The organism is Paractinoplanes bogorensis, assembly GCF_018829635.1.
GTDB lineage: Bacteria > Actinomycetota > Actinomycetes > Mycobacteriales > Micromonosporaceae > Actinoplanes > Actinoplanes bogorensis.
In genome coordinates, this window is the sequence record NZ_JAHKKG010000005.1 from 285,211 (window position 1) to 341,740 (window position 56,530).

The 56,530-nt window shown below is 71.3% G+C and carries 50 protein-coding genes and 1 tRNA gene (2 of these 51 running past the window's edge); 23 read left to right on the plus strand and 28 right to left on the minus strand.

The window, feature by feature from the left end; all coding sequences use genetic code 11:
- Positions 1-1,874 carry the 3' portion of a beta-galactosidase gene (locus KOI35_RS16705; protein ID WP_215788378.1) on the plus strand. It extends 100 nt beyond the left edge of the window, so 1,874 of the gene's 1,974 nt are visible here — the last part of the coding sequence; the start codon falls outside the window, past its left edge; it ends in the stop codon at positions 1,872-1,874.
- A gap of 54 nt (positions 1,875-1,928) precedes the next feature.
- Here the strand turns inward: KOI35_RS16705 and KOI35_RS16710 are convergent, their stop codons facing one another.
- On the minus strand, positions 1,929-3,425 hold the full coding sequence (locus tag KOI35_RS16710) for a GGDEF domain-containing protein (RefSeq protein WP_215788379.1): 1,497 nt from the start codon (positions 3,423-3,425) through the stop codon (positions 1,929-1,931).
- A gap of 86 nt (positions 3,426-3,511) precedes the next feature.
- Between KOI35_RS16710 and KOI35_RS16715 the strand changes: the two genes are divergently transcribed.
- Positions 3,512-5,014, plus strand: coding sequence for a S8 family serine peptidase (locus KOI35_RS16715; protein WP_215788380.1), 1,503 nt, complete (start codon positions 3,512-3,514; stop codon positions 5,012-5,014).
- Here the strand turns inward: KOI35_RS16715 and KOI35_RS16720 are convergent, their stop codons facing one another.
- From KOI35_RS16720 to KOI35_RS16730, 3 genes are all read right to left on the minus strand, one after another.
- Positions 5,015-6,307, minus strand: coding sequence for a DJ-1/PfpI family protein (locus KOI35_RS16720; protein ID WP_246613245.1), 1,293 nt, complete (start codon positions 6,305-6,307; stop codon positions 5,015-5,017).
- On the minus strand, positions 6,304-7,248 hold the full coding sequence (locus tag KOI35_RS16725) for a GlxA family transcriptional regulator (protein WP_215788381.1): 945 nt from the start codon (positions 7,246-7,248) through the stop codon (positions 6,304-6,306). The genes KOI35_RS16720 and KOI35_RS16725 overlap by 4 nt, the downstream gene beginning before the upstream one ends.
- A 72-nt stretch (positions 7,249-7,320) precedes the next feature.
- A complete protein-coding gene (locus KOI35_RS16730; protein ID WP_215788382.1) occupies positions 7,321-8,979 on the minus strand; it encodes a sulfatase-like hydrolase/transferase in 1,659 nt (552 codons plus the stop codon).
- A 96-nt stretch (positions 8,980-9,075) separates the two neighbouring features.
- On the opposite strand from KOI35_RS16730, the gene KOI35_RS16735 reads away from it, so the two are divergent.
- Positions 9,076-10,539 carry an aldehyde dehydrogenase family protein gene (locus KOI35_RS16735; RefSeq protein ID WP_215788383.1) on the plus strand — a complete coding sequence of 488 codons (1,464 nt, stop codon included), beginning with the start codon at positions 9,076-9,078 and terminating at the stop codon, positions 10,537-10,539.
- A 6-nt stretch (positions 10,540-10,545) separates the two neighbouring features.
- Here KOI35_RS16735 and KOI35_RS16740 read toward each other — a convergent pair whose 3' ends face one another.
- Both KOI35_RS16740 and KOI35_RS16745 read right to left on the minus strand, forming a co-directional pair.
- A complete protein-coding gene (locus tag KOI35_RS16740) occupies positions 10,546-11,607 on the minus strand; it encodes a hypothetical protein (RefSeq protein ID WP_308121033.1) in 1,062 nt (353 codons plus the stop codon).
- A 358-nt stretch (positions 11,608-11,965) separates the two neighbouring features.
- Complete coding sequence (locus KOI35_RS16745; RefSeq protein WP_215788385.1) at positions 11,966-12,619, minus strand: endonuclease V; 654 nt, start codon at positions 12,617-12,619, stop codon at positions 11,966-11,968.
- A 105-nt stretch (positions 12,620-12,724) separates the two neighbouring features.
- Between KOI35_RS16745 and KOI35_RS16750 the strand changes: the two genes are divergently transcribed.
- Complete coding sequence (locus KOI35_RS16750) at positions 12,725-13,969, plus strand: vanadium-dependent haloperoxidase (protein ID WP_215788386.1); 1,245 nt, start codon at positions 12,725-12,727, stop codon at positions 13,967-13,969.
- 1 nt (position 13,970) lies between these two features.
- Here the strand turns inward: KOI35_RS16750 and KOI35_RS16755 are convergent, their stop codons facing one another.
- Together KOI35_RS16755 and KOI35_RS16760 are read right to left on the minus strand one after the other, a co-directional pair.
- Positions 13,971-14,618, minus strand: a complete 648-nt coding sequence (locus KOI35_RS16755; protein WP_215788387.1) for a nucleotidyltransferase domain-containing protein — start codon at positions 14,616-14,618, stop codon at positions 13,971-13,973.
- On the minus strand, positions 14,615-15,229 hold the full coding sequence (locus tag KOI35_RS16760; RefSeq protein ID WP_215788388.1) for a TetR/AcrR family transcriptional regulator: 615 nt from the start codon (positions 15,227-15,229) through the stop codon (positions 14,615-14,617). Before KOI35_RS16760 ends, KOI35_RS16755 begins: the two co-directional genes overlap by 4 nt.
- Positions 15,230-15,296: 67 nt before the next feature.
- Between KOI35_RS16760 and KOI35_RS16765 the strand changes: the two genes are divergently transcribed.
- Together KOI35_RS16765 and KOI35_RS16770 are read left to right on the plus strand one after the other, a co-directional pair.
- Positions 15,297-16,271 carry a suppressor of fused domain protein gene (locus KOI35_RS16765; RefSeq protein WP_215788389.1) on the plus strand — a complete coding sequence of 325 codons (975 nt, stop codon included), beginning with the start codon at positions 15,297-15,299 and terminating at the stop codon, positions 16,269-16,271.
- Positions 16,272-16,354: 83 nt separating this feature from the next.
- Positions 16,355-17,521: a cytochrome P450 gene (locus KOI35_RS16770; RefSeq protein ID WP_215788390.1), complete on the plus strand. Its 1,167-nt coding sequence runs from the start codon at positions 16,355-16,357 to the stop codon at positions 17,519-17,521.
- A gap of 62 nt (positions 17,522-17,583) precedes the next feature.
- Here the strand turns inward: KOI35_RS16770 and KOI35_RS16775 are convergent, their stop codons facing one another.
- The 3 genes from KOI35_RS16775 to KOI35_RS16785 form a co-directional block, all read right to left on the minus strand.
- Entirely contained in the window at positions 17,584-18,654 is a 1,071-nt protein-coding gene (locus tag KOI35_RS16775) for a glycoside hydrolase family 26 protein (RefSeq protein ID WP_215788391.1), read from the minus strand.
- A 362-nt stretch (positions 18,655-19,016) separates the two neighbouring features.
- Complete coding sequence (locus tag KOI35_RS16780) at positions 19,017-19,337, minus strand: STAS domain-containing protein (RefSeq protein ID WP_215788392.1); 321 nt, start codon at positions 19,335-19,337, stop codon at positions 19,017-19,019.
- A gap of 10 nt (positions 19,338-19,347) precedes the next feature.
- Positions 19,348-21,024 carry an FAD-dependent oxidoreductase gene (locus tag KOI35_RS16785; protein WP_308121034.1) on the minus strand — a complete coding sequence of 559 codons (1,677 nt, stop codon included), beginning with the start codon at positions 21,022-21,024 and terminating at the stop codon, positions 19,348-19,350.
- Positions 21,025-21,131: 107 nt separating this feature from the next.
- Between KOI35_RS16785 and KOI35_RS16790 the strand changes: the two genes are divergently transcribed.
- Positions 21,132-21,204 (plus strand) — tRNA-Gly (locus tag KOI35_RS16790).
- Between the two features lie 379 nt (positions 21,205-21,583).
- On the opposite strand, the gene KOI35_RS16795 is transcribed toward KOI35_RS16790, so the two are convergent.
- Both KOI35_RS16795 and KOI35_RS16800 read right to left on the minus strand, forming a co-directional pair.
- Positions 21,584-21,739 (minus strand): hypothetical protein, encoded by a 156-nt coding sequence (locus KOI35_RS16795; RefSeq protein WP_215788393.1) that lies wholly within the window; start codon positions 21,737-21,739, stop codon positions 21,584-21,586.
- Positions 21,740-21,904: 165 nt separating this feature from the next.
- Entirely contained in the window at positions 21,905-22,570 is a 666-nt protein-coding gene (locus tag KOI35_RS16800; protein WP_215788394.1) for a hypothetical protein, read from the minus strand.
- 681 nt (positions 22,571-23,251) lie between these two features.
- On the opposite strand from KOI35_RS16800, the gene KOI35_RS48940 reads away from it, so the two are divergent.
- Together KOI35_RS48940 and KOI35_RS16810 are read left to right on the plus strand one after the other, a co-directional pair.
- On the plus strand, positions 23,252-25,336 hold the full coding sequence (locus tag KOI35_RS48940; RefSeq protein ID WP_308121035.1) for an adenylate/guanylate cyclase domain-containing protein: 2,085 nt from the start codon (positions 23,252-23,254) through the stop codon (positions 25,334-25,336).
- Positions 25,305-25,985: a Crp/Fnr family transcriptional regulator gene (locus KOI35_RS16810; RefSeq protein ID WP_215788395.1), complete on the plus strand. Its 681-nt coding sequence runs from the start codon at positions 25,305-25,307 to the stop codon at positions 25,983-25,985. Before KOI35_RS48940 ends, KOI35_RS16810 begins: the two co-directional genes overlap by 32 nt.
- A 68-nt stretch (positions 25,986-26,053) precedes the next feature.
- Here KOI35_RS16810 and KOI35_RS48415 read toward each other — a convergent pair whose 3' ends face one another.
- The 4 genes from KOI35_RS48415 to KOI35_RS16830 all read right to left on the minus strand — a co-directional run bounded on the left by KOI35_RS48415 (position 26,054) and on the right by KOI35_RS16830 (position 29,977).
- Positions 26,054-27,130, minus strand: coding sequence for a calcium-binding protein (locus KOI35_RS48415; protein WP_215788396.1), 1,077 nt, complete (start codon positions 27,128-27,130; stop codon positions 26,054-26,056).
- A 178-nt stretch (positions 27,131-27,308) separates the two neighbouring features.
- Positions 27,309-28,943 carry a methyl-accepting chemotaxis protein gene (locus KOI35_RS16820; protein WP_215788397.1) on the minus strand — a complete coding sequence of 545 codons (1,635 nt, stop codon included), beginning with the start codon at positions 28,941-28,943 and terminating at the stop codon, positions 27,309-27,311.
- 93 nt (positions 28,944-29,036) lie between these two features.
- A complete protein-coding gene (locus tag KOI35_RS16825; protein WP_215788398.1) occupies positions 29,037-29,189 on the minus strand; it encodes a hypothetical protein in 153 nt (50 codons plus the stop codon).
- Between the two features lie 5 nt (positions 29,190-29,194).
- The gene (locus KOI35_RS16830; RefSeq protein ID WP_438870605.1) at positions 29,195-29,977 is read right to left on the minus strand and encodes a TSUP family transporter; all 783 of its coding nucleotides are present in this window, start codon (positions 29,975-29,977) and stop codon (positions 29,195-29,197) included.
- A 47-nt stretch (positions 29,978-30,024) separates the two neighbouring features.
- Here KOI35_RS16830 and KOI35_RS16835 point away from each other — a divergent pair, with 47 nt between their 5' ends.
- Complete coding sequence (locus KOI35_RS16835; RefSeq protein ID WP_215788399.1) at positions 30,025-30,549, plus strand: CGNR zinc finger domain-containing protein; 525 nt, start codon at positions 30,025-30,027, stop codon at positions 30,547-30,549.
- A 2-nt stretch (positions 30,550-30,551) separates the two neighbouring features.
- Here KOI35_RS16835 and KOI35_RS16840 read toward each other — a convergent pair whose 3' ends face one another.
- Complete coding sequence (locus KOI35_RS16840) at positions 30,552-32,732, minus strand: glycoside hydrolase family 3 C-terminal domain-containing protein (protein ID WP_215788400.1); 2,181 nt, start codon at positions 32,730-32,732, stop codon at positions 30,552-30,554.
- A gap of 79 nt (positions 32,733-32,811) precedes the next feature.
- Between KOI35_RS16840 and KOI35_RS16845 the strand changes: the two genes are divergently transcribed.
- Together KOI35_RS16845 and KOI35_RS16850 are read left to right on the plus strand one after the other, a co-directional pair.
- Positions 32,812-33,363, plus strand: a complete 552-nt coding sequence (locus KOI35_RS16845; protein ID WP_215788401.1) for a TetR/AcrR family transcriptional regulator — start codon at positions 32,812-32,814, stop codon at positions 33,361-33,363.
- Between the two features lie 77 nt (positions 33,364-33,440).
- Positions 33,441-33,878: a CBS domain-containing protein gene (locus KOI35_RS16850; RefSeq protein ID WP_215788402.1), complete on the plus strand. Its 438-nt coding sequence runs from the start codon at positions 33,441-33,443 to the stop codon at positions 33,876-33,878.
- On the opposite strand, the gene KOI35_RS16855 is transcribed toward KOI35_RS16850, so the two are convergent.
- Entirely contained in the window at positions 33,859-34,833 is a 975-nt protein-coding gene (locus KOI35_RS16855; RefSeq protein WP_308121036.1) for a glutamate-cysteine ligase family protein, read from the minus strand. The two genes, KOI35_RS16850 and KOI35_RS16855, sit on opposite strands and share 20 nt — an antisense overlap.
- A 186-nt stretch (positions 34,834-35,019) precedes the next feature.
- Here KOI35_RS16855 and KOI35_RS16860 point away from each other — a divergent pair, with 186 nt between their 5' ends.
- Positions 35,020-35,529 (plus strand): hypothetical protein, encoded by a 510-nt coding sequence (locus KOI35_RS16860; protein ID WP_215788404.1) that lies wholly within the window; start codon positions 35,020-35,022, stop codon positions 35,527-35,529.
- On the opposite strand, the gene KOI35_RS16865 is transcribed toward KOI35_RS16860, so the two are convergent.
- A complete protein-coding gene (locus tag KOI35_RS16865; RefSeq protein WP_215788405.1) occupies positions 35,456-35,884 on the minus strand; it encodes a DoxX family protein in 429 nt (142 codons plus the stop codon). The two genes, KOI35_RS16860 and KOI35_RS16865, sit on opposite strands and share 74 nt — an antisense overlap.
- A 169-nt stretch (positions 35,885-36,053) precedes the next feature.
- Entirely contained in the window at positions 36,054-36,605 is a 552-nt protein-coding gene (locus KOI35_RS16870; RefSeq protein WP_215788406.1) for a hypothetical protein, read from the minus strand.
- 148 nt (positions 36,606-36,753) lie between these two features.
- Between KOI35_RS16870 and KOI35_RS16875 the strand changes: the two genes are divergently transcribed.
- Both KOI35_RS16875 and KOI35_RS16880 read left to right on the plus strand, forming a co-directional pair.
- Positions 36,754-38,010 (plus strand): right-handed parallel beta-helix repeat-containing protein, encoded by a 1,257-nt coding sequence (locus KOI35_RS16875; protein WP_215788407.1) that lies wholly within the window; start codon positions 36,754-36,756, stop codon positions 38,008-38,010.
- A 50-nt stretch (positions 38,011-38,060) separates the two neighbouring features.
- Positions 38,061-39,209, plus strand: a complete 1,149-nt coding sequence (locus KOI35_RS16880; protein WP_215788408.1) for an endonuclease — start codon at positions 38,061-38,063, stop codon at positions 39,207-39,209.
- Positions 39,210-39,215: 6 nt separating this feature from the next.
- On the opposite strand, the gene KOI35_RS16885 is transcribed toward KOI35_RS16880, so the two are convergent.
- Complete coding sequence (locus tag KOI35_RS16885; protein WP_308121037.1) at positions 39,216-40,820, minus strand: methyl-accepting chemotaxis protein; 1,605 nt, start codon at positions 40,818-40,820, stop codon at positions 39,216-39,218.
- 105 nt (positions 40,821-40,925) lie between these two features.
- Here KOI35_RS16885 and KOI35_RS16890 point away from each other — a divergent pair, with 105 nt between their 5' ends.
- From KOI35_RS16890 to KOI35_RS16900, 3 genes are all read left to right on the plus strand, one after another.
- Positions 40,926-46,052 (plus strand): diguanylate cyclase, encoded by a 5,127-nt coding sequence (locus KOI35_RS16890; protein WP_215788409.1) that lies wholly within the window; start codon positions 40,926-40,928, stop codon positions 46,050-46,052.
- 4 nt (positions 46,053-46,056) lie between these two features.
- The gene (locus KOI35_RS16895) at positions 46,057-46,455 is read left to right on the plus strand and encodes a VOC family protein (protein ID WP_215788410.1); all 399 of its coding nucleotides are present in this window, start codon (positions 46,057-46,059) and stop codon (positions 46,453-46,455) included.
- A 67-nt stretch (positions 46,456-46,522) separates the two neighbouring features.
- The gene (locus tag KOI35_RS16900) at positions 46,523-47,302 is read left to right on the plus strand and encodes a MarR family winged helix-turn-helix transcriptional regulator (protein WP_246613246.1); all 780 of its coding nucleotides are present in this window, start codon (positions 46,523-46,525) and stop codon (positions 47,300-47,302) included.
- Positions 47,303-47,311: 9 nt separating this feature from the next.
- Here the strand turns inward: KOI35_RS16900 and KOI35_RS16905 are convergent, their stop codons facing one another.
- Positions 47,312-48,748 (minus strand): glycoside hydrolase family 76 protein, encoded by a 1,437-nt coding sequence (locus tag KOI35_RS16905; RefSeq protein WP_215788411.1) that lies wholly within the window; start codon positions 48,746-48,748, stop codon positions 47,312-47,314.
- Between the two features lie 178 nt (positions 48,749-48,926).
- Positions 48,927-50,246: a hypothetical protein gene (locus KOI35_RS16910; protein WP_215788412.1), complete on the minus strand. Its 1,320-nt coding sequence runs from the start codon at positions 50,244-50,246 to the stop codon at positions 48,927-48,929.
- 40 nt (positions 50,247-50,286) lie between these two features.
- Between KOI35_RS16910 and KOI35_RS16915 the strand changes: the two genes are divergently transcribed.
- The 5 genes from KOI35_RS16915 to KOI35_RS16935 all read left to right on the plus strand — a co-directional run bounded on the left by KOI35_RS16915 (position 50,287) and on the right by KOI35_RS16935 (position 53,332).
- On the plus strand, positions 50,287-50,574 hold the full coding sequence (locus KOI35_RS16915) for a DUF1905 domain-containing protein (RefSeq protein WP_215788413.1): 288 nt from the start codon (positions 50,287-50,289) through the stop codon (positions 50,572-50,574).
- A gap of 66 nt (positions 50,575-50,640) precedes the next feature.
- Complete coding sequence (locus KOI35_RS16920) at positions 50,641-51,492, plus strand: alpha/beta fold hydrolase (RefSeq protein ID WP_215788414.1); 852 nt, start codon at positions 50,641-50,643, stop codon at positions 51,490-51,492.
- Positions 51,479-51,817, plus strand: coding sequence for a cupin domain-containing protein (locus KOI35_RS47420; RefSeq protein ID WP_215788415.1), 339 nt, complete (start codon positions 51,479-51,481; stop codon positions 51,815-51,817). The genes KOI35_RS16920 and KOI35_RS47420 overlap by 14 nt, the downstream gene beginning before the upstream one ends.
- Before the next feature lie 2 nt (positions 51,818-51,819).
- Entirely contained in the window at positions 51,820-52,641 is an 822-nt protein-coding gene (locus KOI35_RS16930) for a helix-turn-helix domain-containing protein (RefSeq protein ID WP_215788416.1), read from the plus strand.
- A gap of 43 nt (positions 52,642-52,684) precedes the next feature.
- On the plus strand, positions 52,685-53,332 hold the full coding sequence (locus KOI35_RS16935) for a dihydrofolate reductase family protein (RefSeq protein WP_215788417.1): 648 nt from the start codon (positions 52,685-52,687) through the stop codon (positions 53,330-53,332).
- Here KOI35_RS16935 and KOI35_RS16940 read toward each other — a convergent pair.
- The 4 genes in view from KOI35_RS16940 to KOI35_RS16955 are tightly spaced (at most 17 nt apart) and all read right to left on the minus strand, a layout consistent with a single transcriptional unit that may run on beyond the window.
- Complete coding sequence (locus tag KOI35_RS16940) at positions 53,275-54,105, minus strand: alpha/beta fold hydrolase (protein WP_308121038.1); 831 nt, start codon at positions 54,103-54,105, stop codon at positions 53,275-53,277. The two genes, KOI35_RS16935 and KOI35_RS16940, sit on opposite strands and share 58 nt — an antisense overlap.
- The gene (locus KOI35_RS16945; protein WP_215788418.1) at positions 54,102-54,959 is read right to left on the minus strand and encodes an SDR family NAD(P)-dependent oxidoreductase; all 858 of its coding nucleotides are present in this window, start codon (positions 54,957-54,959) and stop codon (positions 54,102-54,104) included. The genes KOI35_RS16940 and KOI35_RS16945 overlap by 4 nt, the downstream gene beginning before the upstream one ends.
- Positions 54,956-56,380, minus strand: coding sequence for a flavin-containing monooxygenase (locus KOI35_RS16950; protein WP_308121039.1), 1,425 nt, complete (start codon positions 56,378-56,380; stop codon positions 54,956-54,958). The genes KOI35_RS16945 and KOI35_RS16950 overlap by 4 nt, the downstream gene beginning before the upstream one ends.
- 17 nt (positions 56,381-56,397) lie before the next feature.
- Positions 56,398-56,530: the 3' end of a DUF4873 domain-containing protein gene (locus KOI35_RS16955; protein ID WP_308121040.1), read on the minus strand. 185 nt of this gene lie beyond the right edge of the window; 133 of the gene's 318 nt are visible here — the last part of the coding sequence; its start codon lies off the right edge, out of view — the gene reads right to left on this strand; the stop codon is at positions 56,398-56,400.

Sequence of the window (56,530 nt, forward strand, 5' to 3'; positions counted from 1 at the left end):
ACGTGCGCGCCATGCGCGAGGCCGGCGTCACCATCGTCTCGCTCGCCATCTTCTCGTGGGCCAAGCTCGAACCGGCCGAGGGTCGCTACGACTTCGGCTGGCTCGACGAGGCGATCGATCTGTTGCACGCCAACGGGATCGCGGTCGACCTGGCCACGGCGACGGCCTCACCGCCGCCGTGGCTGACCACGGCCCACCCCTCCGTCCTGCCGATCGACCGGCAGGGCAACACGATCTGGCCGGGCGGTCGTCAGCAGTGGCGCCCGACGTCGCCCATCTTCCGGGAGCACGCGCTTCGGCTCGTACGGGAAATGGCGTCCCGGTATGGCAATCACCCGGCGGTCGTGGCGTGGCACGTCAGCAACGAGTTGGGCTGCCACAACGTCTACGACTACTCGGACGATGCGGCGGCGGCCTTCCGGACGTGGCTGCGGGCGCGCTATTCGACGATCGACGCGCTGAACGAGGCGTGGGGTACGGCGTTCTGGTCGCAGTGGTACGGCGACTTCGAGCAGGTCCTGCCCCCGCGTCAGGCGGCGACCCACCCGAATCCGGGACAGCAGCTCGACTTCAAGCGGTTCTCGTCGGACGCGCTGAAGGACTACCTCGTACGGGAAAAGGAGATCCTGCGCGAGATCACGCCCGATGTTCCGGTGACCACGAACTTCATGGTCATGGGCGAGACCAAGGGCATGGACTACGCCGACTGGGCGGCCGAGGTCGACTTCGTCTCCAACGACCACTACCGGCTGCCCGGCGCGCAGACCCTGGACGAGCTGTCCTTCTCGGCCAACCTCACCGGCAACATCGCCGGCGGCCGGCCGTGGTTCCTGATGGAGCACTCGACGTCGGCGGTCAACTGGCAGCCGATCAACCTGGCCAAGAAGCCGGGCGAGCTGGCCCGCGACTCGCTCACCCACGTCGCCCACGGCGCCGACGCGGTCTGCTTCTTCCAGTGGCGGCAGTCCCGGGCCGGCGCCGAGAAGTACCACTCGGCGATGGTCCCGCACGCGGGCACCTCGTCCCAGCTCTTCACCGACGTGGTCGAGCTGGGTGCGACGCTGCGGGATCTGGCGTCGGTCGCGGGCGTTTCCCGTACGCCGGCACGCGCGGCCATCCTCTTCGACTGGACCTCGTGGTGGGCCGTCGAACAGGACTCGCACCCGTCGGCCTCGCTGCGCTACCGGCAGGAGGCGCTCGACTGGTACACGGCGTTCCTCGACCTCGGCGTACGGGCGGATGTCGTTCCCGCGTCTTCGTCGTTCGAGAACTACGACGTCGTGGTGGCGCCGATCCTGCACGTCGTGCCGGCCGCGCTGGCCGACCGGCTCACCGCCTTCGCCTCGTCCGGCGGGCACGTGATCACCACGTACTTCTCCGGCATCGTGGACGAGAACGACCACGCCTGGCTCGGCGGCTACCCCGGGGCGCTGCGCGACCTGCTCGGCATCCGGATCGAGGAGTTCGGCCCGCTGCTCGACGGTGACACCGCCGAGCTCGACAACGGGCTGACCGGCACGCTGTGGACCGACCGGATCGACACCCTGACCGGCACGGAGGTGCTGGCCTCCTACAAGACCGGCGACCAGGCCGGACGGGCGGCGATCACCCGCCGGGCGGTCGGTGACGGTTCGGCGGCGTACGTCTCGACCCGCCTCGGCCCCGACGGCCTGGCCCCGGTGCTGGCCGACCTGCTGACCCGGGCCGGCGTGAGCAGCGAACTGCCCGAGCCCCTGCGCGGCCGGGTCGAACTGGCCGTCCGGGGCACGACTCGTTTCGTCATCAACCGCACCGAGGAACCGGTCGACCTCAGCCCGCTGGGCGAGCCCGGCCGCACTCTCACCGCCAGGGGAGTGGCGGTGCTCGGCGCCTGAGTCCCAGCTCAGGCGCACGTGGAACGCCCCGGGAGCACGTCTCCCGGGGCGTTTCTAGCTCGACACCAGACGGTTGCGGCCGGATCGCTTGGCCTCGTAGAGGTTGCGGTCGGCCGCGGCCAGCACGACGCTCAGGTCGTCGACGGCCGTGACGTGCACCATGCCGATGCTGATGGTGACCGGCAGATCGCCGGTGATCGGCCGCCAGTCGTACGACTCGACGGTCGCCCGCAGGTACTCCAGCATCGCGGCGGCCGGGGCGCCGACCCGGACGACCAGGAACTCCTCGCCACCGAGCCGGGCCGCGAAGCCCTCGCCGGCCAGGGGCAGGTCGGCCAGCATGCCGGCCACCGTGCGCAGCACCTGGTCGCCGACCTCGTGGGACAGGGTGTCATTGATGCGCTTGAAGTAGTCGAGGTCGAGCATGGCCACCGTCACGGGCGCGCCGCCGGTCACCAGGCGGGGCAGGTGCTCGTCGACGTAGCGGCGGTTCCAGAGCTTGGTCAACGCGTCCTGGCGGGCCTCGCGCCGGGCCTCGGCCGTCTCGAACACCGCCTGCTGGGCGCGGGCCTGGGCCTCGCGCTGACTCGACCGCAGGCGGCCGGCCTCGGTCAGGTGCAGCTTCAACGTCTCGAACGCGGACCGGTGGTCGCCCATGTCGGCGTAGAGCTCGGCCTGCTCGGCCAGCGCTCGGACGCGTACGGAGACAATCTCCCGCTCGGCGCACAGCTCCAGGCACCGGTGGAACGTCTGGCGGGCGTCGTCGAACCGCCCGAGGTGGCGCTGGGCGATGGCCATGGTCAGGGTCACGTCGACCAGGTCGTGCACCTCGTACCACTCGGGGGCGTTCACGGCCGACCAGATGGTGGCCACGGCGTCGGCGTACTCGCCCCGGGCGATCTGGATGTTGGCGATCGTGTCCCGTTCGACCAGCAGAAATTCCCGGCCCAGCGTACGGGCGACCCCGCGCATCCGTTCCACGACGGTCCACGCCTGGTCGAGCTCGCCCCACTCGTACTCGGTGTAGGCCAGGTTGTTGAGCACCAGCAGCTGCCGGGTGTGGTCGCCGATCGCCACGGCCAGCTGTTCGGCCTGCCGGTAGCGCTCGCGGGCGGCGTCCGCCTCGTCCGCCTCGGCCAGCGCGTTGGCCAGCCGGATCAGGTGCATGATGCGCTGCCCGGGCGGCGAGTCCGGTTCGAGCAGCTCGACCGACGAGATCGCGTGCTGCAGGCTGGCGCCCTCGTCACCCAGGTAGTGGTAGGTGAGCGTGAGGTGGAAGTGGCTGCGCGCGGCCAGCGCCGGCCGCTCGTGGTCGAGGGCCCAGCGGTGCACCATCAGGAACGTCCGGGCGGCCGAGCCGACGTCGCCGTCGCGCTGGGCCAGGTCGGCCCGCACCAGCCGGGCACGGTGGGCCAGCTCGGTCTCACCGGCCCGGTCGGCCGCCTGCTCGATCGCCTCGGCCCGGGCCAGGTTGGCCTCGATGTCGTGCCCCTGGTACGTCTCGAGCGACACGAGGTCGTCGACGAGGCTGTCCGGGGCGGCTGCGATCACGAGGTGGAGATCGGCCGTCCGGGGTCGGGAAAAAGAGTTTCCGGGTTTCCATCAGGTTTCCGCCCGACCGGCCGTTGGGCAGGCACATGCCGAGAAGATCAGATGTATTGGCCGGGGCGGTCGCCTCCCTGGTGCTCGTCCCCTCCCTGGGCGCGGCCGCGCCCGCACAGGCCGCCGGCGTCGCCACGGGCGCGGACTGGACGTTCGGATCGCGCGCCGCGATCAGCGACGTCGCCAAGAGCATCCGGGCCGACGTGGCGTACAAGCAGGGCATCACCGGCAGGGGGGTCGGCGTCGCGCTGATCGACACCGGCGTGGTGCCGGTGCCCGGGCTGACCTCGGGCAACATCGCCAACGGGCCCGACCTGTCGCTCGAGAGCCAGGTGCCCGACCTGCTGCACAAGGACGGTTTCGGGCACGGCACCCACATGGCGGGCATCATCGCCGGCCGGGACAACACCACCGGCACCGGCTTCCGCGGTATCGCGCCGGACGCCAAGCTGACCTCGATCAAGGTCGGCACCGGCACCGGCGCGGTCGACGTGACCCAGGTGATGGCCGCCCTCGACTGGGTCGTGCAGCACCGCAACGACGACAAGGCCAACCCGATCCGGGTCATCAACCTGTCCTACGGCACCGACAGCCTGCTCGCCCGCGACACCAACCCGCTCGCCTCGGCGGTCGAGAACGCGTGGAAGGCCGGCATCGTGGTGGTGGTCGCGGCCGGCAACACCGGCAAGCAGATCACCGTGCCGGCCACCGACGCCAACCCGATCGTGGTCGGCTCGGTCGACGTCAAGGGCACCACCAACCCGGCCGACGACACCGTCTCGTCGTTCAGCGCGGCCGACGGCCGGAAACTGGTCGCCGGATTCGACATGGCCCTGTCGGTCGACGTGCTGGCGCCCGGCCGGTCCGTGCTCTCGCTGCGCAACCCCGGCTCGTACGCGGACACCAACTACCCGTCGGCCCGGCAGGACGACCGGTACTTCGCGGGCAGCGGCACCTCGCAGTCGGCGGCCGTCGTCTCCGGCGCGGTCGCGCTGATCCTGCAGAAGTACCCCACCGCCACCCCGAACCAGGTACGCGAGATGATGTGGGGCCGCAACGGCGCGACCGGGATCCTGGCCAGCACCAAGCCGCTCGAGCTGGATCTGTCCTACACGTTCTCGCAGCCCGTGCCGACCTGGGCCCTGAACACGGCCGCCTCGACCGGCGACGGCTCGCTGCAGGCCGCCCGCGGCTCCAGCGTGCTCACCTTCGGCCCCGACAACGTCGCCCTGACCGGCGAGAACGACCTGTTCGGGCCGTTCAGCACGGCGACCTGGGCCAAGGCCAGCAAGGCCGGCAAGGCGTGGACCGGCGGCTCGTGGATGGGCCACGTGTGGACCGGCGACAACTGGGGCACCGCCACCGACAACCAGAACAACTGGAACGGGCGGGCCTGGTCGGGTCGCGCCTGGTCGGGCCGGGCCTGGTCGGACAACGGCTGGTCGGGCCGGGCGTGGTCGGGCCGGGCGTGGTCGGGCTCGTCCTTCAGCTCGTCCGCGTGGAGTGGCGTGGCCTGGTCGGGCGCCCTCTGGCAGTGATCATCGAGTTGCCTCGGCGTGCGTCGTTCGCCGTCGCCTCACGAAAGGGGCGACGGCGAGCAGCGCCGTTACCGCGGTCAGCGCGATGATCCGCCACGGCGTGCCGGCGTCAGCGGGGAGCTCGGGTCGCGGGTACTCGATGTACTTCGCAGCTGTGGTCGCGACCGCATGACCGTCGCGGGCGGCGATGTCCCGCAGGATCGGGTCGAACGCCGAGTCGCCCGGGCGCGCCTCTGCTCGGGGCCGGAAGACCGGAACGCCGTCGACCGCGAACTGGCCCGTCCCGGGCACCACGAGCCGGTCGAGCCCATGAGCCTGGTCGATCGGGGTGGCGATCAGACGCAGACCGTGCGCGGTGGTCACGATCGGGCGCTCGGCCACCGGCACGACGTGCGCGGTGAACGCCACTCCGCCGTAGAGCTCGGCCGCGGCGGCGATGTCGATCTCGCCGGTGCCGTCGACCAGGCCCAGGCCGTACGTGGGCTGGAACCACGGCAATGTCGCGTGCAAGGGATAGGGATAGTCGGCCGCGGCGACACGTCGTACGGGAATGCTCTCCTCGGTCGTCGCAGTGGGATCCCAACCCGGATAGCTGATGCGTTCCCCGATCCGCCGCGCCTCCTCGGCACCGGCATTTTCCCGTACGAGGTGGAGCGCGCCGATGATGCCCGAGCTCACGCCGGCGGTGGTCATCACGTCGCCGTCCCGCAGCCAGCGCACGCCGTCGACCCAGGTCGTGCGCGGGTTCGATCGCCGCAGTCCGCCGATGTCCGACCAGAACGACGTCGCGCGCCGACCGTCGAGCACGTCGGTGCGGGCCAGCACCCGCGCGCCGGCGCAGACGCTCATCACGAGGCCGCCGCGGTCGTGCACCTTCTCGATGAAGTTGCGCAGCGGTTTCTCCGCGTCGCCGCCCGGATCGGTGAACGCGGGGACGACCACGATCTGCGGCGCCGGGGCATTGTCGACGCCGTAGTCCGGCACGGCGGTGAGGCCGCCGGACAACGCGACCGGATCGGTGCCGACCGAGACGGTGTAGACATCGAACCGGGACGAGTCGGCGAGCACGTCATACGGCCCGAGCACGTCGGTCGCGACCGAACCGGAGGCGCCCAGCAGCACGGCCACCCGGATGCGCCCGGGATCGTGGTTCAGCGTGCGAGCGGGCACGGCCACGTCGGTGCGGGCGGTGAAATCGCGGCTCATAGTGGTCGCGAACCCGGCCGCCAGAACGCCTGCCGGCAGCGCGACGGCGAGAACGATCCGGATCGCGGTCGCCGCCCTGCGATTCATGCGTGCGCCGCCCGATTCGTGGTGTCCGTACGCCGGTACTCGCGGGGTGAGGTGCCGTGCCGCTCGGCGAAGAGCCGTCGGAAGTGCCGGGCGTCGCCCCAGCCGCAGTCGCGGGCGATGCGCTCGATCGGGTGGCCGGTCGTGCGCAGCAGCATCTCGGCGTGACCGAGCCGCAGATCCTGCTGGTACTGCAGCGGCGTCACCCCGGTCGCGGCGACGAACGCGCCGGTCAGCGCGCGCACCGACACGTGCACGGCCCGGGCCAGGTCGTCCAGCGTGTGCGGCGCGGCGAAGTCGCCGGCGAGCAGCTGCTGCACGCGGTGGACGAGCGGGTCGAGGTGTGCGCGGCGCTCGAGGAACGGGCTCATCGGGGCCGACGACCCGTTGCGCCGAGCGTAGACGACCAGTTCCCGCGCCACGGTCGCCGCGGCGGCCGGGCCCAGATCGTCCTCGACCAGGGCCAGCGCGAGGTCGATGCCGGACGCCACGCCCGCGCTGGTCGCGACCGGACCGTCCCGCACGAACAGCACCCCGTCGTCGACCCGGGCCGCCGGATAGCGCTGCCGCATCGGCTCGATCACGCTCCAGTGGCTGGTGCAGCGGCGGCCGTCGAGCAGGCCGGCCTCGCCCAGCACCAGCGCGCCCGTGCAGATCGACACGAACGATGCCCCGGCCGCGGCCGCCCGCCGTATCCACTCGATCGTCCCGGGGTCGACGTCGACCTGCCGCGTGAGGTCGGGCCCGGGAACGAGCACGAGGTCACCCGCCTCAACCGCCGGCAGCGGGCCGAGGTCGGCGAGTGCGAGCCCCTGCGCCGACCGTTCCCGCGGCCGGGCCGCCACGAACCCGATCTCGTAGTGGCCCGCGGTGTGCAGAACCTGGATCGGACCGGACAGATCGAGCAGGTTGACCGCGGGCAGAACCAGGACATGAACACGCATGACACGAGCGTAGGGCGGCCCTCGGCGTCCGGGTGAGGCCGATTCAGGCAGGGAAGCCGGACGGATCCGGCATCAGCGTGGGCCGAGCGCCACACCCTCGGAACGGCCGTACGCGGCGAAGAACTTGTCGCGGAACTGGTCCATCCGCCACACCGGGGCGCCGGCCGCGGGCTTCAGGCCGTCCGACCAGTTCCAGCCGGCGATCCGGTCGAGCACCTGCGGGTCCTTGGCGATGATCGAGATCGGGATGTCGTGGCTGGCCCCGGTGCCGGTGATGCGCGACATCGGCTGGTGGTCGCCGAACATGATCAGCACCGTGTCGTCGTCGCCGAAGTCGGCCGCCCAGGACGTGAGGGCATCGACCGAATAGGCGAGGGTCTGCGCGTACGCGAGCTGGGTCTTGACCTTGTCGGCCCACAACTCGGAACGCGGGGGAGCCCCGGCGACCTGGGACTCGTAGGCCTTGCCGTCGCCGATCCGGTCCCACGGCAGCATCTGCGGCACATGGGTCCACGGCTCGTGGCTCGAGGTCAGCGTGATCTCGGCCATCAGCGGCCTGGTGGCCTTGGCCCGAACCTGCTGCTGGAACGTGTTCAGCACGTACTGGTCGGGCATCCGGGACCAGCCGAAGTCGGGACCGTGGTAGCCCATCGTGCGCGAGTCGAGCACCTGGTCGTAGCCGTAGAACCCGGCCTCGGGCCAGTCCGTCGTGTTGCCCGGTTCGATGCCGGCCGTCTGCCAGCCCGCCTGGTGGAACGCGCGGGTGAGGGTCAGCCGGTCGCCGCTGACCATGCCGTCGTAGCGCTGCTGGGTGGTGATCCACAGGCCGGACTGGAACGAGCCGTGGGCCAGCCAGCTGCCGCCGCCGTACGTCGAGGAGGTGAGCCATCCCGTACGGGCGTGGAAGCCCGCCTTTTCGAGTTTCGCCTGCGAGGCGGCCAGGGCGGGATTCATGATCGCCGACATCCCGGGGTCGGTCAGCGAGCTGTGGCCGAAGCTCTCGACGACGCCGATGACGACGTCCTTGCCGCGCAGGCCGGACACCAGGTCGGCGGCCGGGACCGACGCGTACGGGTCGTGGCCGACCGCCGCGGCGAACTGGCGCTCGTCGCGGATGGTGGCCGGCACCTGCTTCACCGTCGACTTGAGCAGCGCGATCGCCGAGTCGGAGGCGACCGGCGCGTTCGGGAACAGCGTCACCCCGGACAGGGCGAGCGCGACCCAGACGGCACTGAGCCCGGCCAGCACCCGCCGCGTGGGCAGCTCACGGTCCTTGGCCAGCCGGGTGAGCCGCAGCGACGCCAGCACGAGCGCCGCGATCAGCACCACGGTGAGGACGATCGCCCCGGCGACGACCAGGTTCGCGTACGTCTTCCCGTCCGTCTCGGTCAGCGCGTTGTACCCGTCGCGCAGCAGCGGAGTGTCCGTCACCGGATCGAACCGGCGGCCGAGCACGCTGCGGAAACCAGCGTTCGCGATCTTCAGGACGACGAGCACGCCGAGGCCGAGCCCGAAGACGACGGCGAACTTCCGGCGCCACCGTGCGGGCAGGGCCAGCACCATCGCCCCGGCCAGGATCGCCTCGATCGGCAGGCGCAGGAACGCCCCGGGCAGGAAGGCGCCCTCCTTGGGCCGGCCGATCGCGTCGGGCACCACCAGCGCCGTGACGATCAGAGCGGCGGCGGCGACGGTGAGGAGGGCAGCCGGAAGGCGGCGGAGACGAACGGGCACGCCCACGAGTACGGGTCCTGGCCGCGCAAGGTTCAGCTTCCGGCCAGTGGAAACATCGCGTTGATCCGCGCGTAACACGTGCCTAGGGTCGGGCTCATGGCGCTTCTCGAGGAAACCCGCTGGAACGACCTGCTCTTCACCGACGGCGCCTGGCGGGCCGGGCGCGGCGAGACCATCGACGTGATGGAGCCCGCGACCGGCGGGGTGCTGGGCCGGGTCACGCTGGCCACGCCCGGCGACGTGACTTCGGCGGCGACTGCTGCGGCGGCCGCGCAGCAGGAGTGGGCGGCCAAGCCGCACTTCGAGCGCGCGGCCGTGCTGCGCAGAGCGGCCGCACTGTGGTCCGCCCATGCCGAGGAGATCTCGTGGTGGAACATCCGCGAGGTCGGCGCGATCCCCGGGATGGCCGGGTTCGCCGTGCACACCGCCGAACAGGAGTGCTGGGAGGCGGCGTCGCTACCCGGACGTCCGTACGGGGAGATCATCCCCAGTGGCGAGCCGCGCCTGTCGATGACCCGGCGTTATCCGGTCGGGGTGGTCGGCGTGATCGCGCCCTTCAACGTGCCGATCATCCTGGCCGTCCGCTCGGTCGCGCCGGCGCTCGCCCTGGGCAATGCGGTGCTGCTCAAGCCCGATCCCCGCACGGCGATCACCGGCGGCCTGGTGCTGGCCCGGATCTTCCAGGAGGCGGGCCTGCCCGACGGCCTGCTGCAGGTGCTGCCCGGCGGTGCCGACGTGGGCGAGGCCCTGGTCACCGACCCGCGCGTGCCGGTCATCTCGTTCACCGGCTCGACCAACGCCGGCCGCCGCGTCGGCGAGCTCGCCGGAAAGCACCTCAAGCGGGCCCACCTCGAGCTGGGCGGCAACTCGGCCCTGGTCGTGCTGTCCGACGCCGACGTGGACGCCGCGGTCAACCTCGCCGCGTGGGGGAGCTATTTCCACCAGGGCCAGATCTGCATGACTACGGGACGCCACCTGGTGCACGAGAGCCTGTACGACGACTTCGTCGAGCGCCTGGCCGACAAGGCGGGCAAGCTGCCGGTCGGCGACCCGGCCCGCGACCAGGTCGCCCTGGGCCCGGTGATCGACGCCGGCCAGCGTGACAAGATCCACGGCCTGGTGACGTCCAGCGTCGGGGGAGACGTCCGCCTGGCCGCGGGTGGTTCGTTCGAAGACCTGTTCTACCGGCCGACAGTGCTGGCGGGCGTCTCGTCCTCCACCCCCGCCTTCGCCGAGGAGATCTTCGGTCCGGTGGCGCCGGTGGCCCGCTTCGGCCGCCTGGACGAGGCGGTGGCCCTGGCCGCCTCGTCCGAGTACGGGTTGTCGCTGGGCATCGTGACGCGGGACGCGATGCGCGGCGTCGAACTGGCCGACCGCATCCCGACCGGCATCGTCCACATCAACGACCAGACGGTGAACGACGAGGCCAACGCCCCCTTCGGTGGGGTGGCGGCCTCGGGAACGGGTTCCCGCTTCGGCGGGGCGGCCGCCAACATCGAGGCGTTCACCGAGACGCGCTGGATCACCGTCCGCTCCCAGCCGGCCGCCTACCCGTTCTGAGCCGGTTCACCAGAGTTGCATGCCCTGCGGGGGCTTCACCTTTCGCAGGCCGCGCTTCACCTTGCCGGTGGCGCGGCGGCGGAAGCGTTCCAGGGAGCTCTCGCGGGGCTGAGGTACCAGCATGTTCAGCTGCTCGGCGTGACCGATCATGCCGATGATGGTCTCGATGGCGGCGTCCAGCACCTGGTCGCGGTGCAGCTGGTCGGGGGTGGCGACCGGCTGGATGTCGGCCGGGCGTAGTTCGGCCAGGTCGCCGACGACGTCGCACGGGTACTCGTCGAGTTCCTTGATCTGCTTCTCGGCCAGGTCGAGCACCCAGCCCGCCCGCTCGGGACCGATGCCGAAGCGGACGTCGTTGGTGCGCTGCTTGAGGACGGCGTCGACGAGGTGGCGCTGCACCACGCGCTGGTAGGGGGCGCGGTGCGGGTAGCGGTCGCCCAGCGCGCGGTTGACCCGGCGCAGCACCTCGACCTCGGCCGCGCCCAGGGAGGTGTTCGCGCCGGGCTGGACGGTCAGGTCGCACAGGCCGCCGGGGATGCCGATGACGCCGGCGAAACGCTGCCACAGGGTGTCGTGCGGGGCGCCGGGGCCGGGGACGGTGATCAGGTGACGTTGCCCGGCCGGCACCAGGTCGCCCCAGCGGCGCAGCATGCGGTTGGCCGTGTGGTGCTCCCAGAAGTCCTCGAAGGCGCCGCGCTCGACCGCGCCGATGAAGTCCTCGAAGCTCCACACGCCACGGGCCCGGATGCTCTGCTGCCACATCGACGGGAACGTGCGCCACAGGTCGCGGGCGGCCACGATGATGTGCACCTCGGCCGGCGCGAAACTGCTGACCGCGCGGGCGGCCTGCTCGGTGGTGGCGGCGCCCAGACCCTCGTTGGTGATGATCACGTCGCCGGGCCAGGCGGCGGTCCGCTCGGCCAGGCGCTCCCACGACCAGCTCGGCGTCGCGTGCCAGGTCAGTCCACGCAGGTCGGCCATCGCCTCGTCGTGGGCGGAGAACTTGCCCGGCAACGTGATGCCGGCCTCGTGCAATGCTTCCTTGTTGTTCCAAAGCACGTTCTGCACGTACGTGCTGCCCGTCTTCGGCGCGCCGATATGAACAAAGACGCGTCTCGCCATGCCGCCTCCCGGTGCATACCGCGCCTACGGGCCGGCGCGGTTGGTGTCGAGGGCTCAACGTGCCAAAACACCTTAGGTATCGCCTGTGAATGCATTGTGCACCACGTGTGATCTTGGTGGAAGGGAATCTGTCTAAATAAGCGTTTGCCCTGGCCGGGCCCTTGTGCACGACCACTTTCGGCCCGCCGGCGTTCCCGCACCTTTCACCCTTCCGTGGTCAAAAAGGGCGAATGTAAATGCGAACGTAACTCCTGTAAATGCGCTCGGATTTGCATTTATTAATGGACGGTGTGTGAGGGTCCGGTCACTGCCATTCGCGCAGAATGCGACGGGACTCGATGTCGGCCTGCCGGGTCGGCTCGGGAATGCGGTAGCGGCCGCTGAGCCGGACCGTGAGCGCGGCGCAGTCGGCCAGACCGACCCGGTGCCCGGCCGAGACGAAGACCGGTTTCACCCCTTCCCGCGTACGCACGACGCGCCCGACAACCGCACCCGAGTCGATCAGGTCCGAGCTGTCCCCACGCCCGGGACCGGGTGGATCGAAGGTCCCGACGTACGGGGTCTTGGCCACCCCGTACGAGGGAAGGTCGAGCAACGTCCCGAGATGCGACGCGAGCCCGAACCGCCGCGGGTGGGCCAGCCCATAGCCGTCGCAGACCAGCAACTCCGGTGTCGTGGTGAGGCGCTCGATGGCCGCGGTCAGCAGCGGCACCTCGCGGAAGGCGAGCAGGCCGGGAACGTACGGGAAATCGGTCGTCCCGGCGAAGGCGGCGACCTCGACCACGGCGAGCGTCGCGACGTCGACGACCACGGCTGCGGCCACGGCCCGATCGGAGCCCACCTCGTACGTGACGTCGAGCCCGACCACGGTCGGCGGCACCGCGACGGGCTCGGACGGGATCACCAGCCGGGCCCGCAACTCGTCCTGGACCCGGAAGGCCTCGTCCTGACTGATCACGGCCACCAGCCTAGAAGTGGATCCCTCCGACCTTTCGGCGCGGTCTTGTGTCCGCAGTGGACGTTCCGACAGTCTGTCGGAGAAGCCGTCCACGGGGGAGTTGACATGGCTCGACGTTGGTATGCCCTTGTCCTGGCAGTGGTCCTGATTCTCACGCCCGTACCGGCGCTGGCCTCCACCGGCGGCGGCACCAATCCGGTGGTGCTCTGGAACAGCAACGCCCAGCAGGCCATCTACGAGGTGGCCCGGCAGGCGCCGTACGTGGCCCCGCGCAGCTTCGCGATGGTGCACGGCGCGATCTACGACGCGGTCAACGCCATCGCCGGGACGCCGTACGAGCCGTACCTGAGCGCACCGCCCGCGCGGCGCGGCGACTCCCTCGACGCCGCGGTGGCCTCGGCGGCCTACCGGGTCCTGCTCTCGCTCTTCCCGTCGCAGAGTGCGTCGCTCGATCAGATGTACGCCGATGCCCTCGCCGTGGTGCCGGCCGGTGGCGCCAAGACCCGTGGCATCCGGGTCGGCGAGCGGGCGGCCGCCGCGATGATCGCCGCGCGCGCTGGCGACGGCGCGTTCGCGAACGTCTCGTGGAACACGTCGACCGCACCCGGCCAGTGGCGGCCCACCCCGCCGACCCTGGGCTCCGACGGGGCCTGGGTCGGCGACCTGAAACCGTTCGTGCTGCCGCGCGGTGACATGTTCCGGACCTCCGGGCCGACCCCGCTCACCAGCGCCGCCTGGGCTCGGGACTTCAACGAGGTCAAGGCGATCGGTGCGGTGAACAGCACGGTCCGGACGGCCGACCAGACCGAGGCCGCGATCTGGTGGCACGACCGGCGCCTCACCGAGTGGGAGATCAAGCGCCAGGTGTCCGACCGGCAGCACCTGTCGACTGTGCAGGCGGCCCGGTTCTTCGCGATGGCCGAGATCGCCAACGCCGACTCGCTGATCGCCTGCTTCAACGAGAAGAAGTTCTGGAACTTCTGGCGGCCGGTCACCGCGGTGCAGGAGGCGGCCTCCGACGGGAACCCGCGCACCAGCGCCGACCCGTCGTGGATGCCCCTGTTGGTGACGCCGCCGTTCCCGGACTACACCTCGGGGCACACCTGCTCGACGTCGACCATCATGGCGACGATGCGTGCGTACTTCGGCCGGGACGACATCCCGTTCAGTGCGTACAGCGCCGATTCGGGGACCACGCGGAGCTTCCGGAGTTTCTCGGCGGCGCTGGACGAGGTCGTCGAGGCCCGCATCTGGGGTGGCGTCCACTACCGCACCGCCGACGTTCAGGGCGTTCGGATCGGCAACGGGGTCGCTTCATATGTACTGAGGCACGAGTTCCGGCGCCGCTGAGTTACCGGATCTCGGACAAGACCCGGGCCAGCAGTTGGGGCAGGTCGTCGGGGGCGTTGCGTTCGCGGGCCCACGCGACGGCGGCGGGCTTGGAGCAGTGCGAGTTGGTGACGGCGAAGTGCCAGATGCGGCAGGCGGTCTCGGTCATGAAGGTCAGGTGGTCGAGATCGTCGGTCTGCTGCTGCCAGGTGCGGAGCCAGTGGCGGCCCCGGTCGACGATCCACCCGGCGGGGACCGGACCGATGACGTCGGCCGGTGGCGGGCCGAGCAGGGCGCGGCCGCCGGCCCGGGCCATGCTGAGTTCGGTGGGCAGGTCGGGGTCGGCCGGGACCCGTTCGGAGATCTCGAAATCGTTGACGTAGCGGCCGATGTGGAGGTCGAGCGGCGGGGTTCGGGTGGGGGAGCGGGCGATGCCGGCCGTCACCACGTGCAGGTCGAGGCCGGTTGCCTCGCCCAGCGACTCACGGCGTACGAGGGAAACCAGGTCTTGAATTTGATCGTCGCGGAGCGGGTGGCCGGGCACGACGAGCAGGTCGATGTCGCTGTGGCCGGGACGGAAGCCGCCGGCCGCCAGAGAACCGTGCAGGATGACCGAGCGGGCGCCGGTGATCTCGGCGATGCCCGTCGCGATTTTGATGTGCCCTGTCATGCCGCGGGGGTCAGTGCGCCGTGCAGGAAGAGGTCGACCAGGTCCTCCGTAGGTACCGGCTCGGCGGAACCTAGGCGGTGGCGGCCGAAGAAGACGCCCAGGAACGTGCTGGTCACCCGGTCGGCGGGTTGGCGCAGGTGCGACTGATCGGGTTCGAACAACTCGAGCACGGCCTGGCGGGTGGCCGACTGGGAGGCCGCACGACTCGCCGAGAATGAGCGCGCCTCGGGACTGTCGGGGGCCGGCCGCGAACGAGGACCCGTAGCGGCGAGCGCCCCGATCACCGCGCCCATCCGGTGGAGATGCGCGTCGAGCGCCTCGATCGCCTCGGTCAGCCGCGCCGCCAGAGGCTGATCGAGCGAGATCGACTGCAGCTCACCCAGCACCTGGGCCGGGTCCATGGCGGCGGCCACACAGGCGGTGAGGACGGCGTTCTTGTCCTCGAAGACCCGGAAGATCGTCGCCTCCCCGATGCCGGCCGCCCGGGCGATCTTGGCGGTGGTGACTCCGGCGCCCAGCTCCGCCACCAGGGGGAGGGCCGCCCGCACGATCATCTCGCGCCGCTGTTCCGCTGTCATTCCCGGCGCTCGGCGCCGTCCGGTGTCTGTCATGGCGCCGACGCTACGGAGTGAGTACTCACTCCGGCAACGGCTTTACACAGTCTGACAAGATCCTCCGGTGACTGACGACGAAGCCCCGGGCTGGGACGCGATCGACAACCGGCTCGCCACGTTCTATCCCGGTGTCGAGCCGAAGCATTTCGGCACGCTGCACCGGTTCGCGCTGGGCGGTCCCGATCCGCTCGACGGCGTCAGCTTCTATCCGCGCCCGGACCACTGGCACCTGGTCGGCTACGGGATGAGCGAGCTGTACACCAAGGAGACCAGCGATCCCGAGGTGTCCGGCTGGGGGTTCGAACTGACCTTCCGGGTCGCGCGTGCGGCCGGCGAGGACGAGCCGCCGATGTGGGCCGCGAACCTCCTGCAGAACCTGGCCCGCTACGTGGTGTCGAGCGGCAACTGGTTCGAGCCGGGTCACCACATGAACGCCAACGGGCCGATCCACCACGGCTACGACACCGCGATGACGGCGCTGGCCTTCGCCGAGGATCCGGAACTCGGCACGATCGACACCCCGCACGGCCGCCTGCAGTTCGTACAGGTCGTCGGGCTGACCGGGGACGAGTACGCGGCCGCTCTGGCCTGGGACACCCACGGTCTGCTGGGCCTGCTCGCCGGGCGGGATCCGTTGCTGGTCACCGATCCGGACCGCCGGTCGTCGCTCGAGGATCCCGAGGTGCGGGCGGCGGTCGAGGCCGGTCGGGAGCGGGACGGCTCGTCGACCGGGATGCTGATGCTCGGCGGTTTCGACTGGGTGGCCGACGGTACGGCCGTCCGGCTGCGGGTCAAGACGATCACGGCCAAGGGCTTGACCGAGGGGGTGCGGGACCGGCTCCCGTACGGGCGAACGCTGATCCTCCAGGGCCCGGATCGCCGGGCCGTCCTCATCCCGGCCGAGCGCTACGCCGTACGGCAGCCGGAAGAGGACGTGCTCGAACTGGACCTCCCGCCCGCGGCGGTGGCCGGCCTCGTGGCGGGCGACCAGGTGCTGGCCGGCACCGATCGGGTCGAGGTCGAGGTGTTCGACGACTGAGTTTTCCGGGTTCCGGCCTGCGCTCGGCGACGGTGTTGCGACAATTGGGCGCAAACCGGACGACGGGGGTCGGAACGTTGGGGATGACCTCGCTGGTCGCCGCCGTGCGGGCCCAGGTGTTCGGCCTGTTGAGCCGGCGCCTGCCGGACGGCGTGCTGCTGCCCCTGCGCCGCGACGGTCTCGACCCGTCGGCCGAACTCCTCGACCGTGACCCCGTGTCCCGGATGCCCGTGCCGTTCGGGCTGCGGGTCTGGCTGGTCACCGGCTACGAACCGGTGCGGGAGGTGCTGGGCAGCCTCGACGGCTACAGCAACGACTTCGGGAAGTTCGCGGGACGTGTCGGGCTCAGCGTCGGCGCCGACCCCGGCGGCCTCGGGTTCGCCGACCCGCCCGTGCACACCCGGTTGCGCAAAGCGCTCACTCCGGAGTTCACCATGCGGCGGCTGCGCCGGTTGCAGCCGCGCATTGAGCAGATCGTGCGCGAACAGCTGGAAACGCTCACGAACGACCTGTGGCACGAGTTCGCGCTGCCGGTGCCGGCGTTGACGATCTGCGAGCTGCTCGGTGTCCCGTACCGCGATCGGGAGCACTTCCAGCAGCTCAGCATGGCCCGGTTCGACATGATCGACGGGGCCGGCGCGTCGCTCGGCGCGGTCGGCGATTCGCTCACCTACTTCCACGACCTGATCGCCCGCGAACGGCGGTCACCGGGCGACGGACTGCTCGGATCGCTCATCCGCGCGCACGGCGACGCCATCGACGACCGGGAACTGGCCGGACTGGCCGACGGCGTGCTCACCGGCGGGCTCGAGACGTCGGCCAGCATGATCGCGCTCGGCGCCTACGCGTTGATGACCGAACCGGCCCGGCGGCAGCAGCTCGCGACCGATCGCGACCGGGTCGTCGAGGAGCTGCTGCGCTATCTCACGGTCGTGCAGGTCGCGTTCCCGCGCGTGGCCACCCGCGATCACCGGGTCGGCGGGGTCGCCATCCGCGCCGGTGACGTCGTGGTGTGCTCGTTGAGTGGCGCCAACCGCGACCCTGGCCGGGCCGGGAGCCACGTGGCGTTCGGCTACGGGATCCACCGCTGCATCGGGGCCGAACTCGCCCGGATGGAGTTGCGCGTGGCCTATCCCGCACTGTTCGAGCGCTATCCCGACATCCGGCCGGCTGTCCCCGCCGGCGAACTGACCTTCCGGCGCGCGTCGATCGTCTTCGGCCTGGAGTCGCTGCCGATCCGGCTCGGTTGACCGGCCGGGTCCGGTAACGGCCGCAGCCGCCCGGGCACCATGCACCGGGCGGCTGCGTCACATCACTTCAGCTTGAGCTGAACGTTGAACTTCGGGCTGGCGGCCAGCTTGCGGAACGCGGCCAGGCTCGACGGCGCGCTGTCGATGCTGATGTCGCGGTCGCCGAACAGGTCCTTCTTCGTGTCGAAGTAGACGATCGCCTTCACCTTGGGGCGCTTGGCCAGCTCGGGCAGCACGCTGTTGAACTGCTTGCTCTTGTCGACGACCTTGCCGATGCGGTGGTAGGCGCCCCACTCGGCGACCATCAGCGGCTTCGACGGGTGCGTCTTGGTCGCCCAGTCGTAGAAGCCCTGGCCACCCTTGGCCTTACGGTCGAGCAGGTCGGCGAACACACCGGCGTGGTAGTAGTTCTGCTCCGAGCTGACGTACGAGTCCAGACCGATCCAGTCGACCAGGTCGTCGCCCGGGTACAGGTCCTTCCACCACGACTGCGCCATCCACTTCTCGTTGCCCATGTAGGCGACGACGTTGATCATGTTGTTCAGGCCCTTGGACTTCAGGCGCGTGATGACGTGACGGTACGAGGCGCGGAAGTCCTTGGCCGTCATGCCCAGCTTGGCGTCGGTGCGCACGTCGTCCTCGGGCTCGTGGTTGAGCACCAGGAAGAACTTCTCCGGCATGGTCGACTTGACCCGCGCGGCGAACGCGTCGATGCGGGCGTCGAGCTTGCCGGCGGCGACGTTGGCCCAGGTCGAGCCGTACTCGACGCGCCAGTTGAGGAGCAGCACCCGCGGCTTGGCGGGGTCGCGGACCATGGCGATCTCGGCGGCGGTCGGGAACTTCTCGTCACCCTTGTGGTACGTGTGGAAGATGGTGGCCGTGCGGCCGCTGAGCTTCTCCCACGCCTTGTGCTCCTCGTCGCGCGGCTTACCGGTGAAGCCACCCGCGGCGGCCCCCCACAGCACGCCGCAGCTCGGAACCAGCTTCGCATCCGTCACGCACTTCTGAGCGGCCGGCTTGGCGGCCGGGGTGCTCGGCGTGGTGGCGGCGTGGGCCGTGGCCGGGCCGGCTGCGAACGCGGCGCCGAACCCGGCGACGAGTGCGGCCAGCGAGTACACGGACTTACGAAGCATCTGATCTCCTCCTGTTGTCCGGCCGTTGTCGGCCGGGCATGAGAAGAGATTCCAGGGCTCCGGGTGCGCGCCAAGTGCCCGTCACGGTGCGCGACGGTTGCTCTCGGAAAAGACTCCGGAGCGTCGGCCGTGAGATCGGTTGCGGCAGGCGGGGGTTGAGCTTTCCGAGCGGTTTCCCGTACGCCGTGAGCGCGCCCCGCCGTCTTATGAGCGCTCGGGGCGGCACTCTCTACGTGCTTCGGGGGCGCGCGCTCTATGTGCTTCGCGTCGGCGCTCTCTGCATGCTTCGGGGCGCACTCTACGTGCTTCGCGTCGGCGCTCTCTGCGTGCTTCGCGTCGGCGCTCTCTGCGCCGGGCGACGGTCAGAGACCGAAGACGTGGCCCAGGCCGGTGACCTCGATGGCCTTGCGCACCGGCGGCGACGGCTGGGCCAGCGTCAGCGTGACGCCCTCGGCGGCCGCGCTGTTGCGGGCACTGACCAGCGCGCCCAGCCCGTAGGAGTCGATGAAGTCGAGCCCCGCCACGTCGACCCGCAGATAGCGGCAGGCCGGATCGGTCGCGATCGCGGCCAGGCGATCCCGCACGGCGTCGGCCCGGTCGAGGTCGAGCTCACCGCTGAGCGAGGCGACCACGAGGCCGTCCGCGTCGGCCGGTTCATGGTGAATCGTGGCGTCCGGTTGCATCGCTCGAATGCTACCCGGCCGCCTCCGCCGCGGCACGGAAGGAGATCGCCTGATGGACCGAACGCACCGCGCTGGCGCCCTCGCCGACGGCCGCGGCCACCCGTTTCATCGAAGCCAGGCGCACGTCACCGGCCGCGAACACCCCCGGCACGCTCGTCTCGAACGGCAACGGCCCCCGCCCCGTACCCGTCCACCGGTCGCCCAGCTGCACATCGGTCGGCAGGAAACCGTCAGCGTCCAGCGCCACGCCGTCCAGCCAGCCGGTGGCCGGCGTCGCCCCGATGAAACAGAACAGCCCCGAGCACACGCACGCCTCGTCCGCGCCGTCGCCGGACAGCGTGATCCCGTCCAGCCGGGCCGCCCCGGACAGCGCCGTGACCTGTGTCGACGTGCGCACGGTGATCCGCGGGTCGGACACGATCCGCTCGACGAGATAGTTCGACATCTCGGCGGCCAGCGACGGACCCCGTACGGCCAAAGTCACGTGATCGGCATGCTGAGCCAGATAGATCGCCGCCTGGCCGGCCGAGTTCGCGCCGCCCACCACGGTAACCGGCAGACCGGCGACGGCACGCGCCTCCAACTCCGTCGCCGCGTAATAGATGCCCGCACCGACATAGTGCGACCACCGCTCCAGAGCCAGGTTGCGGTACGCGGCACCGGTCGCCACCAGCACCGTACGGGAAGGAATCTCGGTGCCATCCACCAGTGACACCACGTGCGTGCCGTCCGGCTCGGTGCGCAGCGACACCACGCCGCACGGGCTGGCCAGATGCGCGCCGAACTTCAACGCCTGCACCACCGCCCGCCCCGCCAGTGCGCCCCCGCTGAGCCCGAACGGAAAACCCAGATAGTTCTCGATCCGCGAACTGGCCGCCGCCTGCCCGCCGGTCGCGACCGCGTCGAGCAGCACGGTCGTGAGCCCCTCGGACGCCCCGTAGACGGCCGCGGCCAGCCCCGCCGGCCCGGCACCCACGATCGTGAGGTCGGCGACGCCCTCCGGCGTACGGCGGTAGGTAAGCCCCAGCCGATGACTCAACGTGCGCGCCTCGACGTGCGTGATCGTCTCGCGCGGCAGGATCGCGGCCGGCAGATCGGCCTCGCTGAGCCCCGCCGCCTCCGCCGCCGCCCGCCCCTCCGGACTACCTTGCGGAACCCACCGGTACGGCAGAGCCTGCCGCTCCAGAAACGTCCGCAACGCCAGCCCGTTGCTGTTCCGGTCGTCGGCGATGATCTCCAGATCGCGCCCCGCGTGCTGCACCATCAGCTGCCGCCGGGCCAGGAACGAGCGCAGCAGAATGTCGCTGACCTCGGCGTCCTGAGCCATCAGCCGTCGGAACTCCTCGTGCGGCACCCGGTGCACGACCCCGTCCGCGATGACCCGCGCCGTCAGTATGCGGGTCTGCCCGGTCAGCAGATTGAGCTCCCCGACGAACTGCCGCGGTCCGGCCCGCAGAAACACATCCTCCGGATGCCCCGACCGCGAAACGGCCAGCTCCCCCGACTCGACCAGAATCAGATCGCCGTCGTCATCCCCCACGTCGAACACGACATCGCCGGCCTTCACCGGTTGCGCCAGCCCGAACCGGCTGGCCCGCGCGAACTGCGCCTCGTCAAGAGTGTGGAACGCCGCCTGCGCGAGTTCCCCGACCTGATCCCCGATCTCCGGGAAAGCTGACAACACCACGCGCCGATGCTCCCACCACCCACCCGCCCCGACAATGCGCGCTTCCGGCGCAACGGGTGGGGCGGGTGCGCATCCAACCCAACCGATCCGGTAAGGTTCTCCCCAACGCGGACGTAGCGCAGCTGGTAGCGCATCACCTTGCCAAGGTGAGGGTCGCCGGTTCGAATCCGGTCGTCCGCTCCGTGGGTGGTGGGTCTGTGTCCGCAGGAAGCGCGGACCAGGCCCACTTCGCATTTCTGCCTGGGGGCCGAGCCCCCAGACCCCGCGTTACGGCTGGTGCCGGCTTGGTGGGTGGGTGCGGTTAGAGCACCGCTGCTGCGCCTTCGGCGGCAGCGCGAGCACCGCTGCGCGAGCACCGCTGCGCGAGCACCGCTGCGCGAGCACCGCTGCGCGAGCACCGCTGCGCGAGCACCGCTGCGCGAGCACCGCTGCGCGAGCACCGCTGCGAGTGCGGCGATTTGGACTTTGGTCATGAGTGACTTGGGCAGGCGTAAGGGCGTCCACTCGGATGTGGACGCCCTTTTTGGTGTGGCCTGGGGTGGCGTGGGTTGGGGTCGGGCTAGAACCAGACTTTTCGGCCGCCGACCGGGCGGCCGATGGCGCCGAGGATCCAGAGCGCGGCACCCACGACCAGGAGAATGATGCCGATCGTGTAGAGGATCGGCACGCTCAGGAAGATGCCCAAGAGCAGAAGGATGAGTCCCAGAACCAGCATGACTTGCTCCGTTTCGTCGGCCGGCGTCTCCGGCCGACCGCTAGGTACCCAACTGATCCAAGAATCAATCCGATCGATGGTTGACCCCGGTGCCGGTTCTTCGAGTCCGACCGCGATCAGGGCAGGGCTGCCGGGCAGTGCTGGCGCGTCGGGCAAAGTCTTCCGTCATTCACCGGTGGGTAGCCGTGTGGGATCGACTCCGTCCACGCCGGTCCAGAAGCGCACGGGGTACGCCCATTCCTTCTTGTAGAACTGGCTGGGCATTCGCCTGTTCGCGTCGTCGAACGACACGAACTCGGTCGCATAGCTCGGGTATCCGCTCGCGGGCAGGGCGCCGGCGTAGCCGAGAGCTTCGAGCAGAACTGTCCGCTCCAGCTTGTTCGACTTGAGTTTTCCGATCAGGGCTGCGTTCAGCTCCGTCAACTGTGCGGACTCGGGCAGCGACCGGACCGCATCAACGATATCTTCCAGCACTGCCCGGCCTCGCTGGACGTCGTGGTCATCGTCTGCTCCGTCGAACCGCTCCACCGCGGCGCCGGCCCACGGAACATTTATCGGCCGTAACCAGAAGGCATCGCCGGCGAGGCACTCTGATGTGACAGCTTCCTCGCTCTCGCGCATACCGCACACCCCACAATTCGTGGGGTGGAAATGCTGCGACGGCACGAAGCCATGCTGAGGAAAGTGCCGCAGGAACGTCAGCCGCGGCCAGACACTCCGCCGACGCTGGTCCCTCGTAACCAGGCTGGCAAGCCACGCCTGCTCGATCGCGCGCCGATCAGCGGCAGCGGCCGCCGCGACCGCTGCCCGGACAAGGTGATCATGATCCACGCTCGCCAATATAGGCGACCCGGCTCAACGCGCGCCGGGCCCACAGTCACCCTGATCAACACGGCTCGAGGTCCCGAAGGCGCCATCCACTGACCGCTCCAAAGTCATCTCCGGGCGGCGGAAATGACCCTTGCAATACCTGTCGCTGATCCATGTTGGAGAAAGCGCCAATGAGCATGGCGAGGATCCCGACAGCCATACTGAACCATTCGAGCCGGCGTCGTGGCACCTTCATGGCCTGGTTGGGCATTGACGAAGCGCCGCTGCCCCCTCCGCTGACCACTGGTTCGTCCTGCGGTCGGCGATCATCGAGCAGAACGAGACTGTCGACTTCCGCTTCTGGTGCTGGGGCGAGCCGGTCCAGTGGGTCAACGATCGACGGGCCAAGGTCGGTCCGCCCTTACCTGGCGACCTGCGAAAACAACAGTTCACGGACGAGTATTTCGGTTACCTGATCGCTAAGCACTGAGCCACCGAGCGAAGCCGGGCGATGAGGGCCAGGGTGCCGTTGGTCGCGGTGGCCAACGGGCCCGAAGGCAAGCCACCGGCGGGAACGTGAAAGAGGCCGTCGACGGTGGCGCACGTGGTCTGGTGAGACCTGGCCGACCGTGGGCCACCTGCTGTTTTCTGACACGTGGGGGTGGGTGGGGCGCGACTAGGGTGATTGCCGGAGGCGGGCCAATGACGGCGGTGGCTGGGCGCGGCGGAGCGGTGCGGGTCGCCGTGTGGGTGGCTCACCTGGCGGCTCCGATGGTGGGGCTCTGGCTGCTTGTCGTGCGGCCGGAATGGGATGGGCACTGGGAGCATCAGGCGGCCCACTTCTGGCTCGTGCTGGGCGTGGCGGTGGTGAGTCTCGGGCTGGCCGTCGTGGTCAACCGGGCCGCCAGGAAGCGGGCCGACACGCGTCTTCTGCTGGTGGGGCTTTCGTTTCTGGTGGCGGCGGCCTTTCTGGGACTGCACGCGGCGGCCACCCCGCAAGTGGTGCTGGATGCGCGCAACGCGGGGTTCGCCTACGCGTCGCCGGTGGGGTTGACGCTGGCCGCGATCCTTGCCGGGCTCAGCTCGGTTGATCTCTCCGAAGTGGCCCGCACCCGGCTGCTGCGCTGGTCGGGGTGGGTGCGGGCGGGACTGCTCGGGCTGGCGGGCGCGTGGGCGGTGGTGTCGCTGACGGGGAATCCGCCGCTGAACCGGGTGCCGGGGGACGACGAGTCGGCGCCGGCGATTCTGCTCGCGGCGGCCGGGTTTGTGCTGTTCGGGTATGCGGCGGTGCGCTACTACCGGCTCTATCGGCGGCGGCGGGCGGTGATGCTGCTGTCGGTGGTGACGGCGTATGTGCTTCTGGCCGAGGCCGCCGTGGCGATGGGGGCGGGGCGCAGCTGGCACGCGTCGTGGTGGTTGTGGCATGTGCTGATGGCGGCCGGGTTCGGCTACGTCGCGTACAGCGCCTGGGTGCAGTATCGCAACGAGGGTGCGGCGGCCGGACTGTTCGCGGCGGTGGGCACCGACGAGAGTGTGCGGCGTCTGCGGGCCTCGTACGGGGAAGCCTTGGAAGGTCTTGTCGCGGCCATGGACGGCACCGATGAGGATCGGCAGGCGGTCACGACCGAGCGGGTCGCGCGGCAGTTCGAGCTCACCGACGGGCAGGCGGCGGTGCTCGGCCGGGCCGCGGGGGCGCTGGCCGGCGAGCGCGATCAGATCCGCAAGCTGGGGGCGCTCGTCGCGGTCGGGCGGGACGCGCGGGTGGTGGTGGCCGACGACGATCTGCTGCGGTCGGCCCGCGAGCGTGTGGCGTGTGTCTTCGACCGTTTCACCGTACGTATCGGCCTGGTCGAACAGGGTCGCCTGGTGTTCCCGCCGGAGTTGTCGGCGGGGACCGTGCCGGCGTCGACGTTTCGTGCCGCCCAGCAGGTTGTGGCGGGCGCGGCATCCCCGCCCGGCCCGGTGTTGTGCCTGCCGTTCGTGGTGAAGGGCCACCCGGCCGGGGTGCTGGTGGCCGAGACCGGCGGGCCGGTGTCCGAACGCGACGCCGCCCTGCTCACCTCGCTCGCCGCGCAGATCACGATCGCGCTCGAGAACGCCCGCCTCTACCGGACGCTCGACGTGCTGTTCCGGCAGTACATGTCGCCCGACGTGGCGACCGCCCTGGTCGCCGACCCGGCCCAGGCCGCGCTCGGCGGTGCCGTGGTCGAGGTGACGTCGCTCTTCGCGGATCTGCGGGGGTTCTCGACGTTCTCCGAGTTCTCGTCGCCCGGCGAGATCGTCGAGATGCTCAACCGCTACTTCGATGTCGCCACCCACGCCGTGCTGGGCGAGAACGGGACCGTGGTGCAGTTCGTCGGCGACGCGCTGATGGCCCTGTTCAACGCGCCCGCCCGGCAGAGCGACCACGCCCTGCGCGCGGCCCGGGCCGCCCTGCGGATGCAGCACGAGGTGGACCTGATCGCGGCCGCCCGTCCGCAGTGGCCGCGCTTCCGGGTCGGTGTGAACACGGGGGAGGCGCTGGTCGGGAACATCGGGGGAGAGGCGCTGCGCAACTTCAACGCGATGGGCGACGCGGTGAACGTGGCCGCCCGCCTCGAGTCGCGGGCCGAGCCGGGCCAGGTGGTGATCGGGGCGTCCACCCGCGACCGGATCGGCGCGTGCGCCCGGGTCACGCCGCTGGGCGAGCTGACGGTGAAGGGCCGCGTCCAGCCGGTCGTGGCCTTCGTGCTGCACGACCTGGCCGGAGGTGACCATGCAGACGGACCTGCGCACCGACCCCGGTGAGTTCCTCGGGGAACTGCTCCCCGGTGATCGGGACGACCTGTTCACCATCGGGCGCCGGCGACGCTGGCCGGCCGGGGCGACGCTGTTCAGCGAGGGCGACCGGTCGACCACGGTGGTGCTCGTGCTGAGCGGGCGGGCCAAGGTGTTCTCGCTGACCGAGCAGGGCGGCGAGGTGCTGCTGGCCATCCGCGGGCCGGGTGCCCTGCTGGGCGAGATGTCGGCGCTCGACGGTGCTCCCCGCTCGGCCTCGGTGTCGGCCCTGGAGCCGCTGGAGACGTACGTCGTGAGCGTCGACGGGTTTCTCGAGTTCCTGCGCACCCACCCGGACGCGGCGGTACGCATCGTCAAGATGATCGTCTCCCGGCTGCGCGACGCCGATCGCAAGCGGGTCGAGTTCGGCACGTACGACACGCTGGGCCGGATCGCGCTCCGGCTGGCCGAGCTGGCCGAGCGGTTCGGAGCGTCCCAGGACGACGCCGTACGGATCACCCTGCCGCTCACCCAGGACGAGCTCGCCGCGTGGACCGGGTCGTCGCGCGAGTCGGTGACCAAGGCCCTGCGCGTGCTGCGCCGGCAGAACATCATCGAGACCAGTCGCCGCTCGGTGACCGTGATCGACCTGGACCGGTTGCGGGCCCGGGCCAAGTAGGAGGGGTGGAGCGCCGACCGGCACTCCACCCCGTGTTCTCTGCGAGACCCCGTGTTCGCGGCGAGCGGCTAGAGCTCGCAGCTGTTCCGCAGGTCGTTCAGGTCGGAGACGCAGCGGTCGATCCCGGCGCCGCCGAAGTTGCGGTCGTTGCCCCGCACGCCGTCCCGGCTGTTCAGGCTGTCGTTGCCGGCGTCGCCGAACAGCACGTCGGCCCCGGCCCCGCCGACGATGGCGTCGTTGCCCGCGCCGCCGCGCAGCACGTCGTTGCCGGCGTCGCCGAGGATCCGGTCGTTGCCGGCGTCACCGGTGACGGTGTCGTTGCCGGCACCGCCCTGGGCCACGTCGGCCCCGGCCAGCCCGACGACGCGGTCGTTGCCCGTGCCGCCGTTCTGGGTGTCGTTGCCGTTGCCGCCGTTGAGGGTGTCGTTGCCGGCACCACCGTTCTGCGTGTCGTTCCCGTCGGCGCCGACGAGGGTGTCGTTGCCCGCGTCACCGTTCTGCGTGTCGTTCCCGGCGTTGCCGTTGAGCGAGTCGTTTCCGGCGCCGCCGGACTGGCGGTCGTTTCCGGCGCCGCCGTTCAGCCGGTCGTTCCCGGCGTCGCCGAATTGCGAGTCGTTTCCGGCGTCGCCGTTGAGGATGTCGTTGCCGAAGCTGCCGATCAGCGAGTCGTTGCCGTTGCCGCCGTTGAGGACATCGTTGCCCCCGCCACCCAGCAACCGGTCGTTGCCGTCGGCACCGTTGATCCGGTCGCTTCCGGAGCCGCCGAGCAGGACGTCGCCGCCGGTGCCGCCGTTGATGACGGCGTCCGTGCCGACGTTCGTGAAGACCCGGTCGTTCAGGTTGCCCGCGTTGACGACGATCCGGTTCACCCCGGCCGCCGTGCACGCCACCAGGGCGTTGTTGACCTGCACACAGCCGGGTCCGGCGAGCGGCCGGTCGCCCGAGTCACGGATCTGGAAGACGTTGCCGGAACGGCTGACCACGATGTTGTTGGCCCGGTTGTTCTGCGCATTGACGAAGATCGTCCCCCCGGCCTTCGTCACGCCGCTGGCCGCGTAGGCCGGTGCGGACAGGATGAGTGCGGGCGCGGCGCCGGCCACGGCGATCGTGGCGAGTCGCAGCATGGTGGACCTGCTGAAGTTCATTTCGTTTCCCCCCTCGGAAATGTTTACCGGGGAACCTTCGCAGGGAAACGGGGCCGGGCCGCAGGAGGAATTACGCTTCCGGACTGGTAAAGATGCCTGTTCGAACTGTCAGGAAAGCGCTAGCGGAGCGGCATTGAGCAATTGTTTGCGGCCCGTCGCTATTATTACCCGCTTTTGGTCAGACGCGGAAGGCCGAGACCACGCTGCGCAGCTCGGCCGACATCCGGGCCAGGTCGGCCGTCGCCTCCTGGGTCTCGCTGACACCCCGGCTCGTCATGCGGGCCGCCTCGGCCACGCCGGTGATGTTCTGCGCGATCGCGCCCGAGCCGTGCGCCGCCTCGGTGACGCTGCGGTTCATCTCGGCGGTGGTGGCCGTCTGTTCCTCGACGGCCGAGGCGATGGTCGTCTGGAAGTCGCTGATCCGCTCGATGACGATCGAGATCTCCTCGATGGCGGCGACCGCGCCGCTGGTGTCGGACTGGATCGCCTCGACCCGCTTGGAGATGTCCTCGGTGGCGCGGGCGGTCTCCTGGGCCAGATCCTTGACCTCGGACGCGACGACGGCGAAGCCCTTGCCCGCGTCGCCCGCCCGGGCCGCCTCGATGGTGGCGTTGAGGGCCAGCAAGTTGGTCTGCTCGGCGATGGCGGTGATCGTCTTGATCACGTTGCCGATCTCGGCCGACGACTCGCCCAGCTTGTTCATCGTCGCCGAGGTCACCGCGGTGACCGTGACCGCCTCGGCCGCGACCCGGGCCGCCTCGGACGCGTTCTGCGAGATCTCCCGGATGGACGCGCTCATCTGCTCGCCGCCCGCCGAGACGCTGTCGACGCTGCGCGAGACCTGCTCGGCCGCGGCCGACACGGCCTGCGCCTGCGCGCTGGTCCGGTCGGCCGAGGAGGCGATGGCCGAGGCGGTGCCGGTCATCCGGTCGGACGCGCCGGCCAGCGAGGCCGCGGACGTCTCGATCGTCGTCACCGTGGCGCGGAGCCGGGCCATCGCGGCGTCCAGCGAGCGGCCCATCCGGCCCGGCTCGTCGGCGCTGGTCAGGCCTGAGCTCAGGGTCAGGTCGCCGTCGGCCAGCCCGTCGCAGACGACGTGGACCTTGCCGAGCGAGGTGACGATCCGCCGGGCGACCCAGAAACCCAGCGCCAGCGCGCACGCGAGCCCGACGATCAGCACGCCGATCGTCCAGGCCCGATTCGAGGTGTAGCCCTGGTGGGCCACGGCTGCGTCCTTGGCCGCGTCGGCGTTCTCGGCCGTCTCCAGCGCGGCGAGGTCGGTGAAGACCTTGTCCAGGAGCGGAATGGTCTCGGTGTCGCGGATGGTGGCCCAGTCGGTCAGGGCGTCACGCTGCCCCGCGGGGAGGAGCTTCGTCGTGGCGACCTCGACGAAGGAGTCCCAGTTGGTCTGCAGGTCGGACAGGACGCTCGGATCGCCGGAGGTGGTGCTGCCGCGGTACGCCGTCATCGCGGCGGCGAACGTCTGCCGGTCGGTGGTGAAGCCGTCCGAGAACTTCGTCGTGCTCGCGTTGTCGGTGGAGAGCGCCTGATTGGCGAGGTCGACCCGCGCCGCGAGGATCGCCGCGCGGATCTGGCCCAGCGCGTTGGTGGCGGCCACGTTGGTCGTGTACATCTGCTCGGCCGACTTGCTGGCGCTGCTGAGAGCGTTGAGGCCCATCACGCCCAGCACGAGGGCGACGATCGCGGCCGCGCCGACTGCGGCGAGCACCTTGACCTGGACTCCGAGGTCGTCGAAGCCACGCCGCCTCTCCTGCGCCGAGGGGATCGGCTCGCTCAGGGCCAGCACGCTCATGTCGTTCTCCGTCCGGGTTGCCGCTCCTCTTACTATTGCGAACGTTTCTCGGAGAATGTCGCGTATGGGAAAGGTCGTACCGAACGACGGGACTCACGGGGCGGATGAGGTGGTGAGCAGACGGTCGAGCACCCGGGTGCCGAACTCGAGCGCGTCCACCGGGCGCTCGGTGCCGGGCTCATCGGGGTCGCCGCGGTTGGTGGTGTCGATGGCGAGCAGCTCGCTGGTCAGCGTGACAGCGTCCATACCGGTCAAAGGTAGAGCGACGCCAGGCGGGCCACCATCGCGACGACCACGACGACCAGGACCGCGCGGACGAAGCCGGCGCCGCGCTTGAGGGCGGTGCTCGCGCCGAACCGGGCGCCGATGATGTTGCAGACGGCCATGGCCAGGCCCAGCTTCCACAGCACGTGACCGCCGGCCGCGAAGACCAGCAGGGCGCCGAGGTTGGTGCCGGCGTTGAGGATCTTCGCGGTGGCCGAGCTGGCCACGAAGTCGAGGCCGAGCAGGGCGGTGAAGGCGATGATCAGGAACGTGCCGGTGCCGGGGCCGAGGATGCCGTCGTAGAAGGCGATCACCGTGCCGGCCAGCAGCACGGCGGCGACCCGGCGGCGCGGGGTCTGCGCGGTCGAGCCCACCACCACGCCGAACGAGGGGCGAGCGACCACGAAGGCGAGCACGGCCAGCAGCAGCACCATGATGACCGGCCGGAAGTAGGACGCCGGGATGTGCGAGGCGGCGAGGGCCCCGAGACCCGAGAACACCACGGCCGACGCGGCGGCCGGCCCGGCCAGCCGCCAGTCGATCTTTGTGCGGCGGGAGTACGTGACGGCCGCCGACGTCGTGCCGCAGATGCTGGCGACCTTGTTGGTGCCGAGCGCGGTCACCGGTGACATGCCGGGCAGGCCGAGCATCAGCGCCGGTACGAGCACGAGCCCGCCCCCGCCGACCACCGCGTCGACCCATCCGGCCGCCGCCGCGACCACCAGCAGCAGGGCGACGTGCTGCCATTCCAACCCATAGAGCCATTCCACGGCGACAACCCCTTCAAGATCGTCGCCTATCCTGCTGTAATGCCTTTATGCATCTCAACCCTTACGGCGAGGATGCGGTGCGGCTCGCCCTCTCGCTGGTGACCGACCCGCCGGCCGACGACCAGGCCATGGTCGCCCGCTGCTTGGCGTATGACCTGGTCATCGAGCTGCCGGTGACGAAGTATGACCGTGAGGCCACGGCCGAGTTCCTGGCGGAATGGCTGACCGTGATCGACGCCACCGTGCTCGAGGAGCGGGCCGCCCGGCTCAACGAACTGCTGCGCTTCGCCTCGGCCTACCCGCGGCTGACCAACCACGCCGACGACGGCTGGCACATCCACTACCGCGACCCAGGCCAGCCGCTCGCCTCGGTGTTGCGCACGCTGATCAGCGTCGGCACCGCGTTGCACCTGGCCGGCCGCGGGATGCACCGGCTCGGACGGTGTGCCGCGTCCGGCTGTGAAACACCGTTCGCGGACTTCAGCCGTACGGGAAGACAGGCTTATTGCTCGCCCGCCTGCGGAAACCGGGATGCCGTCCGGCGGCACCGAGCCCGTGTCCGCACCACTTGAGGCTAGCCGTTGGCCTGCGCGGCCAGCTTGGCCAGGCTTTCCGGGGTGAACGGACTGCCCGGGAACATGGCGAGGCGGTCGAGCGGCATCCCGCCCAGCAGCTGCGCGATGCCCTCGTCGTCGGCCATCGTGACCAGCGGGCTGCCGCCGCTCGCGCGGGCCTCGGCGAACACCTCGGTCAGCAGGGCGGCCCCGCGCGGATCGGCGAACCACTCGGCCACCGTCGAGTCGGCGGCCAGGGGCCAGCGTGAATCCGGCGTGCCGTCGAGACTCAGCGTCACCGTGGTGCGCAGGTCACGGGACGAGGCGCCGGCCGCGAAGAGGTAGTCGCCGTCCTCGACGATCCAGCGGCCGAGGCGGGTGTCCCAGTAGGCCAGGTCGTCCCGGTCGACGGTCAGCGTCGCGGTCGCGGTCGCGGTCGATGCGAGGTCGACGGCGGCGAACGCCTTGAGCTCGCGCGGGGAACGCTGGACGCGCGAGCCGGGCTTGGACACGTACACCTGGACGATCTCGCGGCCGTCGACGCCGCCGGTGTTCGTCACCGGGACGCTCAGGGCGATCGTGTCACCGGTGACGGTCGCGGTGACCTGGCCGTATTCGAAGGTGGTGTAGGACAGGCCGAAACCGAACGGGTATGCCACCTCCTGCTCACGCGCGTCGAAACCGCGGTAACCCACGTGCAGACCCTCGCCGTAGCGGACGTGCCCGTTCTCGCCGGGGAAGTCCAGGTGGGACGGGTGGTCGGCCAGCTTGAGCGGGATCGTCTCGGCGAGCCGGCCCGACGGGTTGACCCGGCCGAACAGCACGTCGGCGATCGCGCTGCCGCCGGCCTGCCCGAGCAGCCACGCCTCGACCAGGCCGGGCACGGCGGCGTCCCAGGGCGACGTGCGGACGACGGCGCCGTTCGAGAGCACGACGACCGTACGGGGGTTGGCCGCGGCGACCCGCTCGATCAGCGCGAGGTGGGCGGCGGGGAGGTCGATGTCCGTACGGTCGGAACCCTCGGTCTCCTGCGTGGTGCCGGCGAACACGACCGCGATGTCACTGCCCGCGGCCAGCGTGGCGGCCTCGGCGAGCAGGGTCTCGTCCACCGTGTTGCCGGCACGGTATCCCGGGGCGAACCGGACCGGGGCGGTGGTGGTCGCGGTGATCTCGGTGAGCGCGTCGTCGAGCCGGGTCGGGGTGATCTGCGAGCTGCCGCCGCCCTGGTAGCGCGGGGTGCGGGCGAATTCGCCGAGCACCGCGATGCTCTGGCCCTCGGTGCGCAGCGGCAGGACGTTGTCGTCGTTCTTGAGCAGCACGATGCCGCGGGCTGCGACCTGCCGGGCCAGTTGGTGGTGCTCGTCCACGCTGAAGTCCGTCGTGTCCGAGACGGACATTTCGACCAGCCGCTTGATCCTTTTTGTGGTTTTGTCCAAGTCCAACCGATTTTCCCGTACGGCGTCAGCCACCTCGCGGTCGCCGGCGTCATCCGGGCCGGGCATGGTCAGGTCGAGTCCCGCCTCGAGGGCGGCCACGCGGTCGACGACGGCACCCCAGTCGCTGACGACCAGTCCCTCGAAGCCCCACTCGTCGCGCAGCACCTCGGTCAGCAGGAAGTGGTTCTGCGACGCGTAGACGCCGTTGACCTTGTTGTAGGCGCACATCACGGTCCACGGCTGGGCCCGGGTGACGACCCGCTGGAACGCGCGCAGGTACATCTCGCGCAGCGTGCGCTCGTCGACGTCGGCGCTGATCCGCATGCGGTCGGTCTCCTGGCTGTTGACCGCGAAGTGCTTGAGCGACGCGCCGACACCCTGGGCCTGCAGGCCGCGCACCCACTCGGTGGCGAGCACGCCGGAGAGGATCGGGTCCTCGCTGAAGTATTCGAAGTTGCGGCCGCCGAGCGGGGTGCGCTTGAGGTTGATGCCCGGGCCGAGCAGCACCTGCACGTCCATCGCCCGGCACTCACGGCCGAGCGCCTCGCCCATCCGGTGCAGCAGTTCGGGATCCCAGGTCGAGCCGGAGGCGACGGCGGGCGGGAAGCAGGTGGCCGGGCGGCCGGCCAGCATGTCGGTGTCCGAGCTCTGCAGGCGTACGCCGTGCGGGCCGTCGGTCATGGTGATCGCGGGGACGCCGCCCGCGGCCGTGGTCGTCCAGAAGGCGCTGCCGCTGGTGAGCGCGGCCTGATCGTCGATGTCCACTCGTCGTCCCCTCTTACTGAGTACCTACTAAGTACTAAGTTAGGCTCTACGATGTGTCCCGGACAAGGGGGGTCAGCAAATGCACAGGTCTCGGCTGCCGGCCGCCGAACGTCGTCGCCAGATCGTCGAGGTGACCACCCGGCTGATCGCCGAGCGCGGCTTCTGGGGCCTGTCGATGCAGGACGTGGCCGACGGGTGCGGCGTGACCGTGCCCGGGCTGCTGCACCACGTCGGCTCGAAGGACGGGCTGTTGCTGGCCGTGCTCGACCACCGCGACGAGGCCGACATGCAGTGGGTGCTGGCGCAGGCGCCGGGCGGTCTGCGCGAGACGTGCGCGGCGGTCGTGCGGCGCAACGCCGGACAGCCCGAGATCGTCCGGCTGTTCGCGGTGCTCGAGGCGGAGTCGCTCACGCCGGATCATCCGGCGCACGACTACTTCCGGGCGCGCCAGGAACGTACGGTGGAAACGTTCTCGGTCCTGTGCGGTGACGCGGTGCTGGCCCGCCAGGTGGTCGCCCTGATGGACGGGCTGCAGTTGCAGTGGCTGCGTTTCCCGTCGCTCGATCTCGTGGCCGAGTGGGAAGCGGGGGCTGATCGTCTCTTCGGGCCCTTGACATCAGGCCGTGAATAACGCCAAGTAGGCATATGCCCCGCGGCGCTGCGAGGTCCGCCGGGTTTCCTCAGTGCGGATCGCGGACGGGAGAGGCCATGCGAATCAGCGACATTCTCCGGGTCAAGGGCGAACGAGTGGTGACGGTGCCACCGGAGGCGGACGTGACGGAGCTCCTCGCCGTCCTCGCCGAACACAAGATCGGTGCGGTGATCGTGTCGCACGACGGCGGCCGGGTCGAGGGCATCGTCAGTGAACGCGACGTGGTGCGCGCGCTGGCCGCCCGCGGCGCCGCGATCCTGACCGAGCCGGTCGCCTCGATCGCGACCACCCAGGTGCACTCGGTCGACCGGGACGCGCTGCTCGACGAGGTCGAGCGGCTGATGACCGAGCGGCGCTTCCGGCACGTGCCGGTGATCGAGAACGGCACCCTGCAGGGCGTCGTCAGCATCGGCGACGTGGTGAAGCTGCGCATCGACGAGCTCCAGGCCGAGCGGACGAGCCTGGAGGAGTACATCACCGGGGAACGGGCCTGAGCCGCTCGTCGGCGGGGCAGCGGCCGCGCATGACGTAACGCTCGGCGAACTCCGCGACCTGGTCCCGCAGGTCGCGGCTCACTCCGTGCCGGGCGAGCGTCCCGTACGCCTCGACGAAGCACTCACGCGCAACGGCGGCCAGCACGGGGTCGCTGAGGGCGTCGCGGGCCGCGCGCTCCCACAGTCGCGGCTCGGCGGCGAGCGGGGCCGTGATCTGCTCGGCCGCGGCGGCCGCCCGTGGGTCGTCGAGCAGCACGGCGGTGACCGCCACGACGACCCGCCAGCCTTCGCCGGGCTGAGCGTCGGCGACGTCGAACTCGAGATGTCCGCGGGCCGCCACCGGGGGTCGCACGGTGTCGACGTGGCGGGCGAGGGCGTCCAGGCTGTCCCGGGGGCCGGGTTGTTCCAGCACGTACGCGGCCCAGGCCTTCCGCGGATCACGGACGGCTCGCAGGACCGGCAGCTCGCGGTGCCGGGCCAGCCGGGTGCTGCGCCAGCCCGTGGGGCCCGGGGTGTTGGCGAAGGCGGCGGCCAGCACCGGGGCGAGCGTGTGGGCGAGTGCCCAGCGCCGGCTGAGTCCGAGCGGTCCGCCGCCGTCGAGGCCCGCTTCCAGCGCGACCCGGACGGCCCCGCGCGCCGGTGTTCCCGCCGCCGGGTCGTCGCTGCTCCGGGACGCCGCCGGGTCGTCGCTGCTCCGGGACGCGGCCGGGTTTTCGCTCAATCGGGCCGCGGCCGCCAGGTCGTCGTCCATGCGGGCGATGCACGCCTCGAGCCCGGGGGAGGGCGGCCCGCTCACCGCCCCGGCCTCGGTGCGGAAGCCGTGCCGCAGCGGGATACGCTCGCCTCGGCCGGCTCCGGGCCGATCGACCGTGGCGCCGACGAAGCCGGGCGTGGCCGGCGCGAAGGCGTGCTCGGCCACCAGCAGGGCGGCGAGCTGCTCGTTCAGGGTGGTCACGCGGCGCCTCGCTCCAGTGCGGTCCGTCCGGGAACCGCAGGAGCATAGCATTCCTATCTGCGCAGTAGGTATTGGCGGCCGGGCCGAATTTCTCAGACGGCCGGGTGGCCGGCCGATCGGGAGGCACCGCAACCGTCCGTCCTCAGGAAGGCACCGCCATGGCTCTTCGTTCGCGCCGGGACAACCATGACGGTGGATGACAGCCCCGAGGTGCGGCGGCGCGACGTCGTGGGTGGGCTGGCACTGGCGGCGATCTCGACCGGGCTCGTGCTCACGGCGGTCGTCCGGAATCCGCTCGTGCACCAGTTCCACACCGGGGCGACCGCCGGGCACGCGTGGATCGTCGCCGGGGCGGTGGTGCTCGTTGCCGTCGGGCTGGCCGCGATCGGGCGCACCACGGTAGGGCAGTGGCTGCGCCGTTACGCCGCGGCCGTCGCGTTGCTGGCGCCGGCCGCGCTGATCATGACCGGGCGGTTCGACGCCGGGTGGGATGTCGACGACTGCGGCACCCTGGTCGACCGGAACACGAGCACGACCCTGGCCGGTCTCGCCCGGGACTGTGCGGCCGAGGCCGGCCACCGGCTCAACCACGCGATCATCTGGGCCGCGGTCGCCGTGGTGGTCATGGTGGCGTGGGGTGTCCGGGCTCGCGTCGTCGCCGGGCGCGCAGGGCCGGGATCGCGCTCGTCACGGTGAGCGCCCACGCGACCAGCAACGGCTGGAACAGCAGCCGGATCGCGCGGGCGGCGTCGGTGTCGAGGCCGAAGCCGTCGCGGTGTTCGAGGAACTGGGCCAGGTTGCCGGGGAAGATCGCCACGAAGAAGGCGGCCGTGGCCACGCCGGCCAGCGCTCGCGCGGGCTGCCGCCAGGCGATGAGCAGGGCCGCCGCGAGGCACAGCTCGACCACCCCGGACGCGACGACCACGACGTCGGCGTCCACCGGGAACCAGGACGGCACCTGAGCCCGGAACTCGTCGCGGGCGAACGTCAGGTGGGCGATGCCGGTGAACGTCAGGAACGTACCCAGCAGGATCTGTCCGGCCGTCCGCATGTCGCTAGGGTGCTTCTGGCGGATCACGCGGGCCTGCGCCGAGGCCCAGGCGGCGCCTGACGGCAGCCGCAGAACGGCCACATACAACCCCGGTATGCGACCGCCCTGCGGCCGACGTCAGCCACCACCTGGACCGCACCGCAGACTCGCGTGATCCGCCAGAAGCACCCTAGGAACCGGCCAGCTCGCGATAGGCGGTCAGCACCGCCGAGGTCTGGGCCGACAGGTCGGTGGCGGGGTCTGTGCGGACGTCCCAGGGTGCGGTGTCCAGGATGACCGAGTCGGCGCGTTCGATGGCCCTGAGGGCGCGCTGTTCCCGCTTCGACAACTGGCGCGCGGGGGCCGGTCGGCGGGTCAGGTGGGCGCACTGCTCGGCCAGGGTGCGCAGGCGGCTCGTCCGGCGGTCGATCTCCTCCTCGAGCGCGGCCAGCCGCTGGGCTACCTGGTCGCGCCGGGCCGCCAGCTCGCGTCGGAGCGGGTCTTCCCAGGCGAAGCCGTACTGGGCGAAGGTCGCCTCGTTGCGTACGGAAACCAGTTCGCTCTTCTCGGCCAGCAGGCGGGCCAGGTCCCACCGCGCGCTCCCGATCGTCGCGGTGACGTCGTCGAGGCCGGCCATGCCGTCGACCTGCGGCCACGCGTCGAGGATCGTCCGGCACCACTTCTCGACGTCGAACCAGGCGCGGCGCTCGTGCACGACCACCCGTGGCCGGCCGACGGGCACGCCCAGCCACCGCCGGCGCGCAGGGCCGTGGACGGTGACGGGTGGCCCGTGTGTTCGCACCCTGACATCCCCTCACATCGACCCGATCAACGGAATCGGCCGTCGGGTCCGAAGCTGATATGTTCCCCGTTCCACGGGGGAGGAACAAATGAGTACTACGCGGCGAAACATGCTTCGTGCCGGGGTTGTGGCGGGTGGGGCGGCCGTCCTCGGTCAGGTCGGAGCCGGGGCCGCCCGGGCCGGGATCAACCCACCGGCGGCGATACCCGAGGACGACGCCACCGCCGATCTGCGCCGCCGCCTGGACGCCACGGCCGGCCAGGCCGGCAACGCCCCGCGCGACGAACGCGGCCGGGTCATCGTCCGGATCGACCCGGGCACGACCATCACGCTGCGGAACACCCTGATCATCGGCGGTGGCACGCACCTCGACGCGCGGGACGCGACGATCCGGGCCGACTTCCCGACCGTCGCGAAGACCTACACGACGGACACCACCAACGCCCACGCGGCGACGCCGGTCTACGGGCCCAGCTTCACCAGCGTCCGGACGGCCGGCGCGGTCGCGCACGCCACGATGCTGCTCAACGACGTGCCGTCGGCCACGACCGGTCTTTATCGGGCGCCCGGCAATATCAAGATCCGGGGCGGCCTCTGGGATCCGATCTGGTCGGCGATCCAGGGGTCGAGCAGCGACGACCAGGCCAAGGCGACGGCCGCGCCCCCGATGAACGTCATCACGATGCAGCACACCTCGGACGTCGAGATCGACGGCGTCACGATCGAGAACGTGAAGTGGTGGCACGCGATCGAGCTGAACGCGGTGCACACCGCCACGGTGTCCCGCTGCCGGTTCCTGGGCTGGGTCGAGGACCCGACCGTGGGTCTGTGGCACGGCGAGGCCGTTCAGCTCGACACAGCGGGTAGCACCAGGTGGGCCGGCGCCGCCGACAACACCGCCTGTGCGAACGTGCGTCTGGTCGACAACGAGTGCGGTCCGTCCACCAGCAAGCCCGGCTGGGGGCGGTTCGCCGGGTCGCACACCAGCGTCGCCGGTTTCGTCCACACCGACGTTGCGATCGAGTTCAACCGGGTCACCGCCACCAGGTACGACGCGATCGGCCCGCAGGACACCGAGCGGCTCTCGATCCGGGCCAACACGATCGCGGACTGCGTGGGCGGCATCTATGTCAAGGCCTACGCCAGCAACCTGAGCCGGGTCGACGTGGTCGGCAACGTCGTGGCCACGACCGGCGCGGGCCGACCGGCGCTGGCCGTCCACGACGCGGTCGGCGGGCTCGCGATCGACGACGTCGCCGTGTTCGCCAACACCGTCACCGGTCCCGGTGTCTACCTGTACCGGCACGCCACGGCCCGGGCGGGCCATGTCCTCCAGGGCGTATGACAAAGCTGATATGGCCCGGTGGTCACCTTCCGGCACATAGTCTGACGCCTATGTCTGGGGTGAAGCGCCACCGGCGCATCGCACTGTTCGCCGCGCCGATCGTCGCGGCTGTCTTCCTGACCGTTCCGGCGGGCGCCGCGGCCACGCTGACGGTTGCGCAGGCCATCAGCACGCAGAGTGGCACCGGCACGGTCACGGGATACGTGGTGGGCGAGCCCACCGCCACCAACACCGTCCGCACCAGCAACTTCACCGGCGACACGGCCCTGGCGCTGGCCGACAGCCGCACCGAGACGTCGACCAGCCGGATGCTGTACGTGCAGATCACCAGCTCGTACCGGTCGGCGTTCGGGCTCGCCAGCAACCCGGGACGGGTCGGCACCACGATCACCGTGACCGGCAGCCTGACCGCGTACTTCTCGCACCCGGGCCTCAAGTCGCCGACCTCGATGACGGCCGGAGGCACCACACCGACCACCCCGCCGACCACGCCACCGCCCACCGGCGGGACGGACGCCTACTACGCGGCCGCCGCGGGCAAGTCGGGGGAGAGCCTGAAGACGGCGCTGCACGGGATCATCTCGAGCGGCGTGACGAAGCTGTCGTACGACGGGGTCTGGAACGCCCTCAAGGTGACCGACCAGGACCCGGCCAACTCGGCCAACGTCAAGCTCTTCTACTCGGGGATCAGCCGGTCGAAGTCGCTCAACGGCGGCGACTCGGGGGACTGGAACCGGGAGCACGTCTGGGCGCAGTCGCACGGCGACTTCGGCACCAGCGCCGGGCCGGGCACCGACCTGCACCACCTGCGCCCCGAGGACGTCGCGGTCAACGGCGCGCGCGGCAACAAGGACTTCGACAACGGCGGGACGGCCGTCTCGGGGGCGCCGGGCAACTACACCGACAGCAATTCGTGGGAGCCCCGGGCCGCGGTCAAGGGCGACGTGGCCCGCATGATCTTCTACATGGCCGTGCGGTACGAGGGTGGTGACTCGTACCCGGACCTCGAGGTGGACGACGCCACCAGTAGCGGCACCGCTCCGCGGATGGGCCGGGTGTCGGCTCTGCTGGCCTGGAACGCGGCCGACCCGCCGGATGCGGCCGAGCGGGCCCGCAACCAGACGATCTACGCGACCTACCAGCACAACCGCAACCCGTTCATCGACCACCCGGAGTGGGCGGCGTCGATCTTCGGCTGACCGCTCCTACAACGAGAACCGGTTCACCGCCGCGCGCAGGCGGTCGGCGAGGGTGTTGACCTCGTCGGCCGCCTGTGTCGCTTCGGCCACCGCCGTACGGCTGTCGGCCGTGCTGCGGGCGACGGCCGAGATGCCCTGCGCGATGTCGTTGGCGCCGTCCGCGGCCTCGTTCACGCCCCGGTTCATCTCGGTGGTGGTGGCGCTCTGCTCCTCGACCGCGGACGCGATCGTGGTCTGGTAGTCGCTGATCTGCTGGATGATCTGGCTGATCCCGTCGATCGCGGCGACCGCCTCGCCGGTGTCGTTCTGGATCGCGCTGATCCGTTGCGCGATCTCCTCGGTGGCCCGGGCCGTCTCCTGGGCCAGGTCCTTGACCTCGCTGGCCACCACGGCGAAGCCCTTGCCGAGTTCGCCCGCGCGGGCCGCCTCGATGGTGGCGTTCAGGGCGAGGAGGTTGGTCTGGGCGGCGATGGCCTGGATGGTGCCGATCACGCTGCCGATCTCGGCCGACGACTCGCCGAGCCGGTTGATCGTGGCGCTGGTGTCGCGGGCCGCCGTGACCGCGCCCGCCGCCACTCCGGCCGCGTCCGACGCGTTGCGGGAGATCTCGGTGATCGAGGCGCCCATCTGCTCGGCGCCCGCGGCCACGCTCTGCACGTTGCCGGAGACGCCGCCGGCCGTGCCCGCGACCCGGTCGGCCTGCTGGTACGCGTTCAGGACGGCGCCGTCGATCTGCCCGCTGACCCGGGACAGGGTGCCGGCCGCGGCGGCCAGGGCCCGGGCGTCGTCGCTGATCGTGACGACCGTGGCCCGCACCCCGTCGGCCGCCGCCTCGGCCGCGCGCGCCATGTCGCCTACTTCGTCGTGCGAGGCGTCTCCGACCCGTACGGAAAGATCGCCCCCGGCCAGTCCTCGCAGCGCGTCCCCGACCCGCGACATCGGTGCCGTGACGCTCCGGGTGACCAGGGCGGTCAACAGCACCGCGGCGAGAGCGGCGATCAAAAACCCCACGAGCATTCCCGTACGCGCGGAAGAAGTTGATCTTTGTGCGTCCAGTGCCGTCTGGTCGACGCGCGTGACGACCGACTTCACCAGCGCGTCGGTCAACTCGACGATCTTGTAGTAGATCTCGTATCCCGGGCCCAGGACGATGGCGTTGCCCGCATTGATCCGGTTCGCGGCGAACTGGGCCACGGCCTGGTTGTCGGCCGCGAAGTACTTCGTCCACTGCTCGGTGAGCTGCGCGAACAACGCCCGCTCGGGATCGGTCATCAGGTCGGTGCGGGTCGACGACAGCAGGGTCCGCAGCTCGCCGGCCGAGGCCAGGAACCCCTTGCGGTTGTCGCTGGCCGGGTCGACCGCCTTGACCGCGCCGATCCGGTAGGCGTCCCACGCATAGGCGACCTGCCAGCCCGAGATGTCGCCGTCGCGGAACTTCTGCTCGTCCACCTGGTGCATGAGCACCTGCAGGTCGCGCAGCTTCCCGGCCGAGTCGGACTGCCGGTGCAGCGCCCCCACGCCGATCCCGACCACCACGCCGAGCAGCACCAGCACCACGCCGAAGCACGCGGCCAGTCGCGGTCGTAGCCGCATCCGCCGTACGAATGTCACGATCGCCCCCGCCGACACCGATTTGGTCCCCCGACATCCCCATCGGCGGTGATCGGAAGGTTCTGAGTGGGTCAGAAATCGGGTGCACCTGCCGAACAGGGATCAGTGGGGCGAGAGCGCGCGGCGGAGCTGACCGGGTTCGACGTGCAGGCCGAGCTGGGCCGGGGCGCCTTCACCACGGTCCACCGGGTGCGGCACGACGGCCACGTGTACGCCCTCAAGCGCCCCGCCTCGAGTCACGCCGGCGACCCGATGCTCCCGTCCTTCCTGCGCGAGGCCGCGCTGCTCGCCTGCGTGGACGACCCCGGGGTGGCCCGGATCTTCGCCGCCGGGCGGTTCGACGGCGATCCGGCGCTCGTGCTCGAGCACCTGCCCGGCGGTTCGCTGGCCGATCAGCTCGGCACCGGCCCGCTCGGCCAGGAACAGGTGGTCGCGCTGGCCGCCCAGCTCGCCCGGGGTCTGGCCGCCGCGCACCGGGTCGGGCTGGTGCACCGCGACGTCAAGCCGGGCAACATCATGGTCTCGCCCGGGCACCCGGCCAAGCTGATCGACTTCGGGCTGGCCCTGCTCGGCGGCGACGGCGCGGGCACCGGCGAGGACCAGGCGGCCGGGACGTTCCTGTACAGCTCGCCCGAGCAGTCCGGGATGCTCAAACGCCCGGTGGACGCCCGCTCCGACCTCTACTCGCTGGGCGTGGTGCTCTTCGAGTGCCTCACCGGACGGCTGCCGTTCGAGGCGTCCGACGTCGGCGAGCTGCTCCGGCTGCACCTGGTCGCGCCCGTGCCCGACCTGGCCGCGCTGCGCCCGGGCGTGCACCCGGCGCTGGTCGCGGTGATCGGGCGGCTGCTGGCCAAGGATCCCGACGACCGCTACCCGACGGCGGCCGGGCTGCTGGCCGACCTGCGCGCGTGCCCGGGCGGGGAGGCGGCCGAGGAGCCCGCGGCGGTCCGCTGGCCGCTCTGCGGGCGTGACGCCGAACGCGACAGGCTGGCCGGGCTGTGGCAGCGGGCCCGCCAGGGACGCGGCGGCCTGGCCGTGATCCGGGGCGCCGCCGGTTCGGGCCGCACCCGGCTGGCCGAGGAGGCGGCGGCCCTGGCGGACGGGTTCCCTCTGCTCACCGCCGTGGGCGACCCCGACGAGGCGCTGCCGATGGCCGTCCTGCGGGCCGCGATCGAGTCCCACGTGCAGGCCGTGCGCTGGCTTCCCGCGCCCGAGCGGGCCACGGCCGAGCAGCACCTGCGCGAGGCGGCCGACGTGGCCGGGCCGGGGATCGTGGCCCGGCTGTCCCCGCGGCTGGCCGAGACGATCGGGGCGGGCACCGACGGGGAGAGCCGGGACGACGCCGTGCCGGCCGCCGCGGCCGTGCTGCTGGGTGAGCTGGCCCGGCGGGCGGGCGGCCTGATGCTGGTGGTCGACGACGCGCAGTGGATCGACCCGGGCAGCCGCGAGGTGCTGTCCCGGCTGCGCGGCGAACTGGCCGCCGTGCCGGTGCTGATCGTGCTGACCGAGCGGGACGACACGCCCGCCGTCGCCTTGCCGCCGGACGCCGAACTGCGCTGCGAGCCGCTGACCCGGGGTGCGGTCGACGAGCTGATCGCCACCCGGCTGCCCGGCGCGCGGGTGGGCCCCGAGCTGACCGGGCACGTCTACGACCGTACGGGAGGAACGCCTTTCGCCGTCGTCGCCTGTCTGTGGCGACTGATCGACGCCGGGCTGCTCGCACCGCTCTGGGGCACCTGGTGGTTCGACGAGGCGGGCGCGCGTGCGCTGCCGGCCGCCGACGACGTGCGGGAACTACTGGCCGGACGGCTCACCGAACTCCCGGCCGACGCCCGCGAGGTGCTCGTCGTGGCGGCGGTGGCCGGTGCCCGGTTCCGCGCCGAGACGCTCGTCGCGGCCGGACTCGGCGAGGATCGCGTCGTGGCCGCGCTCGCCCAGGCCGCCGATCGCCGCGTGCTGGAGACGCGGGCGGGCGGCTGGTACGCCTTCATCCATCACCTGCTGCGCGAGGAACTTCTGGCCGGCCACGCCGAACCGGAGCACCGGCGCCTGCACGCCTCCGTGGCGGCCGCCCTGCAACGCCTGCCCGAGCCGCTGCGCGACGCCGACCACGTCTATGCCGTGGCCCGCCACCAGCACCGCGCGGGCGACGAGGTGCCGGCCGGCGAACGGCGTCGCAGCGCGCTCGCGGCCGGTCTCAGCGCGCTCGACGATCAGGCGGCGGCCGACGCGCTGGACTATCTGCGCGACGCCGAGGACGGCGATCCGTCCCCGCCGACCGCCGTGCTGCGTCCGCTGGCCGTGGCCTACCTGCGCTGCGGCCGGATCGCCGAGGGGCTGGCCACGATCGAGCGGGCCCTGGCCGGGGAGAGCGACCGCCGGGTACGGGCCGAGCTGCTCGCCGTCGAGATCGAGATGCACCACACGGTCTGGGACGACACCCGGGCGCTGGACGCGACCGCGCGGGCCCTGGGCGAGCTGCGCCGGCCGCTGCCCCGCAACGGGCTGCTCCTGCTGATCGTGTCGCTGTGCGCCGCGATCGGGGGCGGGCTGGTCCGCCGGACCCGGCTCGGCTACGGCACCGCCCGCGGCCGCCGGCGCGACGATCTGGCCGCGATGGCCGCCGCCCTGGATGCCGGGGGTTACGCGGCCGGGATCGGGCTGCGGGTGCGCGAGGCCGGGCTGTTCTCGATGCGTGCCCTCTACGCGGTCAACCGGCTCGGGCCGTGCCCCGAATACGTGCGGGTCTACTCGCTGCTGGGTTACGTCGTCAGCCTGGTCAAGCTGCAGGGGACGGGGATCCGCTGTTTCGACCGCGCCGCCCGGGTCGCCGTCGAACTGCGGGATCCGGCCCTGACCGCGTACGTGGAATGGATGCGCGGGGTGGCCCGGCTGTTCAGCGGCCAGGACGACGGCAGCTCGTGGGTCGAGACGATCAGCCGCAACCAGCGCTGGTACAGCCCGGCCCAGCTCATCCCCGGCTACACCACGATCGGGCTGCGCCGGCTGTTCCGGGGCTACGTGCAGGACGCGCGGATCCAGTACGAGAAGGGCCTGGCCGTGATGGCCGATCCGCGCAGCGCCCGCCGCACCTCGTTCGCGATGCTCGAGGCGATCCTGCCCGCCATCCAGGGCCGGCCCGGCGACGCGGCCAAGGTGCTGGCCGACCTGCGCGAGGCCTGCCCGCCCGGCGTCGCCTCGAAGGCGCAACTGGCCCACGTCACGGTGTCCGCCCTGTGCGCCGCGGTCGAGGAGGGCGAGTTCGGCGCGCCGTTCGACGCGCTGGTCGAGGAGTTCCGCGCGCTCGGGCTGCGCAACCGCGAGCTGATGGCCCAGCACCGCTGGTTCTTCTCGTTCCAGCTGCACGGCCGGCTGGCCCAGCTGCGGCTGTCCACCGACGAGCAGCGCCCGGCCCGGCTCGCGGCGGCCAGGCAGGCGGTGGCCGAGATCCGCCGGGTCCGCCGTACCTCCCCGCTGATCAACTGCTCCTACCTGATCGGCGAGGCGGCGCTGGCCCAGCTGCAGGGCGAACCCGCCAAGGCGATCGAGTGGACCGACCGGGCCGAACGGATCGCCCGCCGGGTCGACTCGCCGATCATCAGCTTCGAGGTGGCCCGGTTCCGCGCCCGCGCGTTCCGTCAGCTCGGCCTGAGCGCCGAGTCGGACCGGCAGGCCCGCTGGGCGCTGCAGCTGGCCACCCAGTACGGGTGGGAACTGCGCCGCCGTCAGGCCCGCGCCGAGTTCGGGGCCGACGAGGGCGGCGCCACCGGCCGGCACACGGTCGCCGGTCGCCGCAGCGAGAGCGGCCGCAGCCGTCACCTGGAGGCGCTGCAGCAGGTCGGTGCGGCCGCGGCCAACGTGCTCGACCCCCGCCAGATGGCCCGCGTGACGCTCGACGAGATGCTGCGCATCCTGGGGGCCGAGCGGGCGCTGTTCTTCCTGCTCGACGACGCGGGCGTGCCGGTGGCCTACGCCGGGCGGGGCGCCGACGGCACCGATCTGCCCGACACCACCGCGTACGGCACCACGCTGGTCGGCCGGGTCGCCGACGAGGGCGAGGCGCTGGTGCTGACCGGCACCGAACAGGGCGCCGCGCTCGGCTCGCAGAGTGCGGTCGTGCACGGGCTGCGCAGCATCCTGGTCGTGCCGGTGCGGTTCAAGGGCACCATGCTCGGCGTGCTCTATCTGGACAGCCGGATGGCCCGGGGCATTTTCACCTCCGACGACATCGAGGTGCTGATCGCGATGAGCAGCCACCTCGCCGTCTCGCTGGAGACCGCCCGGGCCGCCCAGTGGCAGCTGGCCGTGCAGACCGCCCGTCAGCAGCAGGCGTTCGCCGAGACGCTGCGGGCCAGCCTGGCCGAGCTGAGCAGCATCCACGACCCGGCCCAGCTGCTCCGGCAGCTCTTCGCGACGCTCAGCAGCCAGCTCGGTGCGGCTGCGGGCTGCCTGCTCGGCGCCGGTGACGCGGGCGTGATCGACGTGTCCGGCGCGGCGTCGCCGGCCCTGCTCGGCTCGCGACCGGACGTGGCCGTGCCCGGGCTGGCGCCGATGATCGTCGACGACCCCCGGGTGCTGGGCACCGGGACGGTGCTGGCCGTGCCGCTGCAGCACCGCGACGGCCGGGCCGGGATCGCCCTGCTCGGCGGCGACAGCTTCGACGACACGGCCCGCAAGGTGGCGGCGGCGCTGGCCTTCCAGGGGATGGCCGCCTACGACAACGCGCGCCTGTTCAGCCGGGTGCAGGAACTGGCCACCACCGACGAGCTGACCGGGCAGCACAACCGGCGGCATTTCTACTCGCTGGCGGGCGCCCTGGTCGACGCGGCCGCGCGTGGGGAGCGGACCCTCGCGGCGGTCATGCTCGACATCGACAAGTTCAAGAGCATCAACGATACGTACGGGCATGGGGTGGGTGATGACGTGATCCGGGAGGTCGCCACCCGGGTCGGATCGGCCATCCGCGCCTCCGATGTGCTCGGCCGGTACGGCGGGGAGGAGTTCGCGGTCGTCCTGCCGGATTCGTCCGCCGCCCTCGATCTTGCCGAACGGATGCGTACAGCGGTGGCCGGTACGCCGGTGCCGACGCGGGCCGGCTCGGTCCCGGTGACCATCAGTGTCGGCCTGGCCCACCTCGCCCCGGGCGACACTCTCGACCAGGTGCTGGCCCGGGCCGACCACGCGCTGTACCGCGCCAAGGAGAGCGGCCGGAACCGGGTAGTGGTCTCATAGGGCGATGACCACCTACCCGACCATCCTGCAGCCGGTGCTGGACACTCCCGACGTCCGCGGCCTGGCCGAGTTCTACCGCCGGATGTTCGGGCTGGTCTACCGCCCCGGCGACACCGACCTCGCCGATCCGGACTGGTTGGTGCTGCTGCGTCCCGACGGTGGCCGGGCGCTGGCCTTTCAACTGGCGGCGGGTCTGCCCGCGGCCACCTGGCCCGGCGGCCCGGTGCCGCAGCAGATGCACCTCGACACGACCGTGCCGTCCGCCGCCGAGCTGGATGTGCAGCACGAGCGGGCCCTGGGCCTCGGGGCGTCGCTCCTGTACGACCGCAGCGACGACCCCGATGAGCCGCTGCGTGTCTATGCCGACCCGGCCGGTCATCCGTTCTGCATCTTCGTCGCTTAGTTCTGCCCTCGAGATCGGTCTGACCCGCATGACTGCCTCCGCACACGCACCGGCCACGATCCACCGCATGTTCGAGCTCGTCGAGCCGATCGCCACCGTCTCGTTCTCCGACACGGCGACCAGGGCGTTCCTCGAACTCGGCATGCGCAACTACTGGGACGGCTACTTCGCGGGCCGGGCCGCACCCCTGGGGATGGCCCCGGCCGAGGTGGTGCACGCGGTCTTCTACAACTTCGCCGACGGCGAGGTGGCCCGCCACATCCCGTGGGTGTGGGGCAAGGTCACCCCGGCCGAGGCCATCGCCGTACGGGAAAGGGGTAGCGCCGCCGCCCTGCGCGAGCGGATCGGCGACCCGCCCGGTCTGGCGCGACTGGCCGACTTGGCCACCCGGGCCGCGCTCAGTGCGCCCACCGTGGGCCGTCCCCTGTACGCCGGGTTGCGGGCCCTCGCCGTGCCCGCCGACTCGGTGGCCCGGCTCTGGCACGCGGCGACCCTGCTGCGCGAACACCGCGGCGACAGCCACAACGCCCTGCTGGTGGCCCACGGCATCGGCGGCACCGAGGCCCACGTGCTGCTGGCGCTGACGATGGGCGAGACGGCTGAGGAGTTCGGCCGCACCCACCACCTGCCACCGGCCCAGTTGGCCGCGGTCGTCGACGGACTGCGCGCCCGCGGCCTGGTCGACGCGGCCGGCAGGTTCACCGACTCGGGGCGCGCTTTCCGGCAGCAGATCGAGGACCGGACCGACGAGCTGGCCGCCGCTCCCTACGACGCGCTGACCGCGGACGAGCTGGACGAGCTGATCGCCGGCCTCGAACCGATCGCCGCCGCCGGTTTCCGGCCCTGACGCCGGGTCTCACGGGGCGGCGTTCAGCAGGTCGAGCGCGCTGTGCTGGCAGCTGTGGTTGGTGCTGCGGAACGGTCCGGCCCAGTGTGATCCGTACGCGTCGATGCTGTTGCGGTCGTTGGCGTACGCGCTGTCGGCATTGCGGCGCAGGTAGGTGTCGTAGGCGCCGCCGGTCGCGCTGTTGAGCACGCCCAGCCCGCGGATCGCCGCGCCCTTGAACGAGACGCCGTCGCCTGAGCACGCGTCCGGCTCATTCGGTTCGCGCATGATTCCGCCCGGCGACAGGTAGGAGCTGCCGGTCAGCGCGTCACCGATGCGCCGGGCGGTGGCCAGCGCGTTCGCGTCGCCGGTGAGCTTGTTCAGCTGCACCAGTGCGTTGATCAGGACGCCCTGGTTGTAGGTCCAGGTCACGTCCCCGTTGTTGCGACACGTCGTCATGTTGATGCCGTCGTTGACCAGGTTGCCGCTGTTGAGCATGCCGGTCGACTGGAACCAGGCCCAGCCCGCCTGGGCCCGCTGGCGATAGACGGTGTCACCGGCGATGCGCTGGCTGAGGGCGGCGTTGAGCTGGATGTACAGGCTGTTGGGGATGGCGTTCTTGTTCGCGCGGTCGGTCTTCCAGTAGACCCCGCCGCCGCAGCGCGTGTCCCAGTAGCTGAACATCCAGTCGGCGTCGGCCCGGGCGGTGTTCAGGTAGCGGCTGTCGCCGGTGATGTCGTACGCGGCCACCCAGGCCAGGCCCCACCAGCCGGTGTCGTCGAGGAACTCGTTGCGGAACTGGCCCTGCCGCGAGTTCACATTCTTGTCGTACGTGGACGCGAGCGCGTACTGATAGCTGCGCATCCCGCTGCGCTTGATGTTGTCGGCGATCGCGGTGAGCGCGTTGGCACCGGTCCACCAGCCGTTCGAGTCGAACAGGCCGGTCCCGCGGTCGAAGCGCATCATCAGCGCGGTCGCGGCGGCGGTGCGCCGGTCCCAGGCGTTCCAGTTGCTGCGCGCCCACGCCGTGCACACGATCTCGGGCCGGTCGCCCGCCTTGCCGCACGCCCGCAACGCGCCGACTCCGTTGGCACCCCAGTCGTCGACATTGAATTGTCCCGTACGCCATCCGGTCGAACCCGCCGGGACCGCCGTGGCCCCCAGGCGGCTGTTGCCGTCCCAGCTCCGGCCGCCGTCGAACGAGCGGTCCAGCCACACCTCGTCGCCGCCCTGCCCGCCGGTGACCGAGCCCCAGGTCATCGCGTCGGTGTCGTTGACGTGCAGCTGGAACGTGCGCCCGTAGAGCGTGGCCGAGACCGGCACCCGGTCGGCCGGGGCGAGGCCGGGATCGCGGCCGTCGCAGTAGCGGTTACAGACGGTCGCCGCCAGCGCCGCCGTCGTGGTCTGTACCTGTACAAGCGCTGTCGAGGCCAGAACCACCACGACAGCCAGTCGCCGGATCGTCATAGTGTTAACAAACAGTTTCTATCGAACTTAGTCAATGTTCTGTGCCCTTTCGGGCAGCCGCCGCACGGCGGTCGCCGCGCCGCGGCACCTTTTCCCGTACGCGACCTCGCGCCGGCCACCGGCCAGCCGAACCGTCCGGTGGCCGGCAGGTAGTTGCTCACGCCGTCGGGCGCGGCGTTCACCACGTAGCGCGCATCTCGTCCGGCTCGGGCTGGCGATCGAACACCACGGCCGCCCACATCGGGCCCTTGGCGCGGTCGTAGCTGAGGGTCATCACGCGGTCCGGGTTGTCGGTGAGGCCGCCGGTGGCCCGGACCGTGTGGTCGTAGACCCGGGCCCGGGGCACGCCGCCACCGGCCGCCGACCACAGTGGATCGGTGTTCAGCGCCTTGAGCCCGCTGATCGCCTGGACCCGCAGGTAGTACGGCCCCTGATCGGTGGGGTTGCCCGGTTCGATCGGCACCGGCACGGCCCAGCTCCCGGCCGGGTAGCGCTCCGAAGCGGGTCCGCCGGGGAACGGCTTCACGGCCGCCGAGTTCGTCCGCTTGAGCAACGGCGATCGTGGCGGCCGGCCGGTTCTTGAACCACGAACAGTGCGCGTGGACGCACTCGGGGCAGCCCGCGGTGGCGGCGCCGTGGTCGTGATCGAGCCAGGCCGGGCCGCACGCTGGGAAGGCCCACCTCCGGGCGGCCCGCCTGATGCCATCTCTCCCAGGCGACTGTCCCGCCGTCCCGGATCGCCTCGGTCTCGTCGGCCGGGAGGAGACGGCGGTCGTCGACGCCCCTGCTCCCGGTGTTGGTCGCATCCCGCACCACGTTCGCCGCACCCGGCGGCCGACGCGCCGTCGAGGTCGAAGGCGAACCGCTGCATGACGTTGACGGTGATCGGTGAGCGGTCGGCCGGGCCTTCCGGCGGCGTCCCGCCCGACACCGCGGCCCAGGTCGTCGTCGGCCAGAACCGGCGGCGGACGGCGGTGCCGGTCGGCTCGCACCTGCGGTCGAGTTCGGTGTCGAACTCGTACGACTGCCCGAGGGAGAACGACGCGGCCTGCCGGTCACCGGGCGCGGCGACCTCGACCCGGTAGGTGGCCGACACGCCCGGCCTGCTGCCCTCGGCAGTGCACTTGGCCTGCCCGATGAGCGTGTGCGTGTGCACCGGTCCGGGCTTGCCCTTCTCGTCGTTCACGGTGAGCTTGAAGTACGGCACGCTGATCTGCTGGGCCACCAGCCGTGGACCGAACCGCAGGTTGCGCGGCACCAGCCCGCCGCCGTCGGTCACCGCGGCCCGGTAGTCCCAGTCGTCGGTCGCACGGGCGCCGGTCCGGCCGCACACCGGCTGCTCGGACCCGAGGGCGGCCGGCCTGAATCCGGCGTTCGTGTCGTCGTGGCGGCAGGCCACCACGACCGCGGCGGTCAGCGTCAGGGTGAACAGCTGCGGAGCGTGACCGCATCGATACGCCGATGGTGGGGCGCCGGTCGGACCGGGCGTTCGCGACATACCGCCACCGGTCTGGATAGGACGTCCTATGGTGTGGCGCATGGAATTGGAGTTCGCGGGGGAGATCTGGTTCTGGCGCGGACCGGCGCCGTGGCATTTCGTCACCGTGCCGGAGGCGCAGTGTGCCGAACTCGAGGCGGCGTCGTCGCTGGTCAGCTACGGGTGGGGGATGATTCCGGTGAGTGCCCGGATCGGGCGTACGGGATGGACGACCTCGCTGTGGCCCAAGGACGGGCGCTACATCGTGCCGGTGAAGACCGACGTTCGCCGCAAGGAGAGCCTCGACATCGGCGACACGGTGACGGTCCGGCTCACGGTCGGGGCCTAGGGAATGCGTCGGGAAAAGTCATCTCCCGGGAACCCGTCGGCGCCCCTGGACCAGTAGGGTCGCCGGGTGCCTGATCGCCGTGACATCGCCGGACTGACGTGCGCGGAGTGGAACTCCGGCGCCGGCGGGCCCACCGTGCTCGCCCTGCACGGGCTGACCAACACGTCCGAGGTGTGGCGGGCGCTGGCCGAAGCGGTGCCGGACGTGCGGGTGATCGCGCCCGACCTGCCCGGCCGGGGTGGCTCGCTCGGCACCCAGGCCGCGCCGGGGCTGGCCGGCCACGCCGCCGAGGTCGTACGGGTGGCCGACGAGTGCGGGCTCGACGACATCGTGCTGGTCGGGCATTCGATGGGCGGCTACCTGGCGCCGCTGGTGGCTGGGAAGCTGGCTGACCGCGTACGGAAAATTGTCCTGCTCGACGGTGGTGTGCCGGTCGAACCCGGCCTGCGGACGCGGCGGATGGCGGTGCGGCTGCTGTGGACGCTGTGGACCCGGCCCCTCGGGCGCCGCTTTCCCGACGTGGCGACGTTCGTCGACCAGGTCGAGGGCCGCGCGATCGCCGGGCGGCCCGACCTGCGCCCCCGCCTCGAACAGTGGGGTGCCTACCTGCTCGACCCGGCCGGCCGCCCCCGGGTCAGGCTGCCCCGCCTGGTCGACGACGCGGTCGACACCCTGGCCGGCCGGCCCACGTTGCCGCTGCTCGAGCCGCTGGACGTGCCGGTCCACGCGATCCTGGCCGACCACGACGGCGACGACTCGGCGCGGCCCTTCATCAACGACCGGGGGCTGGCCCTGGGCCGGGCGCAGCTGCCCCGACTGACGGTCGAGCGCATCCCGGACAACCACGTGACGATGCTGTTCGCGCCGGCCGTCGTCGAGGCCGTGAGTGCGGGACGGGGGAACGGTGGAGATCGTTGAGTTCGGGGCGGGGACGGCGCGGGCGATCGAGGCGTACGGGAGCTCGGGTCTGACCGCCAAGGCGGTCGTCCGGGGCGAGTCGCTCGCCGTGACTGTGCTGCGGGTGGCGGCGGGCGGTGAGATCGGCCGGCATCCGGCCCCGGTCGAGCAGCTCATGCTGGTCACCGCGGGTGCCGGTGAGGTGCGCAGCGGCGATGACGAGTGGCGGGCGGTCGAGTCCGGTCACGGGGTGTACTGGCGGGCGGGGGAGGAGCACACCACGCGGGCGGCCGGTGCGGGGCTGACGCTGGTGGTGCTCGAGATGCCCGGGCTCGAACCGGTCTGAGCATGGAATACGTGTCCCGCCGGCCGCGGCCGCCGCTGGGCGGGCTGATCGACGACCTCTACTACCTGGAGGGCGCGGCGCCGTACGCCCGGCTGATGCTGCCGCCGATGCCGGCCGCGTTGCTCATCGTCAATCTGGGGGCGCCGTTCCGCATTCGGGGAGCCGAGTTCGCCGACGGCTGTGTGATCGGCACGCCCAGCCGGATGTTGGAGTTCGGCTATCCGGCCCGGACCCGGTCGGTCGGTGTGCACGTGAAGCCATGGGGGCTGGCGCCGTTCCTGCCGATGCCCGCGGCCGAGCTGTGCGACCGGCCGTTGACCCTGGAGCAGGTGTGGGGGCGGGCCGTCGTGGCTTCCCTGGGGGAGCGACTGGCCGCGGCGCCCGGCCCGGACGAGATGCTGACGGTGCTCGAGGACGAACTGCTGCGGCGGCTGGGACGGACGGCGGGGCTGGGGCTGGTCCGGCACACGAGCAGTGTCCTGGCGGCGACCGGCGGGACGGCGGCGATCGGCGATCTGACCACGGCCGCGGGAGTCAGCAGCACGCATCTGGCCCGTCGGTTTCGTGAGCTCGTCGGCGTCACGCCGAAGCGGCTGGCCCGCACCTACCGCTTCACCGCGACCGTGTTCGCGATCGACCCGGCCGGGCCGGTCGACTGGGGTGCGGTCGCGGCCGACGCCGGCTACTTCGACCAGGCCCACTTCGGGCACGAGTTCCGGGCCTTCACCGGGCTCACGCCGACCCGCTATCTCGAGGTGCGACGGCGGTTCCGGCGCGAGCATCCCGGCCACGCGCTGGACGGCTGGCCGATTCCGGTCGATTGAATTCTTACAAGAGCGGCCGGCCGTGGGCCGCTACCTTGTGGCCATGGGCAAAGTGGTCATGTACAGCTCGGTGTCGGTGGACGGCTTCATCGCCGGCGACAGCGACCAGCCGGGACCGCTGTTCGACTGGCTGACCAGCGGTGACGTCCCGCTGGAGGAGAGCGACGAGAGCGACGAGAGCGACGACGGCGGCGTGGTGAGGGTTTCGCAGACGTCGTACGACTACGTCCGGCCGTACTGGGACGCGATCGGGGTGACGATCTGCGGGCGCCACGTGTTCGACCTGACCGACGGCTGGGGCGGGATTCCGCCGAGCGGGATCGACCACGTGGTCGTGGTGACGCACCGGCCGGCGCCCGACGGCTGGGATCCGGCGGCGCCGTTCCACTTCGTCGACGGGGTCGAGGCCGCCGTGGCCACCGCGCAGAAGCTCGCCGGTGACCGCATCGTCGAGGTCGCCGCCGGTGACGTCGGGGGTCAGGTGCTGGCCGCGGGCCTGGTCGACGAGGTGCGGATGGATGTCGTCCCGGTCGTTCTCGGGTCGGGGAAGCGTTTCTTCGGGGCGGTCGACACGACGCACCTGCTCGACGATCCGCACGTCGTGATCCAGGGCAACCGGGTGCTCCACCTGAGTTACCGGGTCAGCAGCGGCCGGACGAGCGCGGCGAATTCGTCCGGGCGTTCCAGTTGAGGCATGTGACCGGTGTCGGGGAAGAGGTGCGTTTCCGCGTACGGGAAAATGGTCTTCGCCGTGGCCAGATGTGTCGACGGCAGGATCTGGTCGCGGTCGCCCCACACGATCAGGGTGGGCTTGGGATGGCTGGTCACGCGGGGTAGCAGGTCGTCGCGCCATGCGGGGGCGATGCCGCGGAAGCCGCCGAGCGCGCGGGCGATCTCGAGGTAGACGGGAATGAAGTCGGGCTGCCGGCCGATCTTCACGGCCATCGCGACGCGTTCGGCGGTGACGTTGGCGCGGTCGTGGAAGATCGAGCGCTCGACGCGGCGGGCGGTGCGCGGGTCGAGGCGTCGCAGGAGCGACCGGCCGAGGAACGGGACCGCGAGGACGCGGAGCGCGAAGGTGACCTCCGGGCCGAAGCCGGCGCTGTTGGCCAGCGTCAGCGTGGTGACCCGGTCGGGGGAGTCGGCCGTCATGCGCATGGCGACGGCCCCGCCGAGCGAGTTGCCCATCAGGTGGATCGGGGCGGTGAAGCCGAGCGTGTCGAGCGTGGCCCAGACCGCAGCGGCCAGGCCGTCCAGGGTGGTGGGTGCGGGCAGGCGGGGCGACAGGCCGAAACCGGGGAGGTCGAGCGTGAGCATCCGGTGGTCGGTGCCGAGGCGGGGGCGCTGGGGTTCCCAGTCCTCCAGGCTGCGGCCGATGCCGTGCAGCATCACGATCGTCTCTGCGTCCGCGGGGCCGCTGAGCTCGTAGCGGACCCGCCTTCCGTCGACCTCGGTCCAGCTCACTGTTTCACCTCGGCCGGTGGCCGGGCGCGGCTGGAGACGAGCGCGGTGACCGCCTGCAGGATGCGCGTGTGGCCGACCGGGGCCATCCGGGCCAGGAAGTCCGGGAACTTGGCGCTCGACGCGATCAGCAGCCGGGCCTTGCGACGGGTGACGGCGGTGAGGATCAGCTCGGCCGCCTTCTCGGGCGGGAACGTCAGCAGCGACTCGAACGAGCGCATCTGCGGCTCGATGTCGGCCGCGCGGACGCCGCTGCCGATCAGGGCGCTCGTGGCGATCCGGGTGCGGATGCCGCCGGGGTGGACGGTCGTGACACCGATGTCGTTCTCGGCCAGTTCGGCGTGCAGCACCTGGCTCAGCCCGCGCAGGGCGAACTTCGAGGCCGAGTAGGCGCTCTGCCCGTACGGGGCGATCAGGCCGAACAGGCTCGACACGTTGACGATGTGGCTGCCCGGGGCCGCCTTGAGTGCGGGCAGCAGCGCGTGGGTCAGCAGCATCGGGGCGCGGAAGTTCACGTTCATCACGGTCTCGAACTCGTCCACCGTGACCTGGTCGAACCGGCCGCCCAGGGCGATCCCGGCGTTGTTGAGCAGCAGGCCGACGGCGGGGTGGTCGGCCAGCACCCGCTGCGCGACACCGGTGACATCTTCTTTGGAGCTCAGGTCGGCCGTCAGCGGGGTGACGTCGACGGCCGGATGCTCTTTCCGGATCCGGTCGACGACCCTGTCCAGCGGGGACACGTCGACCAGCACCAGGTGGCTGCCGCGCCGGGCCAGCCCGTACGCGAGCCGCTCGCCGATGCCACTCGCGGCGCCGGTCAGCACGGCGGTGCGTCCGGCGAAGTTGTAGGGGGTCATGAGGCGATCCCTTCGAAAGTCATGTCACGGGTGACATCGGCCCGGGGCGTCGTGATCACGTCCCGCAGGTAGTTCTGCCGCACGATCCAGGGTGCCCGGTCGCCCTGCTGCGGGAACAGGTCGAGCGCCCGCTGCACATAACCCGACGACAGGTCGAGCAGCGGGCGGCCGGTGCCGGCGGGCGATTTCGGCGTGGCCACCGCGTAGCCGTGTCGGTCCATGTGGCGGAGCAGGCGGCACACGTACCGGTGGGAAAGATCGGCCCGCAAGGTCCACGACGCGTTCGTGTACCCGATGCAGTAGGCCAGATTCGGCACCCCGCTCAGCATCAGCCCGCGGTAGGCGGCCCGCTCGCCGATCCGGACCGGCTCGCCGTCGACCGAAACCGCCACGCCGCCGATCGGGATCAGCCGCAGCCCGGTAGCAGTCACGACGATGTCCGCCTCGAGCACCGCACCGCTGCGCAGCCGGATCCCCTCCGGCACGAACGACTCGATCCGGTCGGTGACCACCGAGGCCCGCCCGGCCCGGATCTCCTCGTACAGGTCACCGCCCGGAATCACACACAGCCGCTGGTCCCACGGGTCGTAGGCGGGCTTGAAATGCTCGTCCACGTACGCCTCGTCGCCGAGCCCGCGCACGGCCATGGTCCGGAGCAGTTTCCGGACGCGTTCCGGCCGCCGCCGGGCGAGTTGATAGAACCCCTGGCTGAGCAGGATGTTCTTGGCCCGCGACAGAGTGTTGGCGGCCCGGGCGGGGAGCACCCGGCGCAGCCCCGCGGCGATCACGTCACGCGCCGGGAGAGCGGTCAGATAGGTCGGCGACCGCTGCAGCATGGTCACGTGGGCGGCGTCCGGCGCCATGGCCGGCACCAGCGTCACGGCGGTCGCGCCGCTGCCGATGACGACGACATTCTTTCCCGCGTACGCGAGATCGGCCGGCCAGAACTGCGGGTGCACGAGTCGTCCGGTGAAGGTCTCCTCGCCTCCGAAGCCGGGTTGATAGCCCTCGTCGTACGAGTAGTAGCCCGCACACGCGTACAGAAAGCCGCTGGTCATCGCGGTGCCGTCGGCGAGCCCCACGGTCCACCGCTCGTCCCGCGACGACCAGTCGGCCGTGACCACCCTGGCCCCGAACCGGATGTGCGGCGTGATGCCCCCGTCGTCGGCGGTGTCCTGAATGTATTGCCGGATCTTCTCACCCGACGCGAGCGAGGCGGTGTCGGTCCACGGCCGGAACGGATAGCTCAGCGTGAACATGTCGGAGTCCGACCGGACCCCCGGATAGCGGAACAGATCCCAGGTGCCGCCGATGGCAGCGCGTGCTTCGAGCACGGCATACGTCTTGCCGGGGAACGCCTGCTGGAGCCGCCAGGCCGCACCGATTCCACTGAGTCCCGCCCCGATGATGAGCACATCCACGTGCGTCTCGTCGGCGTTCACCGGGGCGTGGCCGTTTCCGCGAGGGGGAACCACGGTGGTGTGCCCGTTCCGGACAACCGTACGCCGCCCCACGGATCGGGCTCGCTGAGGCGGACGTCGGCGGCGGCCCGCTCGGCGATCGTCAGCGAA

What these genes read in the sequence shown, in the direction of transcription:
- KOI35_RS16715 (WP_215788380.1), top strand. Translation starts at nt 3,512, where the DNA reads ATGCCGAGAAGATCAGATGTATTGGCCGGGGCGGTCGCCTCCCTGGTG.
- KOI35_RS16720 (WP_246613245.1), bottom strand. Translation starts at nt 6,307, where the DNA reads ATGAATCGCAGGGCGGCGACCGCGATCCGGATCGTTCTCGCCGTCGCG.
- KOI35_RS16725 (WP_215788381.1), bottom strand. Translation starts at nt 7,248, where the DNA reads ATGCGTGTTCATGTCCTGGTTCTGCCCGCGGTCAACCTGCTCGATCTG.
- KOI35_RS16735 (WP_215788383.1), top strand. Translation starts at nt 9,076, where the DNA reads ATGGCGCTTCTCGAGGAAACCCGCTGGAACGACCTGCTCTTCACCGAC.
- KOI35_RS16750 (WP_215788386.1), top strand. Translation starts at nt 12,725, where the DNA reads ATGGCTCGACGTTGGTATGCCCTTGTCCTGGCAGTGGTCCTGATTCTC.
- KOI35_RS16755 (WP_215788387.1), bottom strand. Translation starts at nt 14,618, where the DNA reads ATGACAGGGCACATCAAAATCGCGACGGGCATCGCCGAGATCACCGGC.
- KOI35_RS16760 (WP_215788388.1), bottom strand. Translation starts at nt 15,229, where the DNA reads ATGACAGACACCGGACGGCGCCGAGCGCCGGGAATGACAGCGGAACAG.
- KOI35_RS16770 (WP_215788390.1), top strand. Translation starts at nt 16,355, where the DNA reads ATGACCTCGCTGGTCGCCGCCGTGCGGGCCCAGGTGTTCGGCCTGTTG.
- KOI35_RS16775 (WP_215788391.1), bottom strand. Translation starts at nt 18,654, where the DNA reads ATGCTTCGTAAGTCCGTGTACTCGCTGGCCGCACTCGTCGCCGGGTTC.
- KOI35_RS16780 (WP_215788392.1), bottom strand. Translation starts at nt 19,337, where the DNA reads ATGCAACCGGACGCCACGATTCACCATGAACCGGCCGACGCGGACGGC.
- KOI35_RS16795 (WP_215788393.1), bottom strand. Translation starts at nt 21,739, where the DNA reads ATGCTGGTTCTGGGACTCATCCTTCTGCTCTTGGGCATCTTCCTGAGC.
- KOI35_RS48940 (WP_308121035.1), top strand. Translation starts at nt 23,252, where the DNA reads ATGACGGCGGTGGCTGGGCGCGGCGGAGCGGTGCGGGTCGCCGTGTGG.
- KOI35_RS16810 (WP_215788395.1), top strand. Translation starts at nt 25,305, where the DNA reads ATGCAGACGGACCTGCGCACCGACCCCGGTGAGTTCCTCGGGGAACTG.
- KOI35_RS48415 (WP_215788396.1), bottom strand. Translation starts at nt 27,130, where the DNA reads ATGAACTTCAGCAGGTCCACCATGCTGCGACTCGCCACGATCGCCGTG.
- KOI35_RS16820 (WP_215788397.1), bottom strand. Translation starts at nt 28,943, where the DNA reads ATGAGCGTGCTGGCCCTGAGCGAGCCGATCCCCTCGGCGCAGGAGAGG.
- KOI35_RS16825 (WP_215788398.1), bottom strand. Translation starts at nt 29,189, where the DNA reads ATGGACGCTGTCACGCTGACCAGCGAGCTGCTCGCCATCGACACCACC.
- KOI35_RS16835 (WP_215788399.1), top strand. Translation starts at nt 30,025, where the DNA reads ATGCATCTCAACCCTTACGGCGAGGATGCGGTGCGGCTCGCCCTCTCG.
- KOI35_RS16845 (WP_215788401.1), top strand. Translation starts at nt 32,812, where the DNA reads ATGCACAGGTCTCGGCTGCCGGCCGCCGAACGTCGTCGCCAGATCGTC.
- KOI35_RS16850 (WP_215788402.1), top strand. Translation starts at nt 33,441, where the DNA reads ATGCGAATCAGCGACATTCTCCGGGTCAAGGGCGAACGAGTGGTGACG.
- KOI35_RS16860 (WP_215788404.1), top strand. Translation starts at nt 35,020, where the DNA reads ATGACGGTGGATGACAGCCCCGAGGTGCGGCGGCGCGACGTCGTGGGT.
- KOI35_RS16865 (WP_215788405.1), bottom strand. Translation starts at nt 35,884, where the DNA reads ATGCGGACGGCCGGACAGATCCTGCTGGGTACGTTCCTGACGTTCACC.
- KOI35_RS16875 (WP_215788407.1), top strand. Translation starts at nt 36,754, where the DNA reads ATGAGTACTACGCGGCGAAACATGCTTCGTGCCGGGGTTGTGGCGGGT.
- KOI35_RS16880 (WP_215788408.1), top strand. Translation starts at nt 38,061, where the DNA reads ATGTCTGGGGTGAAGCGCCACCGGCGCATCGCACTGTTCGCCGCGCCG.
- KOI35_RS16895 (WP_215788410.1), top strand. Translation starts at nt 46,057, where the DNA reads ATGACCACCTACCCGACCATCCTGCAGCCGGTGCTGGACACTCCCGAC.
- KOI35_RS16900 (WP_246613246.1), top strand. Translation starts at nt 46,523, where the DNA reads ATGTTCGAGCTCGTCGAGCCGATCGCCACCGTCTCGTTCTCCGACACG.
- KOI35_RS16905 (WP_215788411.1), bottom strand. Translation starts at nt 48,748, where the DNA reads ATGACGATCCGGCGACTGGCTGTCGTGGTGGTTCTGGCCTCGACAGCG.
- KOI35_RS16910 (WP_215788412.1), bottom strand. Translation starts at nt 50,246, where the DNA reads ATGTCGCGAACGCCCGGTCCGACCGGCGCCCCACCATCGGCGTATCGA.
- KOI35_RS16915 (WP_215788413.1), top strand. Translation starts at nt 50,287, where the DNA reads ATGGAATTGGAGTTCGCGGGGGAGATCTGGTTCTGGCGCGGACCGGCG.
- KOI35_RS16930 (WP_215788416.1), top strand. Translation starts at nt 51,820, where the DNA reads ATGGAATACGTGTCCCGCCGGCCGCGGCCGCCGCTGGGCGGGCTGATC.
- KOI35_RS16935 (WP_215788417.1), top strand. Translation starts at nt 52,685, where the DNA reads ATGGGCAAAGTGGTCATGTACAGCTCGGTGTCGGTGGACGGCTTCATC.
- KOI35_RS16945 (WP_215788418.1), bottom strand. Translation starts at nt 54,959, where the DNA reads ATGACCCCCTACAACTTCGCCGGACGCACCGCCGTGCTGACCGGCGCC.